The organism is Bartonella sp. AU18XJBT (assembly GCF_028618595.1).
Classification (GTDB): Bacteria; Pseudomonadota; Alphaproteobacteria; order Rhizobiales; family Rhizobiaceae; genus Bartonella.
Genome location: NZ_JAQITE010000009.1, coordinates 1 through 57,671, shown reverse-complemented (window position 1 = coordinate 57,671; position 57,671 = coordinate 1). Strand labels below are relative to the sequence as shown.

Below are 57,671 nucleotides of genomic sequence, written 5' to 3'. Positions count from 1 at the left end.
GCATAAATATTAAGCTTTTTTAGGAGCCTTTTTCTTAGCTGATCTTTTCTCTGTAGACGTTTCTTTCACTGCAGATTTTTTCTTTGCCGGCTTTTCTTCAGGGACATCTGATTCGTCATATTCTTTCATCAACTCTTCAACCGTCACTTCTTTATCTGTGACTTTTATCTGTGCTAATAAATGATCAATGACCTTTTCTTCAAAAATCGGAGCACGTAGATTTTCAACAGCTTCCGGAGTCCTACGGAAAAAATCCATAATCTCTTTCTCTTGTCCAGGATACTGGCGAACCTGATCAAAAACGGCTGCTTTTAGCTCATCCTCACTAACTTTAACACCAACCTTCATTCCAATTTCAGAAAGCACTAAACCAAGACGAACACGACGTTGCGCAAGGATACGATATTCCTCGCGTGCTTTTTCTTCTGTAATACCTTCATCTTCAAAACTGCGCCCAGCCTTTTTCAAATCATCATTAACCTGAGCCCATATATTATTAAACTCAATCTCTAAAAGTTCTTCAGGAATCTCAAAATTATAATCAGCATCTAAAGCATCAAGAATTTGACGCTTAACCTTTTGACGTGTCACTGAACCATATTGGCTTTCAATCTGCCCACGAACAACCTCACGTAAGCGATCTAGAGACTCTAAACCAACTTTTTGCACTGCTTCATCATCAATTTTTAATTCATCTGGTTTAAAGACAGCCTTGACAGTAATGTCAAACTCTGCTTCCCGTCCCGCCAAATGTGCCGCACTGTAATTATCTGGAAATTTAACAAAAATCGTTTTTGCATCCCCAGCTTTCACACCAACCAATTGTTCTTCAAAACCAGAAATAAATTGTTTTGACCCAAGAATCAGTTGTGCATCACTATCTGCCCCACCTTCAAATGGAACGCCTTCAAGCTTACCTTGATAATCTATGGTTATACGATCACCTTCTTCAGAATCCCCCTCTTTTAGGGAATAATTACGCGTAGAAGAAAGGACGCGTTTGACTTGATCATCAATATCCTGTTCAGGAACAGTTGCAATTTCACGGATAACCGTAATATGTTCAAAATCTTTAATTTCAATTTTTGGTAAAACTTCATACTTTAAACTAAAAGTAAAATCGGCGTTACCATCTAGAATTTTTTCATCTTCATCTATATCAATTTTTGGCTGCATCGCTGCACGTTCATTGCGGTCTGCTAAAATAGAACGTGGTGCATCACTAATTATCTCATTGAGAATCTCCGCCATAAAGGATTTACCATACATTTTTCGCAAATGCCCACTAGGCACTTTACCGGGACGAAAGCCATTAAGCTTGATTTTTCCCTTGGTATCATCCAATCGTTCATTCAACTTTTCTTCTAAATCTTTCGCTGGGACCACGATCTTAATTTCGCGCTTCAGTCCTTCATTAAGCGTCTCGGTAACCTGCATTAAACACCTTCATTTTTCTAAGGAGAGGGATAAAACCACTCTAATAATCATTACATTCTAACACTTCGAGTGTTACATTTACCATGAAGCGGAATTTCAGACACGTAGAAATCCGTAGCACTTAAGGGATTGCTTTGGTGCGGATGGAGGGACTCGAACCCCCACGGTCTCCCGCCAGAACCTAAATCTGGTGCGTCTACCAATTTCGCCACATCCGCTCAAACTTACAAGCTAATAACCTTATACAAGCGGCGTTTCTATACCATTAATTACAGAAAAAAAGCAAACAAATATATTAAAAAAAACAAAATCTATGCTTTTCATACATAACTGCTTACGCTAAAAGTCAATTATGTTAAAGACATTTGATATCCCAATTCATATCATCGGTGGCGGTCTTGCGGGGTGTGAAGCAAGCTGGCAAATCGCTCAGTCAGGAATTCCTGTTGTTTTGCATGAAATGCGACCCAAAAAAAAATCAGATGCCCATAAAACCAATAAATTGGCAGAACTGGTTTGTTCAAATTCATTCCGTTCTGATGATTCATTAACAAATGCCGTAGGGCTTTTACATGCTGAAATGCGATTAGCAAAATCGTTAATTATGAAAGCTGCTGATGCCAATAAAGTTCCCGCAGGTAGTGCCCTTGCTGTTGACCGTGATGGATTTTCAAAGACTGTCACGACAGCACTCGAAAACCACCCTCTTATAACAATCCAACGTGAAGAAGTTCAAGAAATTCCTAAAGCCTGGAAACATGTTGTCATTGCAACAGGCCCCCTTACATCGCCTGCACTTGCTCAAGAATTACAAGCAATAACCGGTATAAAAGCTCTTTCTTTTTTTGATGCGATTGCACCTATTATCCATACCGATAGTATTGATATCAACATTTGTTGGTATCAGTCTCGCTATGATAAAATTGGTCCTGAGGGAACAGGTAAAGATTATCTTAATTGCCCCCTCAACAAAGAACAATATGAAACATTCGTTGCTGCATTAAAAAATGCTGAAAAAACAGAGTTTCGTGACTTTGAAAAAACACCCTATTTTGATGGATGCCTCCCCATTGAAATTATGGCTGAGCGCGGAATTGAAACGTTAAGACATGGTCCTATGAAACCTATGGGCTTAACCAATGCCCATAACCCTACAATTAAACCCTATGCTGTCGTTCAATTACGCCAAGATAATAAACTTGGAACGCTTTACAATATGGTCGGCTTTCAAACAAAACTGAAATATGGTGAACAAATTCGTATTTTTAGAATGATTCCCGGTCTTGAAAAAGCAGAGTTTGCGCGCCTTGGGGGTCTTCACCGTAATACCTACCTCAACTCGCCAATCATTCTTGATCAAACCCTTCGTTTAAAACAAAAAAAACAACTACGCTTTGCAGGACAAATTACCGGATGTGAAGGTTATGTAGAATCAGCGGCAATAGGGCTTCTTGCTGGACGTTTTGCTGCTGCCGAATATCATCATATTTCTCCTTGCCTGCCCCCACAAACTACAGCATTCGGAGCCCTTTTGAATCATATTACGGGGGGACACATCATAGATGAAAAAGCAGAAACACTGTCTTTTCAACCAATGAATATCAATTTCGGACTCTTTCCCCCTATTGCTTCTATTAAACATTCAGGAAAACGCTTACCAAGTAAAGAAAAAAAATTAGTAAAAAAACAAGCCATAACAGCGAGAGCTCTCAATGATTGTACTCAGTGGTTAGCAGATAAAGAATCAAAGAATTCCTGTTTATAAAAAGCACACGATTCGCCTCTCACCTACTGAATAGAGCTTTATGACTCTCGTGAAAAAATCATTCCAAAGCCTTTTAAAGACTGCCTTCCCCTAGCAATAAATATTATCCTACGTTTCATCATTTATTCAATTATGTAGGTGCTGTGAAATAACTTTTGGCTATAAAAAACCTTTACCGCTATAAACAATGTAATATGATTTAATGACTAAAAATAAAATAAATCATATAAATAATCAAAAAAATTAAATAGATGAAAAATACATAAGAATAATTTTTCTGTTTTTTAACTTCCTCCCTTAAAATTTATGATATTCTCTCATTTTAACTCTTGTGTGATGAAAAAAAGCGCTCGCTTGCATATCAGAAAGTGAAATAAAGATATGGAAAAAATATTTGTAGAATAGAGCTGGATCTATCTCTCCCCTCTCAAATGCTAAGAAAAATCACAATACTGAAAGCGAAATCTGAATATCATAAGATTCTTTCATTTTAGTCTCTCTTATAATAAACCAATAAAAATTATCCTCTTGGTGCGTCACAAGCAAGGTTGGCGTTATAAGTAAAAGAATAAAACTATCCCTTATGCACTCGTCTCAGATATCGAGGGCTAGTCGCAACATTATAGGAAATGAGAAAAACAGTGCGGTGGCACCAACATGCGCTTTTATTAAGCGCAAATGGCAGTATATAATAACTTTTATACACTTCACAGAGTTTTTTGCCTCATACTATTTACGGATCCTGTTTTGAAATAAACACCGTAACACTTCAGCGTAATAAAAGTTAACATTACATTTTATAAGCCATACCAGTACTCCATTAATACAGTGCAATATTCTATTGAAAAGAGTAAAAACAATGTATTTCAAGCTGACAGTACTTTATACAACACTTAAAAACATTTTCAAAAATATCAGCAATACATGAAAATAAAAAATACAGCAAAGATCTCAAAGTTTTATATGAAAAACACACATAATACATGTGTTAAAAAAAAACCCGCTTATAAATAAACCGGGTTTTTTTATGTAGCTTAAATTATTTTTTATTAACTGCTTCTTTAAGGCTTTTTCCTGCAGAAAATTTGGGTACAGAACGTGCTGGAATATCGATTTCAGCACCAGTTGAAGGATTACGCCCCTTTGTTGCAGCACGATGAGAAACTTCAAAAGAGCCAAAACCTGGAAGACGAACATCTCCCCCTGAAGCCAAAGCTTCTGTTACAGAAGCCATAAAAGCATCAACAACAGCACCAGCTTGCGCTTTTGAAACACCTGCCTTTTCAGCAACGGAGCTAACCAATTCACTTTTATTCATAAAATATTTCCTTTCCCTATATTACCTGACAACATGACTTAATCATGTTATTGGTCAGTTTATTGAAAAGTACAGCAAACAGAAGTCTTATTTTTATTCAAAACATTGTTTTTTTAGCAATAATCACAGTTATTCACGGAATTTTTCACTTTTTCCAACAAAAAAACAGAATAATAACTTCAACAACGCCTTCTGCCACCTAAAAAATGCCGTTATAAATGAGATACGTGAATCAGTGCGCAATCTGTATTCCTTCACTATCACTGCTCTCTGACCGGATTGGGACAGCCACTGTAGAGGGTTCTTTCCATTCAATAGTGTCTGGAAAACGAACCAAAGCGTGCTTCAAAACTTCACTCACATGATTTACCGGAATAATTTCCATATTATTTTTGACATCGTCAGGAATATCAACCAAATCTTTTGCGTTTTCTTCAGGAATAAGTACCTTTTTTATCCCTCCTCGAAGAGCTGCTAGGAGTTTTTCTTTTAATCCACCAATTGGTAAAACGCGTCCACGTAAAGTAATTTCACCAGTCATTGCAATATCTTTATGCACAGCCACTCCTGTAAGGACTGAAACAATTGCTGTCACCATTGCAATCCCAGCAGATGGTCCATCTTTTGGCGTCGCCCCCTCTGGAACATGAACATGGATATCGCGTTTTTCAAAAAGTGGAGGTTCAATACCAAAATCAACAGCACGAGAACGCACATAAGATGCTGCCGCTGAAATGGACTCTTTCATAATATCACGTAAATTTCCAGTTACAGTCATCTTACCTTTGCCGGGCATCATAACTCCTTCAATGGTCAACAACTCTCCACCAACTTCTGTCCACGCAAGTCCTGTCACAACACCAATTTGATTTTCTCCTTCAATCTGATTGTAATGATAACGTTTAACACCCAAGAAATCATGAATATTATTTTCTGTAACTTTTACAGATTTTTGATGCGTTTTGAGAATTTTAGTAACGGATTTGCGGGAAATTTTCATGAGTTCACGCTCAAGGTTACGAACGCCTGCCTCACGTGTGTAAAACTGAATAACTGACCGTAGTGCTCCATCAGAAATACTGAGTTCTTTTTTAGACAAACAGTGATCTTTTAGTGCCTTTGGTAAAAGATGCTGTTTAACAATTTCCATTTTCTCACATTCAGTATAACCAGCAATACGAATAATTTCCATACGATCCATTAACGGACCTGGAATATTAAGCGTATTGGCAGTTGTGATAAACATGACATCAGAAAGATCATATTCAACTTCCAAATAGTGATCAATGAATGTACTGTTTTGTTCAGGATCAAGAACTTCTAATAAAGCGGATGAAGGATCTCCACGAAAATCTTGTCCCATTTTATCAATTTCATCAAGCAAAAAAAGCGGATTAGATTTTTTTGCTTTTTTCATAGACTGGATAATTTTTCCAGGCATCGAACCAATATATGTTCGACGATGTCCGCGAATTTCTGCTTCATCCCGCACACCTCCCAATGAGATACGAACATACTCGCGCCCCGTCGCCTTTGCAATAGAGCGCGCTAATGATGTTTTCCCTACACCAGGAGGACCTAACAAACAAATAATAGGACCTTTTATCTTTGACGCGCGACTTTGTACGGCCAAATATTCAATAATTCGCTCCTTAACTTTTTCAAGACCGAAATGTTCATTATTCATGACCTTTTCAGCAAAATCTAAATTGTTCTTAATTTTAGATTTTTTACCCCAAGGCATTGCTAATAACCAATCAAGATAGTTACGGACAACTGTCGCTTCTGCAGACATAGGAGACATATTCCGTAATTTTCTTAATTCTGCTCCAGCTTTTTCCTGTGCTTCCTTGGATAGTTTTGTATTCTTGATACGTTCTTCTAATTCAGAGAGTTCATCTCGGCTATCATCACCTGCTCCTAACTCTTTTTGAATAGCCTTCATCTGCTCATTGAGATAATATTCACGTTGGTTTTTTTCCATTTGCCGTTTAACATGCGAGCGAATGCGTTTTTCAACCTGCAAAACAGAAATTTCTCCTTCCATGAAGGACAGAACACGTTCAAGACGGGCCCGTACAGGTAAGAGCTCCAATATTTCCTGTTTTTCTGCAAGTTTAATCATCAAATGAGAAGCAATCGTATCGGAAAGCTTAGAAGGATTATCAATCTGGCCAATCGCATTGACAACCTCAGGAGAGATTTTTTTATTAAGCTTTACATAGTTTTCAAAATAAGCAATCACTGACCTTGAAAGAGCTTCAATCTCAACATCACTCTCTCTAAGTTCTTCTGTAACAGTCGCATATGCCTGATGATAACCTTCACTTAAAGCAAATTGACTAATTTTTGCACGTGCCGTCCCTTCAACCAAAACCTTTACAGTACCATCCGGAAGCTTTAAAAGTTGAAGAATATTAGCAAATGTACCAATATGATAAATATCCTCTGATTTTGGATCGTCATCAGAAGCATTTTTTTGTGTCACCAATAGTATTTGCTTGTCAACCGCCATCGTCTCTTCAAGAGCACGAATTGATTTTTCGCGGCCCACAAAAAGTGGAACAATCATATGGGGGAAGACAACAATATCCCGAAGAGGTAAAACAGCATAAACCCCATCTCTTACTTCATCTGTCTTTTCATCAATATATTGCATAACTCTCCTTTCTGGAGCCTATGAGCTATCTACAATGAGCAGCCCACCTTTAGAAAACCTCAGCTCTTCACAGTACATGAAGTGGTAATTACTCATACATAAATCAAGCATTATAATGATATTATTAGAAACACTCATCAAATACCGTTCATTACCACCTTTTATATTGTGCATCGCACAATGTCATGCTGATACATTTTCTTTATCTTCTGCACGTTCTGAGTAAATATAAAGAGGACGCGCTTTCCCATCAACAACATCACTCGAAATAACCACTTTTTGAACGCCTTCAAGAGCCGGTAGCTCAAACATCGTCTCAAGAAGAATCTTCTCCATAATGGAACGTAAACCACGAGCACCAGTTTTACGTTCAATTGCTTTCTTTGCAATAACACGTAAAGCATCTTCATGGAATGCTAATTCAACATTCTCCATTTCAAAAAGACGCTGATATTGCTTTACTAACGCATTTTTAGGTTGTGATAAAATTTGCATGAGGGCGTTAACATCTAAATCTTCTAAGGTAGCAACTATAGGAAGGCGCCCAATAAATTCTGGTATTAAGCCAAATTTTATAAGATCTTCAGGCTCTAAATCACGAAAAATTTCACCAACACAACGCTCATCAGGAGCCTTAACGGTTGCAGAAAAACCAATAGAAGTTTTTTCACCACGCCCTGAAATAATCCGTTCTAAACCTGCAAAAGCTCCCCCACAAATAAATAAGATGTTTGTGGTATCAACCTGAAGAAACTCTTGTTGCGGATGCTTACGTCCACCTTGAGGAGGAACAGAAGCAATCGTTCCTTCCATAATTTTTAATAACGCTTGCTGAACCCCTTCCCCCGAAACATCTCTTGTAATAGAAGGATTGTCTGCTTTACGAGAAATCTTATCGACCTCATCAATATAAACAATACCACGCTGCGCACGTTCAACATTATAATCTGCTGCTTGAAGAAGCTTCAAAATAATATTTTCAACATCTTCACCCACATAACCTGCTTCAGTCAAAGTGGTCGCATCCGCCATCGTAAAAGGCACATCAATAATACGTGCTAATGTTTGTGCAAGATAAGTTTTACCACAGCCCGTTGGACCAACAAGAAGAATATTTGATTTAGCTAACTCAATATCATTGCTTTTAGACTGATGCGCCAACCGTTTATAATGATTATGAACGGCAACAGAAAGAACACGCTTTGCATGCTGCTGACCAATAACATAATCATCAAGAACTGTTATAATTTCCTGTGGTGTAGGGACACCATCACGCACCTTAACCCCAGAAGACTTATTTTCTTCTCGAATAATATCCATGCAAAGCTCTACACATTCATCACAGATAAATACAGTAGGCCCCGCAATGAGCTTACGCACCTCATGCTGACTCTTGCCGCAGAACGAGCAATAGAGAGTATTTTTTGATTCGTTCCCGCTATTGCTAATTTTGCTCATTTTTTTTCCTTTCACCACGATATATGAATACTTTGCCTTTTCAAAGGAAGCTTTTCATCATGAAAACTAAAAGACATATAGAAAACCATGCATGTCTCAATATTTTTAGGTGTTTTTCTTATTTTGCGATATTTTTTATAAAACTCTGTGATTTAAAGTAGCTGTTTTTTCTATAAAAATTCTTAATCTTTTTCTTCTTTTTCAGTTTCTGCACGATATTGTATAACATCATCAACTAAGCCAAAAGCTTTGGCTTCTTCTGCTGTCATAAAATGATCGCGATCGAGAGTTCTCTCTATAATCTCATAATCTTGACCTGTATGTTGAACATAAATTTCATTTAAACGCCGTTTCATCTTTATAATATCTTGCGCATGCCGCTCAATATCTGAAGCTTGACCTTGAAAACCACCGGATGGTTGATGCACCATAATACGTGCGTTTGGCAATGTAAAACGATGACCTTTTGCTCCAGCTGTTAACAATAAAGATCCCATAGATGCTGCCTGCCCCATGCAAAGCGTAGAAACAGGAGGGCGAATAAACTGCATAGTATCATAAATAGCCATACCAGATGTTACGACACCACCTGGAGAATTAATATAAAGACTAATTTCTTTTTTAGGATTTTCCGCTTCCAAGAAAAGCAATTGTGCACAAACAAGCATTGCCATACCATCTTCAACAGGACCATTAATAAAAATAATCCGCTCCTTTAAAAGACGGGAAAAAATATCATAGGCCCGTTCACCACGATTGGTTTGTTCAATAACCATGGGAACAAGGCTTAGTGCTGTTTTCATTGGATCACTCATATTTTTACTTTCCGTTCATATAACAACCGCTTTTTACACATTCAATGTTTTTATCCATAACATTACTCTCTTACGCAAGCTACAATCAAGAGCTGTTTAAGATAGATTAAAATCTCAATAGTTAAAATAGAAATAATAACTCTACCTAAACAAATGATGAATATCAGGAATGCGAGATACCCGCCCAATAGTAAAAACTTCCTTCCTGAGGTCTTTCTGTAGTCTTTGTCTTTCTGTGAATACGAAAGCCTATCAAGCGTGAATCTGTAAGCGGCTTTACGCCAAAAGCTGGTTCAAAAATACGTTCAGTTTTTCGCCCAGTCCAATAATAAAAAGTTTTCTTTTCCTTTGCTTCATGAAAAAAACCATATCGTTTTGTTAATCGTGAAATACCATCATTGCCAAATATCGTAACGCCAAAACTTCCCGGCAAAATCGGCATTTTTTTCCTCTTTAACCAGAACGGTCTCCAAACACGACGCTTAAACCCAAGCCAACTCGGCACCATTTCTGTGCCAGCCCAATAATCTTCAAATGTTTTTATAATAGGGTTATTGGGCGGAAAATAAAGTGCAGAAACGCCTACTCTTGTATTATTTTCTTGCCAGCCAAACCTTATCCGCATCGGGATGAAATTGTTTAACAAGGTAAACATCTGTATCTAACCAAACACCTTGTTGATATTTCATCAGCATAACACGAAAAATCCGAGAACTGAACAATTGTACACCCTAGTTTATCATCAGAAAAATCGCGATCAAGGCGATAAATTGCTGAGCGTGGTAAAATTGATTCGGCTTCATGCAACTCAACACCAACAGGAAGATTATTTATTTTTTATCATAACTAAAAAGCTTAACGCGTTGTCCAGTTTTAACCATTGAGGACAAACAAAGCCTATCCACCAATCTTAATTGTCCACTATACCAAAAAGTACAAATATCCATAGATAATATATCAAAAATATTCTAAACTTACGCGGAAGAGTTGTTCAACATCACGAACCCTATCAGCAAGAGCAAAAATCACTATTCTATCACCAGACAAAATGCGCGCATCTGCCGAAAGCTGTATTATTGTCTTATTGCGATAAATTGCACCAATTCTCAAACCATCTGATAAATTGAGCTCTGATAATGACTTACCAACCAATGAAGATGTTTGCATCACTTCAGCTTCAATAATTTCTGCTCGGCCATTAAAAACTGAATGAACAGAACGAATACGTCCACGGCGCATCTGTTGCAAAATTCTCGATATTGTAACACTATGGGGATTAAGATATGCATCAACACCAACAGCACGACTAAATTCTTGGTAAGCAACATTATTAATCAATACCATATTAGCTTTGCAACCCAATCTTTTAGCAATAATAGCGCTTAAGAGATTAACCTGATCTTGATTGGTCAATGTAATCATTAAATCGGACTGATCAATTCCCGCATCTTGAAGAATCACTGGATCTAATACGTTACCGTATAAAACTGTTGTTTTTTCAAGCTGATCAGCAATTGTGAGGGCTCTTTCTCTATGCGATTCTATAATCTTCAATTTTAATTTATGGAAACGCTTTTCAATAGCCTGTGCAACATAAAGACCAATGTGACCACCCCCTGCAATAATCATGCGGTGGGCATCTTGTTCTTTATGACCAAAAAGCCCAACAGCACGGCGCATTTGATCACGAGCAACAACAAGATAGGTTATATCACCAACGCGTAATTGCGTTTCTGAATGTGCAACCAATAATTCAGCGCCACGTTTAATAGCGGTAACCGTCGTATGAAGATCTGGAAAAAGCTCTGTTAATTGACGCAAAGGTGTATTAATAACTGGACAATCTTCCATGCATTCCAAGGCTAGCGCAACAATATCATCATTACAAAAATAAAGAACATCTATTGCACCAGGTAAAGCAATACGGCGCAAAACCATTTCACCAACTTCAACTTCTGGCGAAATAACCACATCAATGGGAATATTCTCTCTGGAAAAAAGCGTCTTATAACGTGGTTCTAAATAAGATTGTGAACGAATACGAGCAATTTTTGTGGGCACATTAAATAATGAATGTGCTACTTGACAAGCTACCATATTAACTTCATCAAACAAAGTGACAGCAATCAACATATCAGCTTTGTCTGCATCTGCAGCCAAAAGAACTTCAGGACGCGAACCGTGACCAACAAAACCTCTCACATCCAATGTATCGCGAATCTTTTCAATTAATCTCGTTTCAATATCAATAACAGTAACATCGTGATTTTCAGCAGCAAGACGCTCTGCTATCCCATAACCAACCTGTCCTGCTCCACAAATAATAACACGCATAGCTTTAAGAAACTCCAAGCGCTTTAAGTTTACGGTGCAAAGCTGAACGCTCCATGCCTATAAATTCAGCAGTACGTGATATATTTCCACCCAAACGCCCAATCTGCGCCACTAAATATCTCTTTTCAAACAATTCTCGTGCTTCACGTAACGGCAAATCCATTATACTTTCATCTGAATCCATTTGAAAACGTGGCAAAGTATCACTTACTTCACTGGGAAGAAAGTCCGCTGTTATAGGACCATCACCATCCCGCACAAGAATAAGAAGACGCTCAATATTATTACGTAATTGCCGCACATTACCCGGCCAAGCTTGCGTTTGCAAAATAGCAATCACATCATCACTGATTGCACGCGGTTTAATCCCAACCTGCTGTGATATTGTTTTTACAAAATGATGTACAAGTTCTGGAATATCTTCACGACGCGCTGAAAGGGGCGGAACAGCAATAGGAACAACCGAAAGACGGTGAAAAAGATCTTCTCTAAAGCGCCCATCGGAAATGAGATTTTCAAGATTTTGCGCTGTCGAAGAAATAATACGGACATCCACCTTAACACGTTTTGTGCCACCAACTCTCTCAAATGTTTGCCCCGTTAACACCCGAAGAATCTTACCTTGAGTCTCACGTGGCATGTCAGCAATTTCATCAAGATATAATATACCGCCATGAGCTTCCTCTAAGGCACCAATCTTGCGCTCTCTTCCTTCCATTTCGCTGCCAAACAGCTCTATTTCCATTCTTTCCGGAGTAATCGTTGCAGCATTTATTGTAACAAATGGCCCATTCGAACGCGTTGAGAGCGCATGAATAGTTCGTGCAACAGTCTCTTTTCCTGCCCCTGAAGGACCTGTTATCATGACGCGACTATTGGTTGGTGCTACTTTTTCTATGATTTGACGCAAATTTTTTATAACTGTCGATTTTCCGAGCAACTCTAATGTCTCATTCGAACGCTTTCGCAATTCTAAAAGCTCACGTTTTAAATTTGAGTTTTCAAGTGTTCTTTCTGCAACCAATACAAGTCTATCAGCTTTAAAAGGTTTTTCAATGAAATCATATGCCCCTCGCTTTATAGCGGAAACAGCCGTCTCAATATTACCATGACCAGAGATCATAACGACCGGAAGAGCCGGATATTGTGTTTTAATTTCATCAAGCAGTGCTAAACCATCGAGGCGACTACCCTGTAGCCAAATATCCAAAAAAATGAGCTTTGGAATACGTTCACTAATTTGAGCCAATGCTTCATCAGAGTTACAAGCAACTCGCGTTTCATAACCTTCATCATCTAAAATACCAGCAACAAGCTCACGAATATCTGCTTCATCATCAACAATCAAGATATCTGATACCATACTATTCCCCTATCTTATGATTTATGGCTTGTATAATACTACCCTGCTTACCCCCATCCGCCGGAAATATCAAACGGATCATCGCACCACGACCTTCATAAAAACTCTCCGGTGCATCATGAAGCTCCATGGAACCACCGTGATCTTCTATAACTTTGCGCACAATGGCTAACCCCAGCCCTGTTCCTTTTTCCCGCGTTGTTATATAGGGCTCTAATAACTTTTGTCTTTGCTCTTTAGGAAGTCCTTTCCCATTATCAACAACATCCACAACCACCCATTCTTCCTGACGATAAGAACGGACAAGAATATGACCGTGAATATTTTCCTCTCGCATCACTGAATCTATGGATTCGCTTGCGTTTTTGATAACATTGCAAAAAGCTTGTACAATGAGACGGTTATCAAATGCCCCCATAAGTGGTAGACTTCCTAAATCTTGCTCAAAATGAATATCATGTCGCGTTACTTCTATCAAAAAACATGCTTCGCGCAACAATTCTCGTATATCTAAAATATGCATTTGTGGTTTGGGCATACGTGCAAAAGAGGAAAACTCATCAACCATACGCCCAATATCTCCAACCTGTCGAATAATTGTCTCAATACACCGCTCAAAGACCTCTCTATCTTGTATAATAACTTTGTTATAACGTTTACGAATACGTTCAGCCGATAATTGAATAGGTGTAAGGGGATTTTTTATTTCGTGTGCAATACGCCGTGCAATATCCGCCCACGCCGCTGTACGTTGTGCTGCAACAAGGTCTGTAATATCATCAATTGTTAGAACCCAAGATTGCCCCTGTCCATCATCCTCTTCCATCGTAACTTGGACGTTACAGACACGCTCTTTTCCTGCAACGTTTAAAGTAACCTGCTCACGATGATTTTTACGTTCCAATGAACGTGCAAACTGAAAAACCTGCCAAATTTCAGCACTTAAAGATAAAAGACTTTGCCCAACAACATGCTCAGAGCGAATATCAAACATCGCTTCAATAGACCGATTAATAATTGTAATATCACCATTATCATCTATACCTGCAACTCCCGCTGTTACACCCGATAACACAGCTTCAGAAAAACGTCGTCTCTCATCAATTTGATCACGCACTGCAATCAACTCATTACGCCGACTTTTCAATTCACTGACCATGTAATTAAAAGTTTTGGATAATTGCCCAATATCTCCATCTTTTGCTCTTACTGGCACGAAAATTTCCATATTTCCAGTAGCAACATCATCAGCAGCACTAATGAGAAGACGAATAGGACGCACTAAGCGATCAGCGACAGCAATAGCAGCCCAAATAGCTGATAAGAATAAACTAAAAAAAAGACACAAATAAAGCATACCAAATGCAATCTGTGTCAGCAGGCGATTTTCATTTAAATCGCGATAACGATCTGTATTGACTTCTGTCAAACGCAAAGCAGATAAAACACCTTTATCAACGTCACGCACCAAATATAAAAATGTATTTGGAATGTTGGTAAATTTTAAAATAATACCAAAATAATCATGCACGCCCGGTTGAAAAGAAAAGGGCCTCGCACTGGTTGCTCGTTCAATAAGATTGGAAGGAGGAATTGGCAGTTTATCTTCATCACCAAGAGCACTCGATACAAAAATAGCTCCGCTAGAACTTAACAAAAATGCACCACGCAAATTGCGTCCTATAGCATGACGCGTCAACTGCATCCTATATTCAGCTAGATTACGCTCTAAGAGTTTTTTGTTATCAAGTGCAAATGCCATCGCATAGGATAAATTTTTTAAATTTTGAAGCATTTCATCTGCATAAGCATTTGCTAAATCAATAGAAGAGCCCACAATTTGTCGCGTTGTTGTATCAAACCATCGATCAAGTCCCAAATTTAGTGCTGGACCCGATACAAGAGCTACAGCAACAGCTGGCATTGTCGCAACAAGTGCAAACAATGAAATGAGGCGCACATGAAGACGCGATCCTGCACGCCTTGAACGCCAAGCACGAATGATCGGAATCATCTCATAAAAAACAATGACAATAAGCCCTAAAACCCAAAAACTATTAATCCCTATAAGAATAAGGGTTACTGTTCTACTGGGAACAACAGGAGTTAATCCAATAAGAATAATAAACGAAACAGAGGCCGTAAGTAAAGCCAATACAATAATTGTAATCCCTAAAAAAATATATACCTTACTTAAACGATACAACTCATCGTTATAAGTATTTTTATCTATGTCTTGAAGATTCGTCACAGATGTTATATTCGTCATGAGCTCACATACCCTTATCCCATTATTCTCATATAACCTTTTGTAGCAAAAATTGACAATACTAATACTATATTTAAAATAGAGCAAATATAGTCAATGAGAAAGAACTTCTCCATTTTGCAAAATATCTTTAAAATAAAATGCGTTTGACGATACTTTACGAAGGAAATGAGATGCGATTAACAAAACAAACAAATTATGCTCTTCGAATGCTCATGTATTGTGCAGATAATCAGGGAGCTCTCAGTCGTGTTCCAGAAATTGCTAAAGCATATGCCGTTTCAGAACTTTTTTTATTTAAAATCCTTCAGCCGCTTGTTCAAGCCGGTTTTATACAAACAGTGCGTGGACGCAATGGTGGTGTTAAATTAGCTAAACCCGCAGCAGAGATTTCAGTCGCTGATGTTGTAAAAGTAACAGAAGACAACTTTTCCCTCGCAGAATGTTTTGATACTGCAGAACCGACTTGCCCATTAATCGATTTTTGTGGTTTAAATACCGCACTTCAAAAAGCATTAAATGCTTTTTTTGAGGTGTTATCCGTGATATCTCTTGCTGATCTAAAACAACCATCCTTTCAAAAGCATTTCAAAATTAATGATAAAAAAGCAAACTAAGCTTATAACACAAGGAGATTAAGTATTTCTATCGCAGCAATAATATTAGCCGCTGGACGCGGTGAAAGAGCAGGATCTCCTCATAAAATTCCAAAACAGTATCGGTTTCTAGGACAAAAGCCAATTATTTATCATACAGTGAATTGTTTTTTGCAGCATCCAGCTATCACAACAATTATCCTCGTTATTCATCCCAAAGATCGTCAAATCTGTGAACAAGCACTCGGCGATTTTAAAGAGCGCCTTATTATCGTTGAAGGAGGCAATACACGTCAAATCTCTACCTTACATGGACTTCAGGCACTCAAAAAAATAAATCCCCAATATGTGCATATTCATGATGGTGCACGCCCCTTTATCGAAAACAAGCTTCTTGATAACATTCACAACACGATCACACCTCAAGAAGGTGTTCTTCCTGTTTTGCCCATCTCCGATACCCTTAAATATGTAAATAACCAGCATGTTTTAGAAACAATTCCCCGTGCCCATCTTTATAGTGCACAAACTCCACAGTGTTTTCCCTTTGAACATATCTTAGCGGCCCATAAACAAGCAAAACAAGCTTGCAAACAAGAATTCACTGATGATTCTGCGATTGCCGAATGGTTTGGAATTCCTATGCGTACCGTCCCTGGAGATCCTAACAACATAAAAATTACATGGCATGAAGATTTTAATACCGCACATTTATATCTCCAAAAGAAAATGCAAATGTTTCCTGATATCCGCACCGGCAATGGTTATGATGTTCACTCTTTCGAGGATGGTGATTTTCTTATTTTATGTGGCATAAAAATCCCTTTTCATAAAAAATTAAACGGACACTCTGATGCAGATGTTGCTCTTCATGCATTAACAGATGCCCTTCTTGCAACTCAAGGTGCAGGAGATATCGGTACACATTTTCCTCCCTCTGATCCTCAATGGAAAAATGTATCATCAGAAATTTTTCTCCGTCATGCTCTTGATATTCTAAAAAAAGCAGGTGGTCGTATCGCCAATGTTGATATCACAATTATCGCTGAAAATCCTAAAATTGGTCCCTATCGTCATGCCATGACAGAAAATCTTATGACAATACTTGCAATAACACCTGATCGAATCTCTATCAAAGCAACAACAAATGAAAAGCTTGGATTTATTGGTCGTGGTGAAGGAATTGCTGCTTTTGCAACAGCAAGTGTTCTTTATTCAGGAGAAATTCCCCAATGACATATCTTTGTGAAAAACAAGCACATGAAGTCCTTAATACCTTTCGCCAAAAAGGTTTACTGTTAACAACTGTAGAATCTTGTACAGGAGGACTCATTGCTGCAAGCCTCACAAATATTGCAGGATCGTCAGATGTTCTCGATTGTGGATTTGTTGTTTATTCAAATGAATCCAAAACACGCCTTGTTGGCGTTTGTGCTGAACTTATAAGAACCTACGGTGCCGTTTCAAAAGAAGTTGCTCTTGCAATGGCTGAGGGTGGATTAAAACATTCACAGGCTGACATTGCTGTTTCTGTAACAGGAATTGCTGGTCCAGGAGGTGCAAGTCTTGATAAACCTGTAGGACTTGTGCATTGCGCAGTTGCTTACAAAAATCACTCTCCCCTGCACAAAGAAATGCACTTTGGTCATCTTAATCGCAATGCTATTCGCCATGCAACTGTTGAAAGTGTTTTTAAAATGATTCTGGAATTGCTTCACTGAATTCACCATACTAATTTCAAAATTCTCTATTCTACATTGAATCTATAATCATTCACATCTTGAAAAAATAATTTATTGTATCACAACTTGAAATTGAAAGACCTGAATACCGTAAAGTTATCTCACTTTAATCCTGTGTAGGTTTAATTAATCAAATTTATTCACTTGTACGCCACAAGAGAAAAAACTGTATAAATAAAATAATTAAAGAAAGGGACACTTGAACCTCTCTCAAGTGCTAAGAGCTGACGCAACATCTTGAGAGATGATCAATAAATAGTGCAAGCTGACTTCTTCATAAGTGTAAAGATGTGTATTTGATATACTTTTACGAGAATCTATACTATTTATTATGAGCACTATTATGAAATGGGTATGATGCAAGCATGTTCTATTTGGGCGTTTTGTTTAACGGATGTGCCTCCATTAAAAAGAGAGAAACAAAGCGTGAAGCTGTGCATCATCTTCATCATTTAAAATGATATTCCTTCAATATGCTTTTGAAAGCTGAATTTAAAACAAATAGTAAAGATGGAAACCAATTTTCACCTTCACGCAGTTATAAGCAATACGTATTGTTAAAAAATAACAGAGTAGACTATGTTTCCGTAGAGCCATAAATCTGATGCGCCCGCTTCTCAAAAGCCTCGGTAAATTTACGAAACGCAATATCAAACATTGAGCCCATCACTAATCCAAGCGTTTTACTTTTAAATTCATAATCAATAAAAAACTCTACATTACATGCATTGGTATTTTCAATATCATGAAAGGCCCAACGATTTTCAAGATATTTGAATGGACCATCAATATATTTGACTTCTATAAGATTTTTTTCCGGCTGTAAAAATACTTGAGTCGTAAAAGTCTCACGGATAATCTTATAGCCAACGGTCATATCCGCAAGAAGCAATATTTTTTTTCCATATTCTTTTCGAGAACGTAATGTTAAAGACTCACACATTGGTAAAAACTCAGGATAACGCTCAATATCTGAAACCAGATCAAACATTTCACTGGCACTATGGGTGATCTGCCGATGTATTGTAAAAATCGGCATAATTATCTCTGTAAGGAAAATTTTTCATCACGCGCTTTTTGCAAAATAGCAAAATCATCTCCAGCATGATGAGATGAACGCGTCAGAGGATTGGAGGCCATATGTAAAAATCCTTTTACTTTACCAATCTTGGCAAAAGACTCAAATTCTTCAGGAGGCACAAAACGAACAACTGGATGATGTTTTCGTGTAGGCTGCAAATATTGTCCAATCGTCATAAAGTCAACATCAGCAGAGCGCAAATCATCCATCAATTGCAAAATTTCATTTCGCTCCTCCCCAAGACCAACCATAATCCCCGATTTTGTAAAAATTGTTGGATCAAGTTCTTTAACGCGTTGTAATAAACGAATTGAATGAAAATAACGTGCCCCTGGACGAACCTTCAAATATTTAGAAGGAACTGTTTCTAAGTTATGATTAAAAACATCAGGCTTAGCAGCAACAACAACTTCTAAAGCGCCATCCTTATGACGAAAATCAGGTGTCAGAACTTCAATTGTTGTTTTAGGAGTTTTTTGACGAATCGCATAAATAACTTTTGCAAAATGCTCAGCACCACCATCAGCAAGATCATCACGATCAACAGATGTAATGACAACATGTTTTAATTCCATCCGTGCAACAGCATCGGCTACACGTTCTGGCTCATTATCATCAACGGCAAGTGGAATACCTGTTGCAACGTTACAAAAAGCACAAGCACGCGTACATATTTCACCTAAAATCATAAAGCTAGCATGCCTCTGGCTCCAACATTCGCCAATATTAGGGCAACCAGCTTCTTCACATACAGTCACTAACTTATGCGTACGTACAATACCATGTGTTTCCTTATAAATTGGTGATGTTGGCGCTTTTACACGAATCCAATCTGGCTTTTTTTGAACGCTTGTATCAGGACGATGTGCCTTTTCAGGATGACGCAAACGTCTATTTGTAACTCTATCAACAACCGTAACCATTTAAGCCTTTGCCTTATAAATACGAAGTAACAATCAAAAATATAAAATTCATACAATCCAGTCATCAAGCGTTTAAAACTTGACCATAAGCATCCAATACACTTTCTTTCATCATTTCCGATAAGGTCGGATGTGGAAAGACAGTATGCATTAATTCTTCTTCTGTTGTTTCAAGATTCATAGCAATAACAAAACCCTGTATTAATTCTGTTACCTCAGCCCCTACCATATGGGCCCCAAGAAGCTGTCCTGTTTTTTTATCAAAAATTGTTTTTACCAACCCCTGATCTTCACCCAAAGCAATTGCCTTGCCATTCGCAGTAAAAGAATAACGACCAATACGTATATCATAACCTGCTTCTTTTGCTTTAGCTTCTGAAAGCCCTACAGAGGCAACCTGTGGTGTACAATATGTACACCCTGGAATTTTTCTTTTATCAAGCGGATGAGCACTCTTCAAACCTGTAAGATGCTCAATACATATCACACCTTCTTCTTCTGCTTTATGTGCCAACATAGGAGGACCTGCTACATCACCAATAGCATAAATGCCTTTCACCCCCGTCCAACTCCATTCATCAGTTACAATGCAGCCGCGATTGGTTTTTATTCCCAAAGCTTCTAAACCAAGATTCTCAATATTACCTTGCACCCCAACAGCAGAAATCAACCGGTCAACAGTCATTGACTCTATTTTACCTTGAACATCAATATGTACAGTCACAGAATCAGAAGATTTTTCAACCTTTGTTACTTTTGCTTGACGAAGAATGCGTAAACCTTTTTTCTCTAACTGTTTACAAGCAAACATTGAAATTTCAATATCTTCAGCAGGCATGATGTGGGGCATCATTTCAACAACAGTTACTGTCGCCCCCATATCACGATAAAAAGAGGCAAATTCAATGCCAATAGCGCCAGACCCTATAACCAAAAGCGATTTTGGCATTGCTGGCGGTATCATAGCTTCAAAATAAGTCCAAATGAGTTTTCCATCTGGTTCAATACCAGGAAGGACACGAGGACGTGCGCCCGTTGCAATAATGATATGCTTTGCTTGATAAGTTCCCTCTCCTAACGTCCCTTTAGGGACTGGATTTTGCGGTTGCATAATCGGTTTGGAGGATGGAGAAACCATAATTTCCGCAGGATGGCTTTCTTTTGCTTCTTTAGTAAGCTTTGCTTCACCCCAGATAATATCAATTTTGTTTTTTTTCATTAAAAAATCAACACCAGCATTTAAACGTGCTGAAACACCGCGTGAACGTGCCACAACATCTTTGATGTTTGCCTCAATTGAACCATTAATTTTTAGTCCATAATTTTTCGCATGTTCAGCAAAATGTTTTATTTCCGCTGAACGTAGAAGAGCCTTTGTTGGAATACATCCCCAATTTAAACAGATCCCTCCCAAATGTTCACGTTCAACAATCGCAGTCCTAAAGCCACATTGTGCTGCACGAATTGCGGTTACATATCCGCCTGGACCTGATCCAATCACAATTACATCATAAAGATTTGCCACAGTAATTCCTCCATGGATATATATAAAACGGATATGCATTTTTTGAACTTAAGACAGCAAAACAACGTAACAGAATTATCTTATGTCTTTTGCTTTAAGCTTCACGTAAATGCTTTACCCAAACCAGAAATAGCAATAACATTGCTCTTCAAACTCTTTAAATTTGTTTTTATTCTCTTAACACACTCTCTCACAATTTACGTGAAGAACTGTTAAACAGTTCAAACCAACATTGCTAATGGATTTTCAATCATCTTCTTAAAAGTCCGCGCAAGCTCTGCTGCTAAAGCACCATCGACAGCTCGATGATCAGCAGAAATTGTGACCGACATCACCGTCGCAATCCCTAATGCATCATTTTTAACAACGGCGCGTTGCTCCCCTGCACCAATTGCAAAAATCGTCGCATGCGGTGGATTAAGGATAGCGGAAAAACTTTTTATACCATACATCCCCATATTTGATACAGCTGTTGTTCCACCCTGATATTCTTCCATTTTTAACTTTCCTTCACGCGCACGCTTTGCAAAATCCTTCATCTCTTTGGAAATAAGTGATAACGGCTTTTCCTCTGCATGGCGAATAATTGGCGTAATTAATCCATTAGGAATAGAAACAGCAACCCCAACATCACAATGTTTATGATAAATCATCCCACCTTCAAGCCAAGAGACATTCGCATCAGGAACCGCTTTCAAAGAAAGTGCAACAGCTTTGATCACCATATCATTAACAGAAAGCTTATAAGTAGGCTGAGTTTCTTCCTGTCTTTTAACCATTGGTGCAGCAGCATTCAGTTGTGTACGCAGTGCTAATAGCGCATCAAGTTCACAATCTACCGTTACATAGAAATGTGGAACTTTCTGTTTTGATTCCACCAAACGTGTCGCGATTGTTTTACGCATATTATTATGGGGAGCAAAGCTATATTCATCCTCTTTGAAGAGTTTCAATATCTGTTTGTCCGAAGCACCTGTAGCTACTAGCTCCCCTATCTGTGATGAATAAGACACTTTAGAAATATCACTGCTCGCAGCTTTTTCTACATCGCGCTTGATAATACGCCCATGCGGACCACTTCCAGAAATAAGGGATAAATCAAGACCTGCCTGAGATGCTAATCGCCGTGCTAAAGGAGAGGCAAAAAGACGCGCTTCCTTTTTATCTTGCTGTATTAATTGCTGAGCTGATAATTCATGCGACATTTTTGTACTCTTTGAGTCCGTCTGTTTCAGAGAATCTGTCTGTTTTATGCCCTCTGGTTCTTGGCTTGTAGAAGAAGAGATTTCTTCTGCAACTTTTGCAGCTTCAGCTAAATCTTCACCTTCTTCTGCTAAAACAACAATTAAAGTATTTACTTTAACGCCTTGTGTTCCAGCAGGAACAACAATTTTGGCAACCCTACCTTCATCAACGGCTTCGACTTCCATTGTCGCTTTATCCGTCTCAATCTCAGCAATAACATCACCAGAGGAAACCTTATCTCCCTCCTTAATATTCCATTTTGTTAAATTTCCCTCTTCCATCGTAGGGGAAAGCGCTGGCATTGTAATTTTAATGGGCATTATGCTTTCCTCCGTTATGCTCTGTACGTCACAGCCTTAACGGCCTCAATAATTTCAGCAGTATTAGGCAAAGCCAACTTCTCAAGATTAGCGGCATAAGGCATCGGAACATCTTTGCCAGAAATCGTAGCAATTGGCGCATCAAGATAGTCAAAAGCCTGCTGCATAACACGCGTTGCTATTTCAGTTCCCACGGATGACTGAGGAAATCCTTCTTCAATTGTTACCAAACGACCTGTTTTTTTAACTGAAGAAAGAATTGTTGGAAGATCCATCGGGCGAATGGTTCGTAAATCAATCAATTCAACATCAATACCAAGTTGTTCAATTTCCGGCAACGCTTGAACGGCATAATGCATTCCAATTCCGCACGCGACAATCGTCACATCTTGTCCAGACTTATGGATGCGGGACTTACCAATAGGCAAAACAAAATCATCCAGTTGAGGAACTTCAAATTGATGCCCATACAAAATCTCATTTTCAAGAAAAATAACAGGATTATCATCACGAATAGCAGCTTTCAGCAAACCTTTTGCATCTGCAGCACTATAAGGCATGACAACTTTCAAACCTGGTATATGGCTGTACCATGCAGCATAACATTGAGAATGTTGAGCACCAACACGGGCAGCCGCACCATTGGGACCTCGGAAAACCATAGGAGCGGTCATTTGTCCACCAGACATATAACGTGTTTTCGCTGCTGAGTTAATAATTTGATCCATCGCCTGCATCGCAAAATTAAAGGTCATAAACTCGACAATGGGACGTAACCCTCCAAAAGCAGCCCCAACAGCCAGCCCAGCAAAGCCGTGTTCTGTAATTGGGGTATCAATAACTCGGCGCTCTCCGAATTCTTCCAACAAACCTTGACTAACCTTATAGGCACCTTGATATTGTGCAACCTCTTCCCCCATGAGAAAAACTTTTTCATCACGCCGCATTTCTTCAGCCAAAGCCTGATTAAGCGCTTCACGAACTGTCATTGTAATCATTTGTGTTCCCGCTGGAATATCAAAATCAGGAGACGTATCAAAAGTAGGAGCCTGCGGAACTGATGATGCCAGAGAAAGAGCAGATTCCTTAGGTTTTTGTGTTGTATCAGTAGGTTGCGAAATATCCTCAGCACGCTCACCTTCTTCTAACAAAATCGCAATAACAGTATTAACCTTTACGCCTTCAGAACCTTCAGGCACAAAAATTTTACCAAGAGTACCTTCATCAACGGCCTCTACTTCCATTGTAGCCTTATCTGTTTCAATTTCAGCAATAACATCGCCAGAACTAACCTTATCACCTTCTCTCTTGAGCCATTTAGACAGTTTACCTTCTTCCATAGTTGGTGAAAGCGCCGGCATCAAAATATCAATAGACATACTTGCTTCCCTCGCATCAAACTAAAATATCAGTATAGAGCTCAGAAGCATCTGGCTCTTGATCACTTTGTGCAAAATCTGCCGCATCAGCAACAATTGCACGAACCTCTTTCTCAATAGACTTTAAATCATCTTCATTCGCCCAATTTTTCTTAAGAATCCGACTTTTTACTTGATCAATCGGATCGTGTTCCTCTTTTATTTTTTGGACTTCTTCCTTTGAACGATATTTTGCCGGATCAGACATGGAATGACCACGATAACGATAGGTCTGCATATCAAGAATGATCGGTCCTTTACCTGAGCGTGCCCAAGAAATTGCCTCATCAGCAGCTCCTTTTACTGATCGAACATCCATACCGTCAACAAAAATACCTGGAATTTCAAAAGAAAGACCACGTCGGGAAAAATCAGTTTCTGCAGATGCACGTGAAACGGACGTTCCCATAGCATACTGATTGTTTTCAATAATATAAACAACGGGAAGCTTCCAAAGTGAAGCCATATTAAAACTTTCGTAAACCTGCCCCTGATTTGCGGCACCATCACCAAAATAAACCAATGTCACATTATCTTTACCAAGATATTGATTCGAAAATGCCAAACCTGAACCAATGGAAACCTGCGCACCAACAATACCATGTCCACCATAAAAGTTTTTTTCTTTAGAGAACATATGCATCGAGCCACCTTTCCCTTTGGAAAAGCCACCTTGACGGCCCGTTAATTCTGCCATGACACCACGCGGAGTCATCCCAACAGCTAACATATGTCCATGATCACGGTAAGACGTAATAACTTGATCACCTTCTTTTGCCGCTTTCAATGTTCCTATAACAACAGCTTCCTGACCAATATAAAGGTGACAAAATCCCCCAATAAGCCCCATACCATAAAGTTGTCCTGCTTTTTCTTCAAAACGCCGAATTAAAAGCATTTCACGATAAGCATCAATTTCTTCCTCTTTTGTAAAATCTGCTATTGGTGCTTTCTTTGTGGTGCTTGATAATGCAGTGCGCGCCACCGACGCAGAATTTTTTTTAAGTCGTTCTGCCATATTAAACTCCCTTTTATGATTATTTAGGAATAACCTTTACGAACAAAAGTTACAAGCCTTATCAATCGGCTTAAACAATATCATTGCTGATTATCGTTTAAAGTAAGCGATTTTTCATTTACCTTTGGTATCATTTCAAGGTATTAAGATTGTCAGTTCATTTGGCTTAGAAAAGTTCAAATTCTTTCGGACATACTCATCTAACATATCTTTTTCTATATGCCCGTTGCGTAAAAGAGAAATACGCTTTTCCATGAATATCCGCTCAGCTTCTATTTTATGAAGCTCCTTTTCTAATTCGCTAATATGCTGATTAACTTCACTGCGTGAATACAATCCATACTCACCATGATAAATGTGATAACTGAAATAGCTTAAGACTCCCACCGTCATAAGAGGTAGTACAAAGCGTACTTTGATTGATCGACGTTTCTGCTTTGTCCACATAAAATAGCACAGTCTTTACAGCACAAATTTCTTAATATTTTGCCCAACTATGCACGATTTTGATTAACACCTCATTACTCAATCTACACATGCAAACAATTTGTTACCACCAAAGTCCCCCCCTTAATACAATTAAAGTAAGCTGAATAACCCACTTTTTATATTATAAATATTGGATATCCTCTAAGTTGTGATTTTACACCCATCTTTGTCCTTAAAATTTCCTGTTAAAATGACTATAAAATCAATCAATACCCAAGGTGTAATTATCAAAAAAATTCCTATAAGCCCTACCGGCATAAATATTACACTTATTATACTTATTACACTTATTATATTTATAAGAAGCATTGCAATGCCCGTTCCAACTTTACCAGCCATAAAGCGATGAATTCCCAATAAACCAAAAAACCAACAAACAAGTGCTATCGCCAATCTTGATTTTTCTGACTGCGATTTACTCAAAAGAGGGAGAACAGATTTAACAACATTATCTTCATATACAAAATCAACGGTATCCCCTACCTTTGGTGCTTTTTTTCCTAACCAATCCCAACTCGTAAATTGATAACGCTTACCATCAGCCCCAGAAACAAAATAATCTCCTTGATCCTGACCAATAATTCTACCTTTCATCCTCGACCACCTATAAAGCTGCTCCTTATGTGTTATTCATAAAGAGATTATTTCTAATTTGATGATATATCGATTAACCTCACGGCGTAAATAAAATTTGTAGCAGCCGCAATGACCTAATGTTTTTGCTGCTATAAGCAGCAATACAAAACACACCTTAGTTGATTTACGTCGTTGTTTTATCCACATAAAATAGCACAGTCTTTTTCAATACTTTTATTCAACTGTGCATATTATTCTTAATATCTCACATTAAAGAAATAGAGTACAATAATCTTGCATTATGCAGCTCAATATATTGATCAAAATATTGATCAAAATAAAAAGTAAACTTAATTATTTTCTTTTTATTGTAAATTTTTAAAAATCTGTAATCTGATTCCCGTCTTTATCCGTAAATCTTCCACCAAGAATGACTATAAAATCAACAATTGCCCAAACACCGGTAATTATCAATCCAAACAATGATAAAGATAGAATCAGCATTAAAGCACCAGTCCGAACTTTACCAACCATAAAGCGATGAACACCAAAGATACCTGAACACCAACAAAGGAGTGCGAACATTATCTTTGAATTCTCTGTACCTGGTCTCAACAATGGAAAAACAGAACTGACACCCCCCCCTTCACAAACAAAATCAACAGCATTACCAATCCTTGGCGGATTCTTTCCCAACCAATCCCAAGTCGCAAACTGGTAACGTTTACCATCATCACCCGAAACGAGATAAGTCCCTTGATCTTGACTAATAATTATACCTCTCATATTAATCCCTATAAATTTAAATACTTAAAAATTATTACGTATATGCCTTTGATAAGAAATCTCAATTTCATAGTCTAAATGATCTTATACTTTCATATTTTGGGCTCACAACTATACACGATATAAATCACCAGCATAACGCGCTTGGGATCCTAGCATTTCTTCAATACGAATAAGTTGATTGTATTTTGCTAATCTATCCGAACGTGCAAGAGAACCTGTTTTAATTTGTCCACAATTCGTTGCAACAGCAAGATCTGCAATGAAAGAATCCTCTGTTTCGCCTGAACGATGAGATATAATGGCACGATAACCTGCTTTATGTGCTACTTCTACAGCATCAAGTGTTTCACTCAATGTACCAATTTGATTAACTTTTATGAGAATAGAATTGCCTACCCCCATTTTGATACCATCACGCAAACGTGCTGAATTCGTTACAAACAAATCATCGCCAACAAGCTGACATTTTTCTCCAATTGTGTCAGTGAGGAGCTTCCAACCTTCCCAATCATCCTCTGCCATTCCATCTTCAATTGTAATAATAGGATAATTTTTCACAAGCTGCGCTAAATAATCTACCTGCTCTTGGATGTCTCGGCATTTGCCCTCACCTTTATAAAAATACGAACCATTTTTATAAAATTCGGTTGAAGCACAGTCTAAACCAATGGCAATTTGTTCACTTGGTTTGTAGCCACATGTTATGATAGATTCCATAATAAAATCAATGGCTTGATCAGCACTTTTAAATTGAGGAGCAAAACCACCTTCATCACCAACATTGGTATTATAACCTGCATCTTTTAAACGCTTTTTCAATGCACGGAAAATCTCAGCGCCATAACGGATGGCTTCTCTTACAGTAGGGGCTCCTATAGGAATAATCATAAACTCTTGAAAATCAATCAAATTATCAGCATGAACGCCACCATTAATAATATTCATCATAGGAGTTGGAAGAATATGCGCTTGTGTACCACCAATATAACGATACAACGGTAAATTTAATGAATCCGCTGCTGCTTTTGCAACAGCTAATGAAACACCAAGAATCGCATTGGCTCCAAGACGGGCTTTGTTTGGCGTTCCATCCAAAGCAATCATTGCTTGATCAATAGCAATTTGATTTGTTGCATCCCGCCCACCAAGTTCTTCAAGAATTTCGCCATTAACTGCAGCAACCGCTTTTTCAACACCTTTCCCTTGATAGCGCAAACCACCATCACGAAGCTCTATAGCCTCGTGTGCTCCTGTTGAAGCTCCCGAGGGAACCAGAGCGCGACCAAAAGCTCCATTCTCCAAATGAACATCAACTTCTACCGTTGGGTTACCACGGCTATCAAGAACTTCACGTCCAATGATATCGACAATTATAGTCATATGTGTTTCCTTATCCAATAAAAGTCTTGATTCATTTCTAATGTCCTATTAATGAAATGTCTTTTCTCTTCTCAATTTAACTTCTTTGACAGATAATCAAACTCCATTAGAGTCTCAAGCAATCTTTGTAAATTATCAAGTTTAATCATATTGGGTCCATCAGAAGGTGCATTATCTGGATCTTGATGCGTTTCTAAAAAAATACCTGCTACCCCAACAGAAACTGCCGCACGCGCTAAAACTTCAACAAATTGACGCTGTCCACCAGATGAAGCACCCTGTCCCCCAGGTTCTTGAACAGAATGCGTTGCATCAAAAATAACAGGAGCACCAAATGAACGTAAAATAGGCAATGAACGCATATCAGAAATAAGTCGGTTGTAACCAAATGACGTGCCTCGCTCACAAAGCATAACATTCGGATTACCACTGTAAACAACCTTTTTTAAAACATTTTCCATGTCCCAAGGCGCTAAAAACTGACCTTTTTTAATGTTAATAACACATTCTGTTTTGGCGGCTGCTACCAAAAGATCTGTTTGACGACATAAAAAAGCCGGTATTTGTAAAATATCAACCGTAGAAGAAACAATTGTACATTGCTCTTCTGTATGCACATCAGTTAGTATAGGGCAATTAAACTCCTTTTTTAAATCAGAGAAAACAGCCATTGCTTTTTCAAGACCAATACCACGTGCCGCACCTAAAGAAGTTCGGTTAGCTTTATCGTAACTCGATTTATAAACAAACCCGATACCAAGCTGATCGGTAATTGTTTTAATACGGCCAGCCATTTCAAAAGCATGATCGCGACTTTCCATCTGACACGGCCCTGCGATTAATGAAAGAGGCATTTCATTTGAAAAAATAATATTCCCAACTTTCACACGGGCATTTGGTTTAGTCATTTTATCCCTCAAAAGCAAAGTAACCCAATTTATGCATTAAACTAATCGACTTTGTTCTACAGCGGCTTCAATAAAAGAAGAAAAAAGCGGGTGAGGATCAAAAGGACGAGATTTTAATTCTGGATGATATTGAACACCAATAAACCATGGATGATCTGCATATTCTATCGTTTCTGGTAAAATACCATCAGGAGACATCCCAGAAAAAATCAAACCACACTGTTCTAACTTATCCTTATAATCAATATTGACCTCATAACGATGACGATGTCGCTCAACAATCTTGGTTATTCCATAAATTTGAGCAATATGACTCTCTTCTTTTAATTCAGCAGCAAAAGCACCAAGACGCATTGATCCGCCGAGATCACCATTTCTTGTACGTTTTTCAAGAACGTCTCCTTTAAGCCATTCTGTCATTAAACCTACAATTGGATTTTCTGTTTCGCAAAACTCGCTTGATGAAGCATTCTTAATCTGTGCAATATTGCGCGCAGCCTCTATACAAGCTAATTGCATCCCAAAACAAATCCCTAAAAATGGAACTTTACGCTCTCGTGCAAATTGAATTGCTCGAATCTTTCCTTCTGCCCCTCGTGCCCCAAAAGCACCTGGAACCAAAATTCCATGGACTTTTTGTAAAGCTGAAACAGAATCTTCTTTTTCAAAAAGTTCCGAATCAATCCACTCAATATTAACTTTCACTTTATTCGCTAAACCACCATGCGCAATCGCTTCAATAAGAGATTTATAAGCATCCTTTAAGCCTGTATATTTTCCCACAACAGCAATCGTAACTTCTCCTTCAGGATGGTGGATACGATGCGTAATATCTTCCCACCGATCCATCTGAGGGGTAGGTGCCGAATTGATTCCAAAAGCGCAAAGAACTTCAGAGTCCAAACCCTCCTTATGATATGCCATAGGAACATCATAAATTGTTGGCATATCTAATGCCTGAATGACTGCATTGGAGCGAACATTGCAAAAAAGTGATAATTTGCACCGTTCTGTTTCTGGAATAGATCGATCTGCACGTACAAGCAAAATATCAGGAGAAATACCAATTGCTTGCAATTCTTTGACAGAATGTTGTGTTGGTTTCGTTTTTAATTCACCTGCCGAAGGAATATAAGGCATTAATGTGAGATGGACATAAACGACATTTTTTCTTGGTAGCTCATTGCGAAGCTGACGAATCGCTTCTAGAAAAGGCATTGCTTCAATATCACCAACCGTTCCACCTATCTCACACAAAACAAAATCAAATTCCTCATTTCCCATCGTAATGAATCTCTTAATTTCATCCGTAACATGAGGAATAACTTGGACTGTTGCCCCCAAATAATCACCACGCCGCTCTCTTTCAATGATATTGCGATAAATACGCCCTGTTGTAATATTATCTTGGCTATTTGCAGAACGCCCAGTAAAACGCTCATAATGACCAAGATCAAGATCCGTTTCTGCACCATCATCAGTCACAAACACTTCACCATGTTGATAAGGTGACATCGTACCTGGATCAACATTTAAATAAGGATCAAGTTTGCGAAGACGTACGCGATAGCCACGAGCCTGTAATAACGCTGCTAACGCTGCCGCCGCGATGCCTTTTCCAAGGGAAGAAACCACACCACCAGTAATAAAAACATAACGTGCCATGGGCTTATGGTGATAAGCAATTTATAATGATTTTTCCAGCAAAAAATGCAAAAAGAAACAATTTTTCTTCTAAAATAAAAAAGGTGAAAAAATCACCTTTTTAAAAAGTCTATATTTTCTTAAAAAACTATTTTGTACTGTTATCCGGAACTGTATTTTCAAGAACCTGTGGAACTGGACTTTCTTCTTCAGGTTTTGTGGATTTTGTGGACTGTTTCTGTTCCTGCGGAGAATTCGAAGTGCCTCCTAGCTGTTCAAGAATAGAAGGGGAAGACTCACCATCTGATGATGGGACTGATTCTGAACCTTTATTGGTAGAATTCTTCTCTGAATTAACCGGTATACGCTTTAAAATATCAGAACTAGAATTTGATATATTACTCACCACAGTAAGTCCAATAGACACAACAAAAAAACAACAGGCTAAAATAGCAGTCAAACGTGTTAAAGGGTTTCGAGATCCACGCGTTTTCATCAACCCTGAGCTATTACTCACACCTAGCCCACCACCTTCTGAAGGTTGGATTAATATAACACCAACCAAAGTAATCACAATCAACAAATGAATAACTATAAGTACTGTTTGCATAAACCCTGCTCTTCAAATAACTTTTTAATAGCTATTTACACATAAATAGCACACAATCCAAGGGAAAACTCAAATTTCTCTGCTATAGTTTACGGCAAACAGCACAAATAGTTAAAAAATCAACCGCTTTTAAGCTTGCTCCACCTATCAAAACACCATTAACATGAGGAATGCTTAAAAGCTCAAATGCATTGGAGGGCTTTACAGATCCACCATAAAGCAAACGTATCTTATTGCCTTTATCACCAAAACGAGAGCGCACCTTATCACGCATGAAATGATGTATTTTTGCAATATCTTCTAGAGTTGCTGTATTGCCGGTTCCTATCGCCCAAATAGGTTCATAAGCGATAATGGTATTCTCTGCTGTTGCATCATCTGGTAAAGATTCTTCAAGCTGCTGCGTGAGAATATCCAGCACTTTGTTATTATTACGCTCCTCTAATGTTTCACCAATACACACAAGAGCCACAAGACCTACTCGCCACGCAGCTTGCACTTTGGCGCAAACAATCGCATCGTTTTCCTGATATACTGTACGACGTTCTGAATGGCCAATAATGACATGACTTGCCCCTGCGTCTTTAAGCATAAAAGCTGAAATATCTCCAGTATAGGGACCGTGATCATCAAAATGACAATTTTGTCCTCCTAAAAGGATATTTTCACTATCCAGTATATCAGAAGCACGAGATAAAAGTGTTGCTGGGACACAAATAAGTGCCTCAAAAAGATGACTAAGATCAGAGCTAACGCCTGTAGCAATAGCACGCAACTCTCCAAGCGTTTCACTCGTTCCATTCATTTTCCAATTTCCAGCAAGAAAAGGCCGAGTATTTGGAGACATATTTCTACCTCAAGAACTTTTATAATACTTTGTTTATCTGTACTACCAAATTATAAAACGAACGCAAGTCTTTAAAAGCTTGCATCTTTCATCTCTTTATTGCAAATTCCATTACAGCTTTGATAATAATTTATGTTAAAAATGGGATTGAACAATGCTTGACGTCATAAGAAATGCTACAAATTCTTGGATTTTCAGAATTTTCCTTGCTATTTTAGTCCTATGCTTCATTCTTCTATGGGGGATACCACACTTACACAAAAAAAGCGAAAGAGATCTTATTACGTCTGGAAAGTCCACAGTAACTGTTGATGATTATCGTCTTGCACTTGCCGATCAAAGCGCACGTTTAGCATATGCTGCTCATCTTGGACGAATGTTTACAGCAAATGAAATGCAGCAATACCGAATTCCTGCTTTTGTGTTTAATCAATTACAACAAAATATATTACTTGATGAACAAGCACGTAAAATGAAAATAAGTCTTTCAAAAGATACAATAGCTCATACGATTGGTTCTGATAAGATGTTCCAAGTAAATGGCACTTTTGATAAAAATTTGTTTTACAACTATCTTCAGCAGCTACGTATTAGTGAAAGTGCTTTTCTTAATTACTACACCAAACAAGAAAAGCGTAACCAACTTATTTCAGCTTTACTTTCTGATATGAAAGCACCAAATCTCTTTTATAAAGCACTTGCTCTTTATCAAGGAGAAATGCGTGTTGCTGATTATCTCGTTATTGATCTAAAAGAAAAGGAATTAATTGCTGATCCAGATCACGAGACACTACAAAAATGGTTTAAAACACATCAAAGTCAATTTCGTGCTCCAGAATACCGCACTGTTTCTTTACTATCTATGGAACTTAGTGATTTTGTAAAACCTAAAGATATCTCAACAGATGAGGCGAAAGCCTATTATACACAAAATGCTTCACGTTTTGTAACGCCTGAAAAGCGTACATTCGAAGAACTGCGTTTTCCCTCACGCGAAGAAGCCGATAATGCAGCAAAAAAAATAGCTGATGGATTGAGTTTTGATGAACTGGTAAAAGCTGAAAAAAAGACTCTTAATGACATAAAAAAAGGGCCTATCGCAGAAAATGAACTTCCTAATCATCTAGCATCTGAAATTTTTCAACTTCAGCAAGGCCAAGTCAGTCCTGTGATAAATGACTTACAGGGACCTGTTATCATTCGCGTCACGCATATTGAACCATCAAGCTCTCTTCCTTTTGAAAGTGTAGAAGAAAATATTCGCCAAACACTTGCCAAAAATCATGCTACTGATGATATCCGTAACAATTACGTAGCCATTGAAAATGCTCGTTTTGAGGGGGACTCTCTCAAAGAGTTAGCTGATAAATACAAGTTATCTTTGCGCACAATTACCATTGATAAAACGGGAAAAACGCTTGAAGGTACAATACTCACGGATTTACCTCAAAAAGATATTTTACTGAATGCCATCTATCAATCAAACGAAGGAGCCGATCTTGATCCTCTCTCTTTTCAAAATGGTGTATATCTCTGGTATAAGGTCGATAAAATTATTCCTGCCCGCGATAAGACACTTGAAGAGGCTAAGCTAGATGTTCTTTCTCAATGGAAAAGTGAGGAAATCCAACGTCTTCTTGATGAAAAAGCCAAAAATGCTCTCAAACAGCTCACGGAAGGAAAAAGTCTTGTTGCCCTTGCTCGTACCCTTGGTGTTACAAAACAAACAACACCACCCCTCCAGCGTCAAGACTCATCTGACACTCTTGGCGTTGAAGGGATTAAAGCATTATTTTCTGCTCCCAAAGGTCATTATGGCATCATAAAAGGTCCGGTTGCAACAAACCGTATCATTTATCAGATAAAGACTGTAACCATGCCTAAAGATATCACGCCTCATACTCTTCCAACTGAGGTCCGCGCCAATATAGATATGATGATAAGAGAAGATCTCAAGCTAGAAATGCTACAAGTTGCCAATAAAGAACATCCTTTGGAAATTAATAGCACAAATTATAATCAGATCTTTAACGCCCTCCAATAAAAAGGTTGTGCATAATTTAAAGAACTTATTGATAAAGTTTCCATCAGCTCTTCGTCTATAGTTGAAGAGGTAAGATAGATCTCTTGTCTGCATATCTTAAGATCAGTATTTGTATAATGATTAATTCTCTCGCAAATCAGTATATATATGGATTTGCGAGAAAATAGTTAATGGAATGTAGAGTCATTTTTGCAATGCATTAAACAATATTATCCATCCAAAGGTTGTAAAGATTGTCGCCCATTGAGCTATACCCATTAAGCTATAATGTCATCCCTATCGTCATTCATTTATTGCTTATCATATTGCTACTCTTAATATTCATTCATAAGGAGCGTATTGCCTCTTCCTGAAATGATTTCATTTACACACCCAACTTATAATATACAAAAAAACTATTTTAAAATTCATTGTAAAATGAATTATCATTATAAATCAATATATTCATAAATCATAACAGTCATCAATTATGATTTTATAATTTCTCAAAAATGAGAGTTTTTTATAGACTCATAGACTGCCAAGACAACTTCTCTCATAAAATAGAAATTTTATTTCTTTAAATGAGATACAATCAATACATTCAGAGTACTTAACAGTTCTTCATCAAACAAACCAATGTATTGAGATTTATCTCATGTTTTTTTTTCTTTGCATCTCATCCATCCAATACACTGAATAAAACATATTACTGATAAAGAAATGCACCGTATTTTCAAGATCATAAAATTTCTTATTATTTTGCGTTCATAACAACTAAAACGTCAACATTTTTTATAACAAAAAAATGGTTTGGAATCACAATAGTTCCTTTTATCTTCATATGAGAAAATCTGTCTATATGTTACGCATTCCAACGTGGTAATATTCTTTTACAATATCTTTGGAAAATTGCCGCTTATTGCTGCCCTTGTTATCAACCAATAGCGATATATTAATGGCAACGTTGCACTCTCTTGAAAAATTGCAGCACCCAGCTGTATAGCTTTTTGAAGAGAAGCTGGGATAATGACCAATGGAAGAAAAGCTGGCTTAAGAACTCTAGGTAAAACACAAGAATACTCGTAAAATTGGGTATAATGATCGCGCGATAATGCTACCATAGCTTCAACAATACGACCTTTTTGTTGATCACTGAGACATTGAGATTCCAAATCTTCCCTATTCACTCCTACAGCCTTTAATATATCAGTAGGTAAATAATATTGATATCGTGATTGCATGAATGATAAAAGACGCAATACACCGCTTAATCCTTGAGAAATCCCTCCATGTTCATAGATATCTGTAAACTCTTGTGCAGTATCAGGATCTAATATCTGACAAGAAAGCTGTAAAATTATGCTTGCTGTCTCACCACAATAATGCTCGAGATCATGAAGTGTTTCTATTGGATTTTGATAAAGATCTAAAATTTGTGCATTACAATAACGTAAAAAAGCTGTCTTAGGTAAATTAAAAAGAGTTATTGCTTTCAATAAATCACTCAAAATCGGATTATTTCCACTCGTTTGCATTTCACCATGAGCAATAGAATCATACCACCAACGTAACCGTATTTCTCCTATGAGTGGATCATGTACACTTTCGCGAATACGAGAAACTTCAGCATTAAATACATAGAGAGCAGCCAATGCTTGGCGCTTTTTTTTAGGCGCAAATAAAACCGATATATAGCGATCACGATCTATGATACGTAAAATATCAAGACAATAAGGAAGAGAGCCTATCATTCAAACCTATTAACGTCCCTTTTTTAGTAATGAAATTAATATCCTCTTTTTATTCATATTAAAAAATGAGGGATAAGCAAATACAGTTCAGAAAATAAGATTTTTAAATGTACCTCTTAACTGTATTATGAATTAAAATTTCTTTTCTAGTCATTTTTCCTTTTAGAAAGAAAAAATTAAATAAATAATTTTTCTGATAAAATTATCTTATTGGACTAAAATTTTCAGTTGCAGTAAAAAAAGCTAAAAACTAATTGTAACATGCATAGCGAAACTTAGAATAACAAGCAACGCAAAACACTTTTTCACTGAATAGATAACAATGTTATTTTATAAAAATGCACTGATCACAAAAACTTCATCAAATCATTGATCTCCTCCTCCATCCTAAAGGACAAATATTGCTACCAACAGCAATTTGTAAAAAATCAAATTGCTCTCGGTGAGTTTCTATTACTATCAACACATTGATTTACAATCATTATTTATTGTTTTATATGTTAAATTAGAATCCCAAATATCGTAGAATGCTTTCATTTCAAACCAATTCCATGTTGAATCAATCAAAACTAATTCCCTTGCACGTCACAAGCGGAGCTGGCTTGTAGGTAAAAACTGTATAAGAAAGAATTAAAAATGCCTCTTATGAACTGCCTCAAGTGCCAAGAGTTGATCACTCATGTGATTCATTGAACTACGAGCAAAGCTCTGTCCTGAATACTTGCTGCTGTATTTAAAAATACTTAATGTACTAAGTTATGTATATTCTATACCCTTATATCATCGCCTTAAACGGCGGTATTTTCCGGCGCAGAAAAATAATCATACAAGGCTTTCATACTAGACGAGAGCATTTATTTTATTAAACAATACTCTATTCTACCGCAAATAATAACGCCGCAACAGCGCGATCTTCAGCCAATAAAACATTAAATGTACGCACCGCCGCTCCCGTACTCATTGTATCTGATGAAATACGTTTTTCCCATAAAAGCACCCGTAACTCTTCAGGTAATCGCAATAATTCAATTCCAGTACCTATTAATAAAACTTCGATTTCAGAAGCTTCTTCTAAAATACGAGATATATCCTCTTGAGTGGGAATAGGCCCTGCCATGTCAATGCCATAAATACCTGATGGTACACAAATAATAGAACCTCTATGAGACATATCCGCAAAACGAAATCCACCATTTCCATAAGCATCAATAGGTGCACGACTTGGAAAATGTGCTTCACGAATTTGAATTGCATCGAACATGAACAAGCACCCTTTATTTTTGAATAATCCAATTGTCTTTGCTACTTCTCACCATAAAATTAAAGTAAGGCCGATAGAAACATTGATATCTTAACCATAGCCTCGTATTGAAGTGAAAATTTTATATAAAGCCCTAATCTTCTCATACAACAAATATACGAAAATTTGCTAATAAACCGCAATAAAATGCTATACCTGCTTAAATCAATCTATCTTTTAAAAAGTTTTCTCAGCTTATTTACTCACAAATTTCTTTTTATAAAAACAGTGATCTTGTTTTAAAGACAGAAAAAATTGCGTAACATTCTATAAATAAAGTAACTATTTTAATAATCTAAAGAAAACAAAAACTCCATTTCCTGTAGCCACTACAAAAGCCACTTTTCCAATGAAATTGTCTTGATCTTGCCAAATTTTTTATAAAAATGCTTAAAACTTCCACTACACCTTAAGATGCATTTTCCTTTGATATAGCTTTTTTCTCTTCAGAGATACTCATATCTTCTTTCGTTTTCGTTTTAGATTTAGACTTTTGTGGTGTTTTTGCTTTAGCATTAAGTTTTGATTTTTTTTCTGCAATCGGCTCACCTTTAACACGCACATCAGCTAATGTTGAGCGAATAACACGGATATTCATACACTCACCAATTTCAACCTCTAATTCACCACTCTCGTCGTGAACCTTCGTAACCTTGCCGATAATACCACCACCCGTTATAACTGTATCACCACGACGTACTGCATTAAGCATTTCTTGGCGCCTTTTCATTTGGGCACGCTGTGGACGAATGATAAACAAATACATAATTGCAAAAATTAAAATGAATGGGACTGCGCTAGCAAATGAAATTCCACCGGAAACATCGCCTGCAACTTGAGCATAAGCGTTCGTAATAAACATTTTCATCTCCTATAGTTAAACCTCAGGTATTTCCCACTCTATTAAAATGAAATTCCGATACAGAAAAAATTCCTAAAGAATTTATCATAAAAAGCAATAACCGTATAATCTAATCACAGCTTTACAAAAATACAACAAATCCTTAAGAGACAGAATACCAAAATACAATGAGAAAAATCTTTAAAAATAGATTCATTTTCCCCTATTGTATATCCTACAATATAAATCTTTTCACTAACTCAATAAATTATACAAGATAATTTTTCTAATAAAAAAACTTTAATTTATATAGATAATTTATCATTTTTGATATCGAATGATAGACCTAAATACAGTAAAACGCTCTCATTTTCAAACCTTCCGAATTAATCAAAACGATTTTCTTGCAGACACACATATGAAATGAGTCTGTCGACAAAAACTTTTTAAGAAAGGCGTGAAATATCTTTTTTCATGCTTCTCTCAAATGTAAGAGCAGTTGGAACACTGAAAGCTGACAAATAGTATGATGTTCTTGTCTTACACTTTCATAAAAACAAAGATGGTAATATCTAACGCCCCAACGAACTACTCTCCTTAAACCAATGATTTTTTGCTGCAATGTTATTGATTTAAGAAAATCAATTGTTTTTCATAAAGTTTCTATAAACTGTAAGACTATTCAAATGTAAAAGTCATCAATAAATTAGTTTTCTAAATATTTAAGGGGATCAACGGGTAATGAATTCTTACGCATCTCAAAATAGACACGTGGCGTTTTAACATTTCCTGAAACACCAGATTTAGCAATCTCATCACCGCGTCTTATCCTTTGTCCCTTATTAACAACAAGCTTACTGTTACATCCATAAATAGTGATAATATTATTTTCATGTCGAATCATCACAACATTACCAAGCTCTTTTAATCCATCTCCCGCGTAAATAACAACACCATTTTCTGCCGCCTTTACCGAAGACCCTTCAGGCACAGCAATATCTATTCCTCGATTCATTACTGTTCCCTTTTTTTGACCGAACTGGCTTAACAAACGCCCTCGTACTGGCCAACGCATCTTAGAAATTCCTGTGGCTTGCGGAGTCATCATATTATCTGTATTCGTAACAGTACTTGACAAACCAGTCTCATGATTCAATTGCGTCATCTGTTTAGAAAAATTTTTCTCAGAACTTGATTTGTTCATCTTTGCAGAAGGTTGCGTTGTTACAGGAGCTTTATGTATAGGAGAGGACCTCTTGTTTTTTATAGAGGACATCACTTGAGATTGGGATGCAGATTCTGTTGTTGATGCTGTCCAATCGTTATTATTGTGTGCATTTGAAGCTGCTAATGTACGCCTGCTTGGTACCACAAGGACCTGACCAATGTAAATGGAATTTCTGTTTATGCCATTTGCTAATTTTAATGCCTCAACACTAACCCCTATTTGTCGTGCAATACTGAGCAGTGTATCTCCACTCTGGACAATATAAGAATTTCGCCGAAAAATAGGAGACTTATCCATTTGTGAACGAGAAAGTGTTCCAAGATTACGTGGAGGGGAACCCATAACGCGACCATCAGAAGAAGTTATCCTACCTTGATGTGAAAAATTATAGGGAGAATTGTCATCTCCCCACGAATCATCACTTGATTCCACAGGTGGCAATTCAGTGCTTTGTATCATACCACTACCGTATGATAGCATTCGCGGATCTGTAGACATAGTGCTCGATATATTTGATTGAGATGATACCGTACGATGAGAGACAATATTGGAAAAACGCTGTGTACCAGAACTACAACCAGCAATAATAGTTACCACCGCTAAAAAAGTTATTCTCTGAAAATTATGCTGGAAAATATTATCCAAAGCTTTTAAACGCATCGTTTTGCTCACTCATCAATAATCAACTCACTCTATTAAAGCTTTTTTAAATTACCGAAGAGTTAAAATGAGATGTTTTATTCATAAATATCTTTATATAAAATCAAAATGAATTTAATGTAGGCTATTTGCAGCAATTTCTTAACTTTTAAAAATTAAAGTATCTCTGCAATGCCCTTAATAAAAGGTTGGTAACGCACTTGAAACAGTTCTAAACACTCAAATCGACTACCAATTTTTGTATAGCGCGTCACCGTTTGTACTCCTTCGTCAGGTCCTATCGCCTGAATGAGAATTCCATTTTCAGCTAAAAGCTCTAAAAATTCCTTTGGTTCATCAAAACGTGATGGCCAAATAAGAATACGATCAAATGATCCCAAGCCTGTCACACTATGACTTCCATCAATCTGCCGTATAACAATATTTTCAATTCCTAAAGTTTGAAATTTTTGGCGTGCCAAATCAACAAGCGTTTTATAACGATCAATCGTTGTCACACGGTCACTCAGACATGCCATAAGCGCAGTACAAAAACCAGATCCTGTACCAATTTCTAAGACGCGATGCCTTTTTTTCAACGATAATGCCGAAAGAATTAAGAGTTGTTCTTCCAAACGTTCCATATATTCACCACACTCAAGGGGAATAACTTTATTATCATAAGCACTATTAAACCAAGGGGCAGAAACAAACTGTTGACGCGGAATTTTCTCTAATGCCGAAAAAAATCGCACGTCATCAATGCCTTTGCTACGCATTTTCAGTACAAGAGCGGCTAACTCCTCACGAAATTGTAAAATACCCTTTTGCCCCATAGTATCATTCAATCTCCAATGGAGGTGCACTTTTATCATACTGACAAACTGATTCTTTTAAAGTGGCAAAAACTTGCGTTTGCATATCATCACCTCTTGGCAATAAACGCATATTGTCTCTCCTTTCGTAAAATTAAGCAGTAATACAGCGCATGCCTCCCATATAAGGTTGCAAAACATCTGGAACAATAATTGATCCATCAGCCTGTTGATAATTTTCAAGCACGGCAATAAGACAACGTCCAACAGCTGTACCAGAACCATTAAGGCTATGAACAAAATGCAATTTTTTATCGCCTTCTTTACGATAGCGCGCATTCATACGACGACCTTGGAAATCTCCACAAACTGAACAGCTAGAAATTTCACGATAGCATTCTTGACCAGGAAGCCAAACCTCGATGTCATAGGTTTTACGCGCTGCAAACCCCATATCACCCGTAGAAAGAACCACTGTGCGAAAAGGCAAACAAAGCCGTTTTAATATATCTTCTGCACATTCCGTCATACGTTCTAATTCAATTAAAGACTGCTCTTCACTGGTAATCGAGACCATTTCAACTTTCCAAAATTGATGCTGACGCAACATACCGCGCGTATCACGACCGGCTGCTCCCGCCTCTGAACGAAAACAGGGAGATAAGGCAGAAAATCGCAGTGGTAAATCTGATATTTCAAGAATTTCATCGTTGACCAAATTGGTTAATGGCACTTCTGCTGTAGAAATAAGCCATCGACCATCTGTTGTACGAAAAAGGTCTTCAGCAAATTTCGGCAATTGTGCTGCCCCGTAAACAATCTCATCACGAACAAGAAGAGGTATTGAGACTTCCGTATAACCATGCTCATTCACATGTACATCAAGCATAAATTGGCCTAATGCTCGTTCTAGCCGTGCTAACGCCCCTGAAAGTACTGTAAAACGTGTTCCAGACAAACGACTCGCTCGTTCAAAATTCATCTGCTTCAGATCTTGACCAAGATCAAAATGTTCCTTTGGTGTAAAATTAAATGTTGGAGGTGTACCAAAATTTCGAATGACAACATTATCACTTTCATCTTTACCTTCTGGAACATCATCTAATGGAATATTTGGCAGTGCTGAAAGAATTTTCTCAAGATTCTCCGTCAGCTGTTTTTCTTCCGCTGTTGCAGAGGAAAGAAAGGCTTTAATCTCTTCAACTTCAGCTCTAAAGCGTTCAGCCATTTGCTGATCAGATACCGCTAACGCCTGTCCTATTTCCTTTGAAACAGCATTGCGACGTTCCTGGGCCAACTGCACCTTAGCAATATGCGACCGACGTGCAAGATCAAGTTGTATTAACCTTTCGGCTTGGGGCTCAAGACCTCTACTTACGAGTGCTTTATCTAATTTCTCAGGATTGTCACGAATCCACTTAATATCAAGCATAAAAATTCCTCATTTATATTGTTTTTATTTATTTCTTATCGCATAAGCTTATACACTTTTCTTAAGCGGATTTTCTTCTCTTTTCTATACTGTAAGCAATTAAAATTGAAATCTCGTAAAGTGCTATCGTTGGTAAAGCAACGGCAAACATCGTAAAAAAATCCGACGGCGTTATGATCGCCGCAATAATAAAAGAGAGCAAAATAGCCCATTTTCGTTTAGACACCAAATCATGAGACGTTAAAAATCTAACTTTTGTTAAAAGAGTGAGTATAAGAGGTAATTGAAAAATCAAACCAAAAATTAGGATAAACGATGTCATAAAGCCCAAATAATCAGAAATACGCACTATAAACTCTATTTTTAAACGAACATCTGGAAGAAATTGTTGAGAAAGGCTAAACCATAGTATTATTGGCGCTAATAGACCATAAACAAACGCTCCCCCAATACAAAATAAAATAGGCCCCCCAATGAGAAATGGTAAAAAAGCCATACGCTCATTTTTATAAAGCCCTGGTGCAATAAAACTATAAAACTGAAAAGCCGTATAGGGAAAAGATAAAATAATTCCCCCAAAAGCAGAAAGCTTCATCTTCGTTAAAAAAGTTTCCCATACTTGCGTTGATTGCAAATGAATACCCTCAGGATTACCCCCTGCTATTTTCATTGCCCACTGATATGGCCATAGTAAAAAATTTAAGATATAATCTTTAACAAGAAAACACATCATAAAAGCGATCATAAATGCAACCAAGGCAGCAATAATTCGCTGGCGAAGTTCAATTAAGTGTTCTAAAAATGGTACCGTATGGGCATCAACTTCATCTTTCTTAACATTCATGGCACATCTTCTCTATCTTTAGAAGGAATTTATACTGTTGTATCTTTATTGGTTACGTTTTGATCGCATTCCAAAATTTCTTTACCTTTTTCTGATTTATGGTGTGTTGCCTTAATATCCAAATTATCGTGGATATTTTTTAATGTATTTTGAATGGGATCAAAAGTCTCTGTCACCCTCTTGCTTGAATCGCTAATATTCGAACATGTTTTTTGCAAATCATCGAGCTCGATTTGTCTTATTGCATCATCAAATTGATGACGAAGTTCATTTGCCATTAAACACATATGAGCTCTTACCTTTGCTATTGTCTTTAATATTTTAGGTAAATCTTTCGGTCCAACAACAATGATGAGAACAAGTAAGATTACGACAAACTCTGGTCCATCAATCCCAAACATCTCTTAATTCAACTTTCTCATCAAAAAATAATGCACAATGATGATTGCGTTTTTTGTTACTGTTTTTTCGCAACAGATGTTTTTCTTTTTTTAGAAGCAGAAGAAGCCTTTCTGCGCGCTGTTGCATGTTTTACTGATAACGGCTGAGATTGTTGAGATTCTACATCAATTATTTGAGAAGTAGTCGCCATTTCAACTTTGTCCTTAATGCTGTCATCTTCTTCCTTCATATTTTTTTTGAAGGCTTTAATCCCCTTAGCAACATCGCCCATTAATTCAGAAATTTTACCGCGCCCAAAAAGCACAAAAATAAGCAATAAAATTATAATTAAATGCGTTGGTGAAAAAATATTACCCATTACTCTCTCTCTAACTTTATGCTTTTAAATTTGATTTCATTTATTCATTGCTTCCTCTGAAGAATGTATCAAATATAATATCTTAATTATATATTTTCTTCTTAACTTAAAAGCAATCACACGCTTTTTTATTGCAAAAAAACTTTTTATCCTTTTACCCCTTTTTAGCGTATTATAACATCAACCATTCAAAAATGATAAACCGCTTCATACAAAATTCAAAAGGCTCAAAAACTTTTCTAAAGTAACTTCATCTGATCTCTTAGGTTACTCATCTTCCTGGAAACACTATAGCTCATGTCTTTCCTTTTAAACAATGTTGTACATATCATTACAAACATTTCCTCAAAATTACCCGTTGCTGATAAAGATCATACCATACTGTAAAAAATTTTTATGATTTCAATTAAAAAAAAATCAGAAAGAAAAATCTCTACAAAACTTTCTTAACACATCATCAGTCTCTTCAAAAACTATCATCTTACGTACAACATTTATTCTTTGCGTTGGTAGGAGTTTTATCATCCATTACTCCATATACAATACGAAATATGAGCCATCATCGCATCCAATTAAATATCTATCGTGTAAATAAAAACTATTAGCGGAAAGAGTAAAAATGCACTTTATGAACCAGCTCAAGTGCTAAGAGGTATGGCAATACTGCTAAAAAATAAAAATGGGACCAGCTTGCGCCTTTATTCAGATACCTCCATATAACCAGCTCTCTGAGCCGCTGCATGTCCTACCTATTACAATTCTCCGGATCTTGGGCATGCGTTCTCATAATATCATGTGCTTAACCTATCTCAGTATTGAAAACAGAATGGGCATTAATGGAAAATTACATTCAATCAAAAGCATGGTATCGAAGCATAATCCATGTAAAAAGAATTTCTTATCCTTGTCTTTTCATAAGATTATCTCATAAAGCCGCTCGATAATACAGTGTTAGAGATAGATAAACCTGTTTACTTTAGTTAAAAATCACTCATTTTATTGAGATCGCTTGCAGAGCACATATCACTTTTCAAAAGTTTTATTTTAGCATCATACACAATAACCAAGCCATTTAGCGTGTATATTGTAAAGCTTTGGCTCTGCTTAAACCAATGAGATTCATTCACACTTTTACAAAAATCTATCACTATAATACCAGTACTTTATTGCCCTATCCATAATTTTACGCTCGTTAAAAAACTGATAAATGTAACAATGTTTTTATCAAGCATTTGAAATTCTTTAATCTTTAAACAAGCAAATTTATGAATGAATTTGAAAGATACCCTTCAATTTTTAACAAACTTCACTAATATTCTCGTTAATTTCTTGTCTTTTATCGTTTTCCTGAAAGAATCCGCGATCATAAGAAACTTTTCTTACAACATAACTATCTCTATTGAAATGTTTTCCCTCTTCCTATCTATTTTTCACATAAAAAAATTTAAAATCTTAACGATTAATCTCATAATATAAAAATAGCCCAGTGAATAAATGCTCCTATGCCATTAATATTTTTTCTGTAGTGTATAATTTGGGAGTGAGGGTATTATTTGATTTCTACAAGAGTATTTTTATGGATATCAATTCTATTATTCTATGCTAATAATCCGGTACAGTTATACATATGATAGAGTTTACTCCATGAATTATCGGCATATTTATCATGCTGGCAATTTTGCTGATGTTTTTAAACACATTATTGTCACTCGCATTATAGAATATCTCAAACGCAAAGAAAAAGCTTTTCGCGTTATAGATACGCATGCTGGAATCGGTATTTATGACCTTTCTTCTTTAGAAGCATATAAAACAGGAGAGTGGCGAGAAGGTGTCCAACGGTTTTTTTCAACTCCTATTCCAGAAGATTTAAGAACTCTCCTTTGTCCATGGTGTGATATCATTGATGCCCTCAATAAAGGGGAAAAAGAAATTGTATTTTATCCTGGATCTCCTGTTCTTATTCGTCAATTATTACGGAAACAAGATCGCCTCACCGCAATAGAATTGCACAATGAAGATTATCATATTTTAGCAAAAAACTTTGCAGGAGATTATCAGACAAAAGTTCTGCATTTAGATGGTTGGCTTTCCTTAAATGCTCATGTACCACCAAAAGAAAAACGTGGCTTTATCCTTGTTGACCCTCCCTTTGAAAAAAAGGGAGAATTTTCCCGACTTATTGAAGGATTAACGAAAGCCTATCGTCGCTTTTCTGGAGGGATCTATGCTTTATGGTATCCTGTTAAATATGACAAAGAAATTGAAAGTTTTCTTCACGCGCTTTATCAAACCGGAATTCCTAAGATTCTACAGCTTGAAATGCGTATCCGAAAAAGTTCAAATCCACCAACAATGAATGGAAGTGGTATGATTATTATTAACCCGCCCTACCTTTTGGAAGAAGAAATGAAAAAACTCAGCCCCTTTCTTATCAACCGTCTGGGACAAGATGAAAATGCTCAAATAACGCATAAGTGGCTTCAAAAAGAACATCTATTATGTTAGGTTTTTCTCTATATTTTCCTAAATCAAATATCATGTTGTAAGATACAAAGGCATTAAATGATAAAGTTCTGTGATTTTTGGGATAATATCAACATATTATAATGATAAGATGATAACGATCAGCGTGAATTAATTTCTTCCCTTTTAGAAAGTCTATCCTCTTAATCATCATGGATTTCCTATTCCAATCATTTTAATGGATAAATTAGGCTCATTCATAAAGCTGTCTTAGAATAACGACTCTCATATTTTTTATGAAAGATCGGCTCTCTAAAATCATACTCTTATGCTATAAGATATATTTATAAAAAAAATATAAAGACATAAATAATCATTATTTAATAAAAAAGAATATTTCATATATTAAACAAACAACATATTCTTAATAAACGGAATGGTCCTGAGAAATAATACAAATTGTCCGCAAAATGAAGGGAAAAAGCTTTCTTTTCTCTCTAATATTACATGGCATAATGCCAATCAAAGCAATGAGAAAAATCAATTCCAAGGTGTCAAAGTCATACAAGAGTTTGTTAGACACCTTCCGCATAAGCCAGGGGTTTACCGGATGATTGGTGAAAATGGTGATATTCTCTATGTTGGCAAAGCCCGTAATCTCAAAAAACGTGTTTCAAACTATACACGTGAACAAGGACACAATAATCGTATTACCCGCATGATTCGTGCAACATATCATATGGAATTTATCGTTACCCATACAGAAACAGAAGCACTCCTTTTAGAAGCCAATCTCATCAAAAGATTGCATCCACATTTTAATGTATTACTACGTGATGATAAAAGTTTCCCTTATATTATGATTACAGATGATCATCGAGTGCCTGCACTTTACAAACATCGTGGTGCCCGAACACGAAAAGCTCACTATTTTGGTCCTTTTGCTTCTGCTGGTGCAGTGACACAAACAGTTCATGTTTTACAACGCGCCTTTTTATTACGAACCTGTACTGATTCAGTTTTTGAAAATCGTACACGCCCCTGTTTGCTTTATCAAATTAAGCGATGTTCTGCACCTTGTACCCATGAAATTAGTGACAATGATTATAAAGAACTGGTGAAAGGAGCAAAAGCGTTCCTTTCTGGAAAAGATCAATCTGTTAAAAGCGATATGGTTCAAGCTATGCATAAAGCCGCAGAAAATCTTGATTTTGAACAAGCAGCTTCCTATCGTGACCGCTTATCAGCCCTTTCTCATATACAAAGCCATCAAGGTATTAATCCTCAAACGATAAAAGAAGCGGATGTATTTGCAATTGCGCAAAAAGAAGGAATGACCTGTATTCAAGTGTTCTTTTTTCGCATGGGGCAAAATTGGGGAAACCGCGCCTATTTTCCTAAAGCAGATTCCTCTTTTTCCCGTACTGAAATTTTAGCGAGTTTTCTTGCCCAATTTTACGATGATAAACCACTTCCCAAAAGCATCCTTTTATCTGAAGAAATTGAAGAAAAGACACTTCTTATAGAAGCGTTGAGTCTCAAAGCAAATCACAAAGTGTCCCTCTCTTTACCCAAACAAGGTGAACGGAAAACTCTTGTTAATCATGCCTATCTCAATGCTCATGAAGCGCTTGAACATAAGCTTTCTGAAACAGCCACCCATACAAAATTGCTTCAAGGTCTTGCTAAAACATTCAAACTACCTTTTCCTCCACGCCGGATAGAAGTCTATGACAATTCTCATATCATGGGAACAAATGCTGTAGGGGCTATGATTGTTGCTGGTCAAATGGGATTTGTTAAAAATCAATATCGCAAATTCAATATTCGCTCAGCAGATATCACGCCTGGCGATGATTTTGGCATGATGAAAGAAGTAATTAAGCGAAGATTTTCACGCCTTATCAAAGAACATGATCAGCCAAATAAAAGTCCTGATATAAAAGATGATGATCTTTTTCCCATTTGGCCTGATCTTATCTTAATCGATGGTGGTGAAGGACAAATCAACAGCGTACATGCAATACTTGCTGAATTACAATTAAATGACCTCTTCACAGTTGTTGGAATCGCCAAAGGTGTTGACCGTCATGCGGGACGTGAACGATTTTTTATAAAAGGTATCCCCTCCTTTACACTTCCTCCACGTGATCCTATCCTCTATTTTTTGCAACGTCTGCGTGATGAAGCACATCGTTTTGCGATTGGAGCTCATAGGATAAAACGAAAAAAAGCAACATTCACAAACCCACTTGATGAAATCGAAAATATTGGTCCGACGAGAAAGCGTGCGTTGCTTCATCATTTTGGAAGTGCCAAGGCTGTTGCTAGTGCCTCACTTGAAGATTTAAAAAAAGTTACGGGAATCTCTATGACAATTGCACAAAAAATTCATAACCATTTTCATGAAAAATAGGCTTGTTTCATAACCTTCGCCTTGTTACGTTTAGGAAATATATTCTCTTTCACAAGAATTAAAATGGCTCCATGAAAAATCATACTTTTTCTTTTCCAAATATTTTGACTTATGCACGAATTGTTGCCGTTCCAATGGTTGTTGCATGCTTTTTTTTAGAAGGGCGACTACAATCAAGTGATATCACTCGCTGGATTGCTGTTTCCATTTTTATCGTTGCATCCATTACTGACTTTCTTGATGGTTACCTTGCTCGTATTTGGGAACAAACATCCAATATTGGTCGCATGTTAGATCCAATTGCCGATAAACTTCTCGTCTCTGCTTGTTTGCTCTTGCTTGCCGCAGACAGTACTATCGCAGGGTGGACACTATGGGCAGCTATTATCATTCTTTGCAGAGAAATTCTTGTATCAGGATTACGTGAATATTTGGCTGAGTTAAAAGTGAGTGTTCCTGTCTCTCGTCTTGCAAAATGGAAAACTTTTGTACAGATGATCGCTATTGTATTTCTTTTAGCTGGACCAGCCGGTAATAAAATTTTCCCTTACACAGTAGAGTTTGGCATTACTATGCTGTGGATTTCTGCCCTCCTTACATTGTGGACAGGATGGGATTATTTTCGTGCAGGTTTAAAACACGTTATCCTATGAATAGTATGGGGATTTATAATGATAATTTATCTTTTTGCACTTAAATAAGAGATGAGAATAGCATAAGATTGATTCATTTTAAATCTATTAATGATAAATCAATAAAACACTTTTTTGTACATTACAAGTAAGGGCGGAGTGTAGATAAAAGCTCTTAAAAAATTGATATTCTCACAAAAGAAGTTGCAATATTAAAAGCTAAAAAAACAATGAATGCTCCCTATGCTTCCCAAAAAGTCTATAATCTTATAAGCAAAAAACCGAAATATTGTGTTTCGGTTTTTTGCTTTCTATATACGCTTTATTAACCAACAATTTCTACATTAGAAAACCAAAAGGCGATTTCTGTTTTTGCCGTGTCAGCACTATCGGATCCATGGACAGAATTTTCGCCAATCGATAAAGCATGAACCTTACGAATTGTCCCTTCTTCTGCATCACTGGGATTCGTAGCCCCCATTACTTCACGGTTTTTAGCTATTGCATTTTCGCCTTCCAAAACTTGTACAACGCTTGGACCAGAAGACATGAATTCAACCAATTCACTAAAAAAAGGACGTTCTTTATGAACAGCATAAAAATTTTCAGCCTCACGTTTGCTCATCCAGACACGTTTAGATGCAATGACACGCAGCCCCGTATCCTCAAGCATTTTAGTAATTGCGCCAGTCAAATTACGACGGGTTGCATCTGGTTTAATCATCGAAAAAGTACGCTCTAAAGCCATTTAACCACCTTTATTTCATTTATAATATTCTCTCGCCATTTCTATAGCGAGCAAGGAGCCCTTTGCCAAGTGACTCTACAAAAATCTACATAAATTCTCAAAAATATAGAATGAATTATAAAGAAAACTTTAACAGAAATACCTGTAATTGCTTATCCCATTATAAAGATGTGCTACCGACTCTCAATAAATATTGAACCTTCTTACATAATCTTAAATGCCTCTTATCAAATTTATCATTGAAGCAATAAAACGTCATAAGAAAATCCTAACGTGCAAAATATATACCTTTTGAAAGCCTTCTTCTTTAAAGAGGACGAACCTAGACACTCCGATCTAGGTTTGAAAATTCTCCTACACACATTGAGATCAATCAAAAAAAATAACCATATAATTAGAAACTATAGCGCACACCTAAAATACCCTGAAGGGACTGTTTTGTTTTACGTCCTTTAATATAATGTGCCTCACCATATAACTTTAACTTCTCACTCACTAAACTGCTCAAACCTACTCCTAACTTACCTGCATTCCCCGATAAGTCAGTGGTAAATGAATGCCGTTGATTAATCAATGTATGGTTGTCATCTTTATGCTCACGCAACCATGCTGCTGTAATATACGCAACTGATGAGAAATCCATGCGAGATCCAAATTCATATCCTAAAGATATGCCAACCTCACTGCGTAATGAAGTGAATGGACGCATGTCACCTATCATGTCATTCGATAATTTGATTTCTTTCCCCTCAACTTGCAACCATGTAAATTGTCCATAAGGCTGCAACCAACTGCTCTTTGACGTCTGAATTCGATAACCTGCTTCAAAGGAAGTGCCCACCGCCCATTGCCTATAACTTCCCTCAATTGCTAAACCATTCGTTGAAACTGCCTTTAGAGTATTCTGATAATGATTATATTTTAAAATACCATCGAGATACCATCCACTATGATCCAAATAAGTGACATAAGCACCAATACCATAAGTATTGATACCACTCATACCACCCCGTGCATGCGCAATGCGTGCGCGGTCATAACTGCCAAAACCACCTATATAAAATTTTCCATTTTCCCACTCGCTTAAACTATTGACCCCTAAAACAATACCTGTCTGATCCAACTTAAAATCTATATGCTCTGTAGCAATACTCTCTTTAGACTTGATCGCATAGCTCCATAAAGCTGCATTCTTTTTACTTTTATCTAGAATTCCTCTACCCGCACGCACGGTTTGCATTTCATTGTGAAACACCATCGCTGGAGCCACAGACATAGACAATACCGCATCTGTAGAAGGCGTTGTCAAAAACTGAGAAACTGAAAGTGCCTCTCTCAATTGTGGAGACGGTTGTTCTTTATGAACTGGACGCAAAATCATTTGATCGGCTAAAGATTGAGAAGATTCTGAAACAGCAATTTGTTGCTTTCCATCAGAAAGAGGATGAGGACTCGCTGGAGAGGACTTCACATGAGTCCGATTTTCTTGAGAGGGAGATACAGAAACATTAGAGACCTTTTGTGTTTCTCTTAAATGACGTGGAGGACGTGGTTTAGCTGGTTGTTTTGCAGTAGATTTACGAGAACCGGTATTTTTTCCTCTAGAAGAAGCACCTTGATCAGACAATACAAGAGGAATCTTCGTTTTCTTGTTTACACACTGTGTTTCAGTATTCGAACGTGTCGTACCTTCAGAGGCTGAACTTAAATACCAAATTGTAGAATAACCACTAGAATCAGCACACCTTTCTCTCTTTCGTAAAACATACTGATAGGCTCCACCATCGACAGCAGTAATGTCCGTACCCGAAAGATCTTCCAGAGTAAACCTAGCACCTCCAACTTTATCAGTAACTAAATTAATCTCTGTGGCCCAACCATTTTTCTGTGAGAGAAGACCTGTAATTTCACGACCAGAATCTGCAACGCTTATTTTGTGATTACCTGCGCCCTCATCAATCGACAAGTAATCACTCGAATCCCCCATAGCACTAATATTGAATCGAAAATGTAAATTCCCTGAAAGTTTCTCAACATGAAGTGAAATATGTCGTGGATCATACGGGATAGAAGTAAAAATAACAGTCCCATCTTGCCCCCCTAAATCTTCAATTTCAATCTGAGGTTTTTCTCCTATATTTCGTTCACCAACCTCAAATATTGTTTCTTCAGCTCTTCTTTCTATAGGAATTTTTTTCTTAGTCGTATGATTTGTCCTATCACCAGCAAATAAATAAAGTTCTCCGTGATCATTGACCCTTACTTCTCCAAGGACATCTTGTATCCCAACATGGAGCCACGATTTAGCAGAGCTGTTAATAGTCAGACCATCCACAAACCCTTGAGGATATACGACTTGAATAGCGTGATCTTTCAAAGTAGTAGCATAAGATTCTCCTAACGCTAAGACGTGCTGTCTCCCATTCCCAGAGACCTCAGCATATATTGATTTCCCCCCCTCTTTTCTTTCTCCCGAGTAAAGATTTTGTTCTCCGTTATCTCCCACTTTCGTATACCAAACCCACGCTCCATCATACACATTCTGCTGTCCCACTACTCCACCATCCCCTGAAACTGTGGAATTATATGCACTACTTTTTCTCTCCACGCTTGTAAGATCAAGACCTTTTTCTTCATGAGTAAACTGCTTACCACCAAGGATTTTAGCATCTATAGCATTTCCTCCGCGTGTAACTATTTGCATCCCTCCTTTTTCAATAGTAGAACCTACAGAAGTTGCTCCATTTTCAACAATTTCAACACTGCCATCTCCAATTTTACTCTTACTCCTAGGCAAATTATTTGTAATTAGTGCTGAACCTTTTGGTATCTCTGCTCCATTTCCTACATGTTCTACTATTGTTAACTCTCCATTCCTGCTTTCAACTGCACTTGCAACTTGTACAAGACCACTGCTGATCATCAATACTGAAAAACTTAACTTATGTTTATACTGCATTATCGACACTCCACTCTCAATTATTTAGAAAAATATCCCACGGCTCCGTAGGTAACTCGCCCTAGATTGTATCGTAATGTGTTTTATTTATGTTTAAAAACACTTTTTAAGTGTATTTTTTAATATAAACAACTTTAAGTTGCATATATAAGCAGTTAGAAAGTTCTAGCTTCAGGAAGAAAATATGAATAAAATTCAAATTGTTAACTTGAGTTCAAGAAACAATTTGCAACATTTGAAGTTATAGATGAAAAAAAAACGCCCGTGCCTTCAAAGGAGAGTATAAAGATATCCTTACTGTTTGAGAAGATCTTTACACTCTCGAGAAGACAAAATCGAGCATTATCTGTTTAAGCTTGCAAAGCAATTACATTCATAAAGTTAATCAGCCGTGCATACACATATTTAGAAACTATAGCGTAATCCTAAAATACCTTGCAGAGCATTTTTAATCTTATGTCCTTTCAGATAATGTGCTTCCGCATAAAGTGTTAGTTTATCATTGACCGTACCGTTTAAACCAATTCCCAATTTACCCGCACTGCCTGATAAATCTGTAATAAATTTATACTGGTTATTAATTGTCACATGATTATTATTTATATTCTCACGCAACCAAGCTGCCATAATGTAAGCTGTTAATGAAGTTTCTGAATTCACAAAAAATTCATGCCCTGCAGTTAATCCAACTTCACTACGGAATGAAATCAATGGGCTTAGATCACCTACCATTCCATTGGAAAGTTTTATTTTTTTACCTTCAACCTGTAGACCTGTTAGCTTGATATAAGGCTGCATCCAAGTATTTTGCGCTGGTGTAAAATAACAACCAATCTCAAATGATCCACCTATCGCCCACTGATTGTAATGACTTTGAATAGCTAAGTTATTCGTTGAGATGGCTTTCAAATTATCTCGGTAATAATTATATTTCAAAACACCATCCATATACCATCCACGATGATCAAAATAAGTTGCGTAAGTTCCAATACTATAGGAGCTCAAATCGCTATCACCACCTCGTGCATGAGAAATACGTGCTTGATCATAACTACCGAAACCACCGACATACAACTCTCCATGCCTTAATTCATTCAAATGATCAGCACCAAAGACTAAACCTGTTTGCCCAAGCTTAAAGTGTGTATGGCCTGTAGCAACACGTTCTCTGCTCTTAATCCCATAAGTCCATAGTTCGATATCTTTCTTATTTCTGTCCCAAATTTTTCTACCATTCCGGACAATTTGCAACTCATTGTTAAAAATAAGTCCAGAAACTACAGATGATGTTAACACTGCATCTGTAGAAGGGGTTGTTGATGTTTCACCAGGAACAAAAGGATTTTCCGGATCTGGAATAGAGGTTTCTGGTCCACTGAGACGATCTGCTGATAAAAACCAAACTTTTCCATTTTCATCCTTTCTTTCTTTCAAATCATACATATAAGTTCCACCATCAATGGCATTAATTTTGTCACCCTTAAGATCTGTCAGTGTAAAATACGCTCCACCACTTTTATCCGTAATTAAATCACGCTTATTTGAAAAAGGATCCGTGATTTCAACTCCAGAATCAACAACACTTATTGTATGTTTCCCAGAGCCTTTCTCAACTAAGAGATAATCACCACGGTTATGGGCAATCGTCGTATTGAACGCGAAATGTAAATTTCCTGAAAGATTATTCACATGAAGCTGAGAATAATATGGATCAGAACCTGTAAACGAAAAAATAACACTTCCTTCACCGCTTAATTTTTGTATCAAAGAACTTTTTCCATCAAACTCATCAGTAATAGAGTACAGTTTTGTATCTTTTCCATTTAAAATAATATCTTCTACCATGGTATGATGTTGATCATTCCCAGCATAAAGATGAATCTGCCCAGAATGGTTTACCTGTGTCTTGCCTTCTAATGTTGCTCCAGCATGTACCCATGATTTTGTTTTATCATTCATTGTTAAATTTTTTACAGATCCATCAGTATATATTTCCTGAATAGCGCTCTCATTTAAAGTAACTCCAATAGCCTTACCGCCTTCTAAGATACGCTGTTTACCACCGCCAAAAACTTCTGTGTCAAATGCAAAACCACCATTTTTAGCACTTTGAGATTTTTTTCCAACCTCTTGTACACCCCCTCGCATAACTTTCGTATTCCAAACTTTTCCGCCATCATATACTTTTTGTTGGCCTAGTGTTTCATCTTGACCATAAATGACAGTATGAGAAGCACTACTCCCTTTAACCTCTCCTCCAATATCCCCCTCGCCGAAAACAAGCTGCTCGCCACCATAAATTTTAGTCCCCTCTACTTTTCCTCCATTTCCAACACTTTGGTGCCCGCCTTCTTCAACAACAGCATTTTTCGAAAAACCTTGTTTTCCCTTTAAAGCCTGAACATTTTCAATTCCACCATGTTCAATTTTACTATTCTCACTGAGCCCTCCTGCATACACATAAAGCTCTGCACCATTCCTTACAGTATTATTAATGGATCGTCCTGGGCTATCACTCTCGCCATCATTTGAAATGTATGCTTTACCTTCATTATCAAGGACATAATTTTCTAACAGAGCCCCATCTTTAATGAAGATAAGTTCAGGTTTTTTAAGAAACGCAATATTTTGTTCTTGTACATTATATCCGATATTGTCACGATGACTGCTGTCAAGCTCCTGTTGACTCGCAAACACTCTAACGCCCTTATCCATGATAAAATCGCTAGGCTTTTTTAAAAAGTCTAATTTATTGCGCGTTCTTATCATGGCATCATTAGAGGCTCCAAGTATGCATCTACCTGTTTTCATATCCTCATTGTATTGATCTTGAAATACTTTATCATTTTCATAACTTGAAGATTGACAAAAAAGTGCTGTCCCCCCCTCATTTGCAGCAGAAGCTTGCACAAAACAGCTGCTCAACATGAGTATCCAACAATGTCGTTTCCATTTATATTGTAGAGCCATATCCTCCCCCCTTCACACCTGCATAGACACTAAACGTAATTAGCTCTACAAAACATATTTTCAACCTTAGATTGTAAACAATCCTTCTTAAAAATCCTCCTTATTTCGTAAAAAACTGTTCTTTACAGTTTTTTTAATACTTTTTTAATCAAGAATATAAGGGCGTTTTTATAGTGCTTCTTTAGCATTTCATCGGAGTTTCTTATCAAAGAAAAAAGCAATGCATAATAAAGTATATAAGTGTATACAGCTTATCATGAAAAGCGAAACTGCATGCTCTGAAAAATTGTTCTCTGAACCTTTATTAAAGACCTTTAAAAACAATCATACATTTAACGATAACTAAAAAATAACCATATAATTAGAAACTATAGCGTACACCTAAAATACCCTGAAGGAACTGTTTTGTTTTACGTCCTTTAACATAATGTGCCTCACCATATAACTTTAACTTCTCACTCACTAAACTGCTCAAACCTACTCCTAACTTACCTGCATTCCCCGATAAGTCAGTGGTAAATGAATGCCGTTGATTAATCAATGTATGGTTGTCATCTTTATGCTCACGCAACCATGCTGCTGTAATATACGCAACTGATGAGAAATCCATGCGAGATCCAAATTCATATCCTAAAGATATGCCAACCTCACTGCGTAATGAAGTGAATGGACGCATGTCACCTATCATGTCATTCGATAATTTGATTTCTTTCCCCTCAACTTGCAACCATGTAAATTGTCCATAAGGCTGCAACCAACTGCTCTTTGACGTCTGAATTCGATAACCTGCTTCAAAGGAAGTGCCCACCGCCCATTGCCTATAACTTCCCTCAATTGCTAAACCATTCGTTGAAACTGCCTTTAGAGTATTCTGATAATGATTATATTTTAAAATACCATCGAGATACCATCCACTATGATCCAAATAAGTGACATAAGCACCAATACCATAAGTATTGATACCACTCATACCACCCCGTGCATGCGCAATGCGTGCGCGGTCATAACTGCCAAAACCACCTATATAAAATTTTCCATTTTCCCACTCGCTTAAACTATTGACCCCTAAAACAATACCTGTCTGATCCAACTTAAAATCTATATGCTCTGTAGCAATACTCTCTTTAGACTTGATCGCATAGCTCCATAAAGCTGCATTCTTTTTACTTTTATCTAGAATTCCTCTACCCGCACGCACGGTTTGCATTTCATTGTGAAACACCATCGCTGGAGCCACAGACATAGACAATACCGCATCTGTAGAAGGCGTTGTCAAAAACTGAGAAACTGAAAGTGCCTCTCTCAATTGTGGAGA

43 protein-coding genes, 1 tRNA gene and 1 pseudogene are annotated in these 57,671 nt (G+C 37.2%); 8 read left to right on the top strand and 37 right to left on the bottom strand.

Going from position 1 to position 57,671, the window contains the following annotated elements; genetic code table 11:
• Positions 1–9: 9 nt before the first annotated feature.
• Together tig and PVV60_RS04280 are read right to left on the bottom strand one after the other, a co-directional pair.
• Positions 10–1,437: a trigger factor gene (gene tig / locus PVV60_RS04285; RefSeq protein WP_273723375.1), complete on the bottom strand. Its 1,428-nt coding sequence runs from the start codon at positions 1,435–1,437 to the stop codon at positions 10–12.
• Positions 1,438–1,572: 135 nt separating this feature from the next.
• Positions 1,573–1,655 (bottom strand) — tRNA-Leu (locus PVV60_RS04280).
• Positions 1,656–1,789: 134 nt separating this feature from the next.
• Between PVV60_RS04280 and trmFO the strand changes: the two genes are divergently transcribed.
• A complete protein-coding gene (gene trmFO, locus PVV60_RS04275) occupies positions 1,790–3,202 on the top strand; it encodes a methylenetetrahydrofolate--tRNA-(uracil(54)-C(5))-methyltransferase (FADH(2)-oxidizing) TrmFO (protein WP_273723374.1) in 1,413 nt (470 codons plus the stop codon).
• Between the two features lie 1,039 nt (positions 3,203–4,241).
• On the opposite strand, the gene PVV60_RS04270 is transcribed toward trmFO, so the two are convergent.
• The 8 genes and pseudogenes from PVV60_RS04270 to PVV60_RS04235 all read right to left on the bottom strand — a co-directional run bounded on the left by PVV60_RS04270 (position 4,242) and on the right by PVV60_RS04235 (position 15,418).
• On the bottom strand, positions 4,242–4,520 hold the full coding sequence (locus tag PVV60_RS04270; RefSeq protein ID WP_012231443.1) for an HU family DNA-binding protein: 279 nt from the start codon (positions 4,518–4,520) through the stop codon (positions 4,242–4,244).
• A 232-nt stretch (positions 4,521–4,752) separates the two neighbouring features.
• Positions 4,753–7,179, bottom strand: coding sequence for an endopeptidase La (gene lon / locus PVV60_RS04265; RefSeq protein ID WP_273723372.1), 2,427 nt, complete (start codon positions 7,177–7,179; stop codon positions 4,753–4,755).
• A 183-nt stretch (positions 7,180–7,362) separates the two neighbouring features.
• Positions 7,363–8,637 (bottom strand): ATP-dependent Clp protease ATP-binding subunit ClpX, encoded by a 1,275-nt coding sequence (clpX, locus tag PVV60_RS04260; protein WP_273723371.1) that lies wholly within the window; start codon positions 8,635–8,637, stop codon positions 7,363–7,365.
• Positions 8,638–8,819: 182 nt separating this feature from the next.
• Positions 8,820–9,452, bottom strand: a complete 633-nt coding sequence (gene clpP, locus PVV60_RS04255; RefSeq protein ID WP_012755012.1) for an ATP-dependent Clp endopeptidase proteolytic subunit ClpP — start codon at positions 9,450–9,452, stop codon at positions 8,820–8,822.
• Between the two features lie 141 nt (positions 9,453–9,593).
• A pseudogene (locus PVV60_RS04250) lies at positions 9,594–10,399 on the bottom strand (hypothetical protein).
• A gap of 10 nt (positions 10,400–10,409) precedes the next feature.
• Positions 10,410–11,786 (bottom strand): Trk system potassium transporter TrkA, encoded by a 1,377-nt coding sequence (gene trkA / locus PVV60_RS04245; RefSeq protein WP_273723369.1) that lies wholly within the window; start codon positions 11,784–11,786, stop codon positions 10,410–10,412.
• Between the two features lie 4 nt (positions 11,787–11,790).
• Complete coding sequence (locus PVV60_RS04240) at positions 11,791–13,149, bottom strand: sigma-54 dependent transcriptional regulator (RefSeq protein WP_273723368.1); 1,359 nt, start codon at positions 13,147–13,149, stop codon at positions 11,791–11,793.
• A 1-nt stretch (position 13,150) separates the two neighbouring features.
• Positions 13,151–15,418, bottom strand: a complete 2,268-nt coding sequence (locus tag PVV60_RS04235; protein ID WP_273723366.1) for a PAS domain-containing sensor histidine kinase — start codon at positions 15,416–15,418, stop codon at positions 13,151–13,153.
• A 173-nt stretch (positions 15,419–15,591) separates the two neighbouring features.
• Here PVV60_RS04235 and rirA point away from each other — a divergent pair, with 173 nt between their 5' ends.
• From rirA to PVV60_RS04220, 3 genes are read left to right on the top strand one after another with little or no spacing between them, the layout of a single operon-like run.
• The gene (gene rirA, locus PVV60_RS04230; RefSeq protein WP_273723365.1) at positions 15,592–16,035 is read left to right on the top strand and encodes an iron-responsive transcriptional regulator RirA; all 444 of its coding nucleotides are present in this window, start codon (positions 15,592–15,594) and stop codon (positions 16,033–16,035) included.
• A 24-nt stretch (positions 16,036–16,059) separates the two neighbouring features.
• Positions 16,060–17,250 (top strand): bifunctional 2-C-methyl-D-erythritol 4-phosphate cytidylyltransferase/2-C-methyl-D-erythritol 2,4-cyclodiphosphate synthase, encoded by a 1,191-nt coding sequence (locus PVV60_RS04225; protein WP_273723385.1) that lies wholly within the window; start codon positions 16,060–16,062, stop codon positions 17,248–17,250.
• The gene (locus PVV60_RS04220; RefSeq protein WP_273723363.1) at positions 17,247–17,735 is read left to right on the top strand and encodes a CinA family protein; all 489 of its coding nucleotides are present in this window, start codon (positions 17,247–17,249) and stop codon (positions 17,733–17,735) included. The genes PVV60_RS04225 and PVV60_RS04220 overlap by 4 nt, the downstream gene beginning before the upstream one ends.
• 598 nt (positions 17,736–18,333) lie before the next feature.
• Here PVV60_RS04220 and PVV60_RS04215 read toward each other — a convergent pair.
• From PVV60_RS04215 to tpiA, 14 genes are all read right to left on the bottom strand, one after another.
• On the bottom strand, positions 18,334–18,795 hold the full coding sequence (locus tag PVV60_RS04215; RefSeq protein ID WP_273723361.1) for a type II toxin-antitoxin system RatA family toxin: 462 nt from the start codon (positions 18,793–18,795) through the stop codon (positions 18,334–18,336).
• A 2-nt stretch (positions 18,796–18,797) separates the two neighbouring features.
• Complete coding sequence (gene lipA / locus PVV60_RS04210; protein ID WP_273723360.1) at positions 18,798–19,760, bottom strand: lipoyl synthase; 963 nt, start codon at positions 19,758–19,760, stop codon at positions 18,798–18,800.
• Positions 19,761–19,824: 64 nt separating this feature from the next.
• Positions 19,825–21,285, bottom strand: coding sequence for a dihydrolipoyl dehydrogenase (gene lpdA, locus PVV60_RS04205; protein WP_273723358.1), 1,461 nt, complete (start codon positions 21,283–21,285; stop codon positions 19,825–19,827).
• 221 nt (positions 21,286–21,506) lie between these two features.
• Positions 21,507–22,850, bottom strand: a complete 1,344-nt coding sequence (locus PVV60_RS04200) for a pyruvate dehydrogenase complex dihydrolipoamide acetyltransferase (protein ID WP_273723356.1) — start codon at positions 22,848–22,850, stop codon at positions 21,507–21,509.
• Positions 22,851–22,864: 14 nt separating this feature from the next.
• A complete protein-coding gene (locus PVV60_RS04195; protein WP_273723354.1) occupies positions 22,865–24,229 on the bottom strand; it encodes a pyruvate dehydrogenase complex E1 component subunit beta in 1,365 nt (454 codons plus the stop codon).
• Between the two features lie 16 nt (positions 24,230–24,245).
• Positions 24,246–25,286, bottom strand: a complete 1,041-nt coding sequence (pdhA, locus tag PVV60_RS04190) for a pyruvate dehydrogenase (acetyl-transferring) E1 component subunit alpha (protein ID WP_273723352.1) — start codon at positions 25,284–25,286, stop codon at positions 24,246–24,248.
• Between the two features lie 135 nt (positions 25,287–25,421).
• Positions 25,422–25,733 carry a septum formation initiator family protein gene (locus PVV60_RS04185; RefSeq protein WP_012754998.1) on the bottom strand — a complete coding sequence of 104 codons (312 nt, stop codon included), beginning with the start codon at positions 25,731–25,733 and terminating at the stop codon, positions 25,422–25,424.
• A 183-nt stretch (positions 25,734–25,916) separates the two neighbouring features.
• Positions 25,917–26,369, bottom strand: coding sequence for a TM2 domain-containing protein (locus tag PVV60_RS04180; RefSeq protein ID WP_273723349.1), 453 nt, complete (start codon positions 26,367–26,369; stop codon positions 25,917–25,919).
• A 360-nt stretch (positions 26,370–26,729) separates the two neighbouring features.
• Complete coding sequence (locus PVV60_RS04175; protein ID WP_273723347.1) at positions 26,730–27,137, bottom strand: TM2 domain-containing protein; 408 nt, start codon at positions 27,135–27,137, stop codon at positions 26,730–26,732.
• Positions 27,138–27,248: 111 nt separating this feature from the next.
• Complete coding sequence (gene eno, locus PVV60_RS04170; protein WP_273723345.1) at positions 27,249–28,520, bottom strand: phosphopyruvate hydratase; 1,272 nt, start codon at positions 28,518–28,520, stop codon at positions 27,249–27,251.
• Positions 28,521–28,591: 71 nt separating this feature from the next.
• Positions 28,592–29,428, bottom strand: coding sequence for a 3-deoxy-8-phosphooctulonate synthase (gene kdsA / locus PVV60_RS04165; protein WP_273723344.1), 837 nt, complete (start codon positions 29,426–29,428; stop codon positions 28,592–28,594).
• Positions 29,429–29,464: 36 nt separating this feature from the next.
• A complete protein-coding gene (locus PVV60_RS04160; RefSeq protein WP_273723342.1) occupies positions 29,465–31,093 on the bottom strand; it encodes a CTP synthase in 1,629 nt (542 codons plus the stop codon).
• Positions 31,094–31,220: 127 nt separating this feature from the next.
• Complete coding sequence (gene secG / locus PVV60_RS04155; RefSeq protein WP_273723340.1) at positions 31,221–31,682, bottom strand: preprotein translocase subunit SecG; 462 nt, start codon at positions 31,680–31,682, stop codon at positions 31,221–31,223.
• Positions 31,683–31,764: 82 nt separating this feature from the next.
• Positions 31,765–32,529 carry a triose-phosphate isomerase gene (tpiA, locus tag PVV60_RS04150; protein WP_273723339.1) on the bottom strand — a complete coding sequence of 255 codons (765 nt, stop codon included), beginning with the start codon at positions 32,527–32,529 and terminating at the stop codon, positions 31,765–31,767.
• Between the two features lie 154 nt (positions 32,530–32,683).
• On the opposite strand from tpiA, the gene PVV60_RS04145 reads away from it, so the two are divergent.
• On the top strand, positions 32,684–34,573 hold the full coding sequence (locus PVV60_RS04145; RefSeq protein ID WP_273723337.1) for a peptidyl-prolyl cis-trans isomerase: 1,890 nt from the start codon (positions 32,684–32,686) through the stop codon (positions 34,571–34,573).
• A gap of 872 nt (positions 34,574–35,445) precedes the next feature.
• Here the strand turns inward: PVV60_RS04145 and PVV60_RS04140 are convergent.
• From PVV60_RS04140 to tatA, 9 genes are all read right to left on the bottom strand, one after another.
• The gene (locus PVV60_RS04140; protein ID WP_273723335.1) at positions 35,446–36,306 is read right to left on the bottom strand and encodes a phytoene/squalene synthase family protein; all 861 of its coding nucleotides are present in this window, start codon (positions 36,304–36,306) and stop codon (positions 35,446–35,448) included.
• An 874-nt stretch (positions 36,307–37,180) separates the two neighbouring features.
• The gene (locus PVV60_RS04135) at positions 37,181–37,567 is read right to left on the bottom strand and encodes an Mth938-like domain-containing protein (protein WP_273723333.1); all 387 of its coding nucleotides are present in this window, start codon (positions 37,565–37,567) and stop codon (positions 37,181–37,183) included.
• A gap of 448 nt (positions 37,568–38,015) precedes the next feature.
• The gene (gene yajC, locus PVV60_RS04130) at positions 38,016–38,468 is read right to left on the bottom strand and encodes a preprotein translocase subunit YajC (protein ID WP_273723331.1); all 453 of its coding nucleotides are present in this window, start codon (positions 38,466–38,468) and stop codon (positions 38,016–38,018) included.
• Between the two features lie 685 nt (positions 38,469–39,153).
• Entirely contained in the window at positions 39,154–40,335 is a 1,182-nt protein-coding gene (locus PVV60_RS04125) for a M23 family metallopeptidase (protein ID WP_273723330.1), read from the bottom strand.
• A gap of 155 nt (positions 40,336–40,490) precedes the next feature.
• A complete protein-coding gene (locus tag PVV60_RS04120; protein ID WP_273723383.1) occupies positions 40,491–41,150 on the bottom strand; it encodes a protein-L-isoaspartate(D-aspartate) O-methyltransferase in 660 nt (219 codons plus the stop codon).
• 133 nt (positions 41,151–41,283) lie between these two features.
• A complete protein-coding gene (serS, locus tag PVV60_RS04115) occupies positions 41,284–42,561 on the bottom strand; it encodes a serine--tRNA ligase (RefSeq protein ID WP_273723328.1) in 1,278 nt (425 codons plus the stop codon).
• Positions 42,562–42,622: 61 nt separating this feature from the next.
• Positions 42,623–43,405: a twin-arginine translocase subunit TatC gene (gene tatC, locus PVV60_RS04110; RefSeq protein ID WP_273723327.1), complete on the bottom strand. Its 783-nt coding sequence runs from the start codon at positions 43,403–43,405 to the stop codon at positions 42,623–42,625.
• Between the two features lie 29 nt (positions 43,406–43,434).
• On the bottom strand, positions 43,435–43,806 hold the full coding sequence (locus PVV60_RS04105) for a twin-arginine translocase subunit TatB (RefSeq protein ID WP_273723326.1): 372 nt from the start codon (positions 43,804–43,806) through the stop codon (positions 43,435–43,437).
• 56 nt (positions 43,807–43,862) lie between these two features.
• Positions 43,863–44,165: a twin-arginine translocase TatA/TatE family subunit gene (gene tatA / locus PVV60_RS04100; protein WP_273723324.1), complete on the bottom strand. Its 303-nt coding sequence runs from the start codon at positions 44,163–44,165 to the stop codon at positions 43,863–43,865.
• A 1,644-nt stretch (positions 44,166–45,809) separates the two neighbouring features.
• Here tatA and PVV60_RS04095 point away from each other — a divergent pair.
• The 3 genes from PVV60_RS04095 (at position 45,810) to pgsA (ending at position 49,700) form a co-directional block, all read left to right on the top strand.
• On the top strand, positions 45,810–46,673 hold the full coding sequence (locus tag PVV60_RS04095) for a 23S rRNA (adenine(2030)-N(6))-methyltransferase RlmJ (protein WP_273723323.1): 864 nt from the start codon (positions 45,810–45,812) through the stop codon (positions 46,671–46,673).
• A gap of 394 nt (positions 46,674–47,067) precedes the next feature.
• Positions 47,068–49,047, top strand: a complete 1,980-nt coding sequence (uvrC, locus tag PVV60_RS04090; RefSeq protein WP_273723322.1) for an excinuclease ABC subunit UvrC — start codon at positions 47,068–47,070, stop codon at positions 49,045–49,047.
• Positions 49,048–49,118: 71 nt separating this feature from the next.
• Positions 49,119–49,700, top strand: coding sequence for a CDP-diacylglycerol--glycerol-3-phosphate 3-phosphatidyltransferase (pgsA, locus tag PVV60_RS04085; protein WP_273723320.1), 582 nt, complete (start codon positions 49,119–49,121; stop codon positions 49,698–49,700).
• A gap of 304 nt (positions 49,701–50,004) precedes the next feature.
• On the opposite strand, the gene ndk is transcribed toward pgsA, so the two are convergent.
• The 4 genes from ndk to PVV60_RS04065 all read right to left on the bottom strand — a co-directional run.
• Positions 50,005–50,427: a nucleoside-diphosphate kinase gene (gene ndk, locus PVV60_RS04080; RefSeq protein WP_273723318.1), complete on the bottom strand. Its 423-nt coding sequence runs from the start codon at positions 50,425–50,427 to the stop codon at positions 50,005–50,007.
• A gap of 394 nt (positions 50,428–50,821) precedes the next feature.
• Positions 50,822–53,386 (bottom strand): BafA family autotransporter, encoded by a 2,565-nt coding sequence (bafA, locus tag PVV60_RS04075; protein WP_273723316.1) that lies wholly within the window; start codon positions 53,384–53,386, stop codon positions 50,822–50,824.
• A gap of 405 nt (positions 53,387–53,791) precedes the next feature.
• Entirely contained in the window at positions 53,792–56,356 is a 2,565-nt protein-coding gene (gene bafA / locus PVV60_RS04070) for a BafA family autotransporter (protein WP_273723314.1), read from the bottom strand.
• A 361-nt stretch (positions 56,357–56,717) separates the two neighbouring features.
• Positions 56,718–57,671 (bottom strand): autotransporter outer membrane beta-barrel domain-containing protein (locus PVV60_RS04065; protein ID WP_273723313.1); only part of this gene is annotated, 954 nt, incomplete at its 5' end.

Bases quoted from the DNA above. Each gene is read 5' to 3' on its own strand.
- tig (WP_273723375.1), bottom strand. From the start codon at position 1,437: ATGCAGGTTACCGAGACGCTTAATGAAGGACTGAAGCGCGAAATTAAG.
- trmFO (WP_273723374.1), top strand. From the start codon at position 1,790: ATGTTAAAGACATTTGATATCCCAATTCATATCATCGGTGGCGGTCTT.
- PVV60_RS04270 (WP_012231443.1), bottom strand. From the start codon at position 4,520: ATGAATAAAAGTGAATTGGTTAGCTCCGTTGCTGAAAAGGCAGGTGTT.
- lon (WP_273723372.1), bottom strand. From the start codon at position 7,179: ATGCAATATATTGATGAAAAGACAGATGAAGTAAGAGATGGGGTTTAT.
- clpX (WP_273723371.1), bottom strand. From the start codon at position 8,637: ATGAGCAAAATTAGCAATAGCGGGAACGAATCAAAAAATACTCTCTAT.
- clpP (WP_012755012.1), bottom strand. From the start codon at position 9,452: ATGAGTGATCCAATGAAAACAGCACTAAGCCTTGTTCCCATGGTTATT.
- trkA (WP_273723369.1), bottom strand. From the start codon at position 11,786: ATGCGTGTTATTATTTGTGGAGCAGGACAGGTTGGTTATGGGATAGCA.
- PVV60_RS04240 (WP_273723368.1), bottom strand. From the start codon at position 13,149: ATGGTATCAGATATCTTGATTGTTGATGATGAAGCAGATATTCGTGAG.
- PVV60_RS04235 (WP_273723366.1), bottom strand. From the start codon at position 15,418: ATGACGAATATAACATCTGTGACGAATCTTCAAGACATAGATAAAAAT.
- rirA (WP_273723365.1), top strand. From the start codon at position 15,592: ATGCGATTAACAAAACAAACAAATTATGCTCTTCGAATGCTCATGTAT.
- PVV60_RS04220 (WP_273723363.1), top strand. From the start codon at position 17,247: ATGACATATCTTTGTGAAAAACAAGCACATGAAGTCCTTAATACCTTT.
- PVV60_RS04215 (WP_273723361.1), bottom strand. From the start codon at position 18,795: ATGCCGATTTTTACAATACATCGGCAGATCACCCATAGTGCCAGTGAA.
- lipA (WP_273723360.1), bottom strand. From the start codon at position 19,760: ATGGTTACGGTTGTTGATAGAGTTACAAATAGACGTTTGCGTCATCCT.
- PVV60_RS04200 (WP_273723356.1), bottom strand. From the start codon at position 22,850: ATGCCCATTAAAATTACAATGCCAGCGCTTTCCCCTACGATGGAAGAG.
- PVV60_RS04195 (WP_273723354.1), bottom strand. From the start codon at position 24,229: ATGTCTATTGATATTTTGATGCCGGCGCTTTCACCAACTATGGAAGAA.
- pdhA (WP_273723352.1), bottom strand. From the start codon at position 25,286: ATGGCAGAACGACTTAAAAAAAATTCTGCGTCGGTGGCGCGCACTGCA.
- PVV60_RS04185 (WP_012754998.1), bottom strand. From the start codon at position 25,733: ATGTGGACAAAGCAGAAACGTCGATCAATCAAAGTACGCTTTGTACTA.
- PVV60_RS04180 (WP_273723349.1), bottom strand. From the start codon at position 26,369: ATGAAAGGTAGAATTATTGGTCAGGATCAAGGAGATTATTTTGTTTCT.
- PVV60_RS04175 (WP_273723347.1), bottom strand. From the start codon at position 27,137: ATGAGAGGTATAATTATTAGTCAAGATCAAGGGACTTATCTCGTTTCG.
- eno (WP_273723345.1), bottom strand. From the start codon at position 28,520: ATGACTATAATTGTCGATATCATTGGACGTGAAGTTCTTGATAGCCGT.
- kdsA (WP_273723344.1), bottom strand. From the start codon at position 29,428: ATGACTAAACCAAATGCCCGTGTGAAAGTTGGGAATATTATTTTTTCA.
- PVV60_RS04160 (WP_273723342.1), bottom strand. From the start codon at position 31,093: ATGGCACGTTATGTTTTTATTACTGGTGGTGTGGTTTCTTCCCTTGGA.
- secG (WP_273723340.1), bottom strand. From the start codon at position 31,682: ATGCAAACAGTACTTATAGTTATTCATTTGTTGATTGTGATTACTTTG.
- tpiA (WP_273723339.1), bottom strand. From the start codon at position 32,529: ATGTCTCCAAATACTCGGCCTTTTCTTGCTGGAAATTGGAAAATGAAT.
- PVV60_RS04145 (WP_273723337.1), top strand. From the start codon at position 32,684: ATGCTTGACGTCATAAGAAATGCTACAAATTCTTGGATTTTCAGAATT.
- PVV60_RS04140 (WP_273723335.1), bottom strand. From the start codon at position 36,306: ATGATAGGCTCTCTTCCTTATTGTCTTGATATTTTACGTATCATAGAT.
- PVV60_RS04135 (WP_273723333.1), bottom strand. From the start codon at position 37,567: ATGTTCGATGCAATTCAAATTCGTGAAGCACATTTTCCAAGTCGTGCA.
- yajC (WP_273723331.1), bottom strand. From the start codon at position 38,468: ATGTTTATTACGAACGCTTATGCTCAAGTTGCAGGCGATGTTTCCGGT.
- PVV60_RS04125 (WP_273723330.1), bottom strand. From the start codon at position 40,335: ATGCGTTTAAAAGCTTTGGATAATATTTTCCAGCATAATTTTCAGAGA.
- PVV60_RS04120 (WP_273723383.1), bottom strand. From the start codon at position 41,150: ATGGGGCAAAAGGGTATTTTACAATTTCGTGAGGAGTTAGCCGCTCTT.
- serS (WP_273723328.1), bottom strand. From the start codon at position 42,561: ATGCTTGATATTAAGTGGATTCGTGACAATCCTGAGAAATTAGATAAA.
- tatC (WP_273723327.1), bottom strand. From the start codon at position 43,405: ATGAATGTTAAGAAAGATGAAGTTGATGCCCATACGGTACCATTTTTA.
- PVV60_RS04105 (WP_273723326.1), bottom strand. From the start codon at position 43,806: ATGTTTGGGATTGATGGACCAGAGTTTGTCGTAATCTTACTTGTTCTC.
- tatA (WP_273723324.1), bottom strand. From the start codon at position 44,165: ATGGGTAATATTTTTTCACCAACGCATTTAATTATAATTTTATTGCTT.
- PVV60_RS04095 (WP_273723323.1), top strand. From the start codon at position 45,810: ATGAATTATCGGCATATTTATCATGCTGGCAATTTTGCTGATGTTTTT.
- uvrC (WP_273723322.1), top strand. From the start codon at position 47,068: ATGGTCCTGAGAAATAATACAAATTGTCCGCAAAATGAAGGGAAAAAG.
- pgsA (WP_273723320.1), top strand. From the start codon at position 49,119: ATGAAAAATCATACTTTTTCTTTTCCAAATATTTTGACTTATGCACGA.
- ndk (WP_273723318.1), bottom strand. From the start codon at position 50,427: ATGGCTTTAGAGCGTACTTTTTCGATGATTAAACCAGATGCAACCCGT.
- bafA (WP_273723316.1), bottom strand. From the start codon at position 53,386: ATGCAGTATAAACATAAGTTAAGTTTTTCAGTATTGATGATCAGCAGT.
- bafA (WP_273723314.1), bottom strand. From the start codon at position 56,356: ATGGCTCTACAATATAAATGGAAACGACATTGTTGGATACTCATGTTG.